50 protein-coding genes (1 of these 50 cut by a window edge) are annotated in these 57,364 nt (G+C 67.7%); 31 read left to right on the top strand and 19 right to left on the bottom strand.

The features are described 5' to 3' along the window. On the top strand, nt 1-933 hold the 3' portion of the coding sequence (locus tag C882_RS15795) for a cbb3-type cytochrome c oxidase subunit I (RefSeq protein ID WP_009541650.1). The gene continues 501 nt to the left of window position 1, outside the view; the window shows 933 of its 1,434 coding nt (coding positions 502-1,434); the start codon falls outside the window, past its left edge; its stop codon occupies nt 931-933. Continuing rightward, a complete protein-coding gene (cyoE, locus tag C882_RS15790; protein WP_268870318.1) occupies nt 873-1,889 on the top strand; it encodes a heme o synthase in 1,017 nt (338 codons plus the stop codon). Before C882_RS15795 ends, cyoE begins: the two co-directional genes overlap by 61 nt. A 45-nt stretch (nt 1,890-1,934) precedes the next feature. Here the strand turns inward: cyoE and C882_RS15785 are convergent, their stop codons facing one another. The 7 genes from C882_RS15785 to C882_RS15755 form a co-directional block, all read right to left on the bottom strand. Further along, complete coding sequence (locus C882_RS15785; protein WP_152415362.1) at nt 1,935-2,612, bottom strand: histidine kinase dimerization/phosphoacceptor domain -containing protein; 678 nt, start codon at nt 2,610-2,612, stop codon at nt 1,935-1,937. 38 nt (nt 2,613-2,650) lie between these two features. Beyond that, on the bottom strand, nt 2,651-5,560 hold the full coding sequence (gene treY / locus C882_RS15780) for a malto-oligosyltrehalose synthase (protein WP_009541647.1): 2,910 nt from the start codon (nt 5,558-5,560) through the stop codon (nt 2,651-2,653). Further along, a complete protein-coding gene (gene treZ / locus C882_RS15775; protein ID WP_009541646.1) occupies nt 5,557-7,389 on the bottom strand; it encodes a malto-oligosyltrehalose trehalohydrolase in 1,833 nt (610 codons plus the stop codon). The genes treY and treZ overlap by 4 nt, the downstream gene beginning before the upstream one ends. 67 nt (nt 7,390-7,456) lie before the next feature. After that, nucleotides 7,457-9,697, bottom strand: coding sequence for a 1,4-alpha-glucan branching protein GlgB (gene glgB, locus C882_RS15770; RefSeq protein WP_201448380.1), 2,241 nt, complete (start codon nt 9,695-9,697; stop codon nt 7,457-7,459). Nucleotides 9,698-9,705: 8 nt separating this feature from the next. Then, complete coding sequence (gene treS / locus C882_RS15765) at nt 9,706-12,999, bottom strand: maltose alpha-D-glucosyltransferase (RefSeq protein ID WP_009541643.1); 3,294 nt, start codon at nt 12,997-12,999, stop codon at nt 9,706-9,708. A gap of 98 nt (nt 13,000-13,097) precedes the next feature. Next, nucleotides 13,098-15,146: an alpha-1,4-glucan--maltose-1-phosphate maltosyltransferase gene (locus C882_RS15760; protein WP_009541642.1), complete on the bottom strand. Its 2,049-nt coding sequence runs from the start codon at nt 15,144-15,146 to the stop codon at nt 13,098-13,100. 52 nt (nt 15,147-15,198) lie between these two features. Then, on the bottom strand, nt 15,199-16,530 hold the full coding sequence (locus C882_RS15755) for an alpha-amylase family glycosyl hydrolase (RefSeq protein WP_009541641.1): 1,332 nt from the start codon (nt 16,528-16,530) through the stop codon (nt 15,199-15,201). Between the two features lie 315 nt (nt 16,531-16,845). Between C882_RS15755 and C882_RS15750 the strand changes: the two genes are divergently transcribed. From C882_RS15750 to C882_RS15720, 7 genes are all read left to right on the top strand, one after another. Beyond that, complete coding sequence (locus C882_RS15750) at nt 16,846-17,535, top strand: hypothetical protein (RefSeq protein WP_009541639.1); 690 nt, start codon at nt 16,846-16,848, stop codon at nt 17,533-17,535. A 51-nt stretch (nt 17,536-17,586) separates the two neighbouring features. Further along, nucleotides 17,587-17,787: a PLD nuclease N-terminal domain-containing protein gene (locus C882_RS15745; protein ID WP_009541638.1), complete on the top strand. Its 201-nt coding sequence runs from the start codon at nt 17,587-17,589 to the stop codon at nt 17,785-17,787. Continuing rightward, nucleotides 17,784-18,344 (top strand): TspO/MBR family protein, encoded by a 561-nt coding sequence (locus C882_RS15740; RefSeq protein ID WP_009541637.1) that lies wholly within the window; start codon nt 17,784-17,786, stop codon nt 18,342-18,344. The genes C882_RS15745 and C882_RS15740 overlap by 4 nt, the downstream gene beginning before the upstream one ends. A 98-nt stretch (nt 18,345-18,442) precedes the next feature. After that, nucleotides 18,443-19,618, top strand: coding sequence for an AI-2E family transporter (locus tag C882_RS15735; RefSeq protein WP_009541636.1), 1,176 nt, complete (start codon nt 18,443-18,445; stop codon nt 19,616-19,618). 121 nt (nt 19,619-19,739) lie between these two features. Next, nucleotides 19,740-20,018: a hypothetical protein gene (locus C882_RS15730; RefSeq protein WP_009541635.1), complete on the top strand. Its 279-nt coding sequence runs from the start codon at nt 19,740-19,742 to the stop codon at nt 20,016-20,018. Between the two features lie 61 nt (nt 20,019-20,079). Further along, nucleotides 20,080-20,649: a phage holin family protein gene (locus C882_RS25080; RefSeq protein ID WP_009541634.1), complete on the top strand. Its 570-nt coding sequence runs from the start codon at nt 20,080-20,082 to the stop codon at nt 20,647-20,649. Nucleotides 20,650-20,880: 231 nt separating this feature from the next. Beyond that, nucleotides 20,881-21,237 (top strand): hypothetical protein, encoded by a 357-nt coding sequence (locus C882_RS15720; protein WP_009541633.1) that lies wholly within the window; start codon nt 20,881-20,883, stop codon nt 21,235-21,237. Between the two features lie 12 nt (nt 21,238-21,249). Here the strand turns inward: C882_RS15720 and C882_RS15715 are convergent, their stop codons facing one another. Beyond that, nucleotides 21,250-22,614: an FAD-dependent oxidoreductase gene (locus tag C882_RS15715; RefSeq protein ID WP_009541632.1), complete on the bottom strand. Its 1,365-nt coding sequence runs from the start codon at nt 22,612-22,614 to the stop codon at nt 21,250-21,252. A gap of 242 nt (nt 22,615-22,856) precedes the next feature. Between C882_RS15715 and C882_RS15710 the strand changes: the two genes are divergently transcribed. The 3 genes from C882_RS15710 to C882_RS15700 are packed head-to-tail and all read left to right on the top strand — an operon-like array spanning nt 22,857 to nt 24,490. Next, on the top strand, nt 22,857-23,066 hold the full coding sequence (locus tag C882_RS15710) for a hypothetical protein (protein WP_009541631.1): 210 nt from the start codon (nt 22,857-22,859) through the stop codon (nt 23,064-23,066). Between the two features lie 46 nt (nt 23,067-23,112). After that, nucleotides 23,113-23,700 (top strand): phenylacetic acid degradation protein PaaY, encoded by a 588-nt coding sequence (gene paaY / locus C882_RS15705; protein WP_009541630.1) that lies wholly within the window; start codon nt 23,113-23,115, stop codon nt 23,698-23,700. 31 nt (nt 23,701-23,731) lie between these two features. After that, the gene (locus tag C882_RS15700; protein ID WP_009541629.1) at nt 23,732-24,490 is read left to right on the top strand and encodes a class I SAM-dependent methyltransferase; all 759 of its coding nucleotides are present in this window, start codon (nt 23,732-23,734) and stop codon (nt 24,488-24,490) included. A 418-nt stretch (nt 24,491-24,908) separates the two neighbouring features. On the opposite strand, the gene C882_RS15695 is transcribed toward C882_RS15700, so the two are convergent. The 3 genes from C882_RS15695 to C882_RS15685 all read right to left on the bottom strand — a co-directional run bounded on the left by C882_RS15695 (nt 24,909) and on the right by C882_RS15685 (nt 29,724). Further along, entirely contained in the window at nt 24,909-26,741 is a 1,833-nt protein-coding gene (locus C882_RS15695; RefSeq protein WP_009541627.1) for an ABC-F family ATP-binding cassette domain-containing protein, read from the bottom strand. A gap of 64 nt (nt 26,742-26,805) precedes the next feature. After that, nucleotides 26,806-29,307, bottom strand: coding sequence for a glycogen/starch/alpha-glucan phosphorylase (locus C882_RS15690; RefSeq protein ID WP_009541626.1), 2,502 nt, complete (start codon nt 29,305-29,307; stop codon nt 26,806-26,808). A 141-nt stretch (nt 29,308-29,448) separates the two neighbouring features. Next, nucleotides 29,449-29,724 (bottom strand): hypothetical protein, encoded by a 276-nt coding sequence (locus C882_RS15685; protein ID WP_009541625.1) that lies wholly within the window; start codon nt 29,722-29,724, stop codon nt 29,449-29,451. A gap of 352 nt (nt 29,725-30,076) precedes the next feature. On the opposite strand from C882_RS15685, the gene C882_RS15680 reads away from it, so the two are divergent. The 4 genes from C882_RS15680 (at nt 30,077) to C882_RS15665 (ending at nt 33,155) form a co-directional block, all read left to right on the top strand. Further along, nucleotides 30,077-30,868, top strand: coding sequence for an Hpt domain-containing protein (locus C882_RS15680; RefSeq protein WP_009541624.1), 792 nt, complete (start codon nt 30,077-30,079; stop codon nt 30,866-30,868). Nucleotides 30,869-31,053: 185 nt separating this feature from the next. Further along, complete coding sequence (locus C882_RS15675) at nt 31,054-32,097, top strand: NADP(H)-dependent aldo-keto reductase (RefSeq protein ID WP_009541623.1); 1,044 nt, start codon at nt 31,054-31,056, stop codon at nt 32,095-32,097. 111 nt (nt 32,098-32,208) lie between these two features. Continuing rightward, a complete protein-coding gene (locus C882_RS15670; RefSeq protein WP_043645972.1) occupies nt 32,209-32,499 on the top strand; it encodes a hypothetical protein in 291 nt (96 codons plus the stop codon). Further along, nucleotides 32,496-33,155 carry a hypothetical protein gene (locus C882_RS15665; RefSeq protein WP_009541621.1) on the top strand — a complete coding sequence of 220 codons (660 nt, stop codon included), beginning with the start codon at nt 32,496-32,498 and terminating at the stop codon, nt 33,153-33,155. Before C882_RS15670 ends, C882_RS15665 begins: the two co-directional genes overlap by 4 nt. A gap of 50 nt (nt 33,156-33,205) precedes the next feature. Here the strand turns inward: C882_RS15665 and trpE are convergent, their stop codons facing one another. Together trpE and C882_RS15655 are read right to left on the bottom strand one after the other, a co-directional pair. Further along, nucleotides 33,206-34,705, bottom strand: coding sequence for an anthranilate synthase component I (gene trpE, locus C882_RS15660; protein ID WP_009541620.1), 1,500 nt, complete (start codon nt 34,703-34,705; stop codon nt 33,206-33,208). Between the two features lie 84 nt (nt 34,706-34,789). Next, nucleotides 34,790-36,676: a SurA N-terminal domain-containing protein gene (locus tag C882_RS15655; RefSeq protein WP_009541619.1), complete on the bottom strand. Its 1,887-nt coding sequence runs from the start codon at nt 36,674-36,676 to the stop codon at nt 34,790-34,792. A gap of 176 nt (nt 36,677-36,852) precedes the next feature. On the opposite strand from C882_RS15655, the gene tpiA reads away from it, so the two are divergent. From tpiA to kdsA, 4 genes are all read left to right on the top strand, one after another. Beyond that, nucleotides 36,853-37,608 (top strand): triose-phosphate isomerase, encoded by a 756-nt coding sequence (tpiA, locus tag C882_RS15650; protein ID WP_009541617.1) that lies wholly within the window; start codon nt 36,853-36,855, stop codon nt 37,606-37,608. 174 nt (nt 37,609-37,782) lie between these two features. Then, a complete protein-coding gene (secG, locus tag C882_RS15645; RefSeq protein ID WP_009541616.1) occupies nt 37,783-38,151 on the top strand; it encodes a preprotein translocase subunit SecG in 369 nt (122 codons plus the stop codon). Nucleotides 38,152-38,295: 144 nt separating this feature from the next. Beyond that, nucleotides 38,296-39,924, top strand: a complete 1,629-nt coding sequence (locus tag C882_RS15640) for a CTP synthase (protein ID WP_009541615.1) — start codon at nt 38,296-38,298, stop codon at nt 39,922-39,924. Between the two features lie 161 nt (nt 39,925-40,085). After that, nucleotides 40,086-40,937: a 3-deoxy-8-phosphooctulonate synthase gene (gene kdsA / locus C882_RS15635; RefSeq protein WP_009541614.1), complete on the top strand. Its 852-nt coding sequence runs from the start codon at nt 40,086-40,088 to the stop codon at nt 40,935-40,937. Between the two features lies 1 nt (nt 40,938). Here the strand turns inward: kdsA and C882_RS15630 are convergent, their stop codons facing one another. Then, nucleotides 40,939-41,331, bottom strand: coding sequence for a type II toxin-antitoxin system HicB family antitoxin (locus C882_RS15630; protein WP_009541613.1), 393 nt, complete (start codon nt 41,329-41,331; stop codon nt 40,939-40,941). 30 nt (nt 41,332-41,361) lie between these two features. Further along, the gene (locus tag C882_RS15625; RefSeq protein WP_043645969.1) at nt 41,362-41,550 is read right to left on the bottom strand and encodes a type II toxin-antitoxin system HicA family toxin; all 189 of its coding nucleotides are present in this window, start codon (nt 41,548-41,550) and stop codon (nt 41,362-41,364) included. A gap of 209 nt (nt 41,551-41,759) precedes the next feature. Between C882_RS15625 and eno the strand changes: the two genes are divergently transcribed. Then, nucleotides 41,760-43,037, top strand: coding sequence for a phosphopyruvate hydratase (gene eno, locus C882_RS15620; protein ID WP_009541611.1), 1,278 nt, complete (start codon nt 41,760-41,762; stop codon nt 43,035-43,037). Nucleotides 43,038-43,109: 72 nt separating this feature from the next. On the opposite strand, the gene C882_RS15615 is transcribed toward eno, so the two are convergent. Then, on the bottom strand, nt 43,110-43,961 hold the full coding sequence (locus C882_RS15615) for an NAD(P)H-binding protein (protein WP_009541610.1): 852 nt from the start codon (nt 43,959-43,961) through the stop codon (nt 43,110-43,112). Nucleotides 43,962-44,130: 169 nt separating this feature from the next. On the opposite strand from C882_RS15615, the gene C882_RS15610 reads away from it, so the two are divergent. Then, complete coding sequence (locus C882_RS15610; RefSeq protein ID WP_009541609.1) at nt 44,131-44,703, top strand: TetR/AcrR family transcriptional regulator; 573 nt, start codon at nt 44,131-44,133, stop codon at nt 44,701-44,703. A gap of 28 nt (nt 44,704-44,731) precedes the next feature. Here the strand turns inward: C882_RS15610 and C882_RS15605 are convergent, their stop codons facing one another. Beyond that, nucleotides 44,732-45,382 carry a CatB-related O-acetyltransferase gene (locus tag C882_RS15605; RefSeq protein ID WP_009541608.1) on the bottom strand — a complete coding sequence of 217 codons (651 nt, stop codon included), beginning with the start codon at nt 45,380-45,382 and terminating at the stop codon, nt 44,732-44,734. A gap of 155 nt (nt 45,383-45,537) precedes the next feature. Here C882_RS15605 and C882_RS15600 point away from each other — a divergent pair, with 155 nt between their 5' ends. From C882_RS15600 to C882_RS15570, 7 genes are all read left to right on the top strand, one after another. Continuing rightward, entirely contained in the window at nt 45,538-45,846 is a 309-nt protein-coding gene (locus C882_RS15600; RefSeq protein WP_009541607.1) for an FtsB family cell division protein, read from the top strand. A gap of 374 nt (nt 45,847-46,220) precedes the next feature. Beyond that, complete coding sequence (gene pdhA / locus C882_RS15595) at nt 46,221-47,237, top strand: pyruvate dehydrogenase (acetyl-transferring) E1 component subunit alpha (protein WP_009541606.1); 1,017 nt, start codon at nt 46,221-46,223, stop codon at nt 47,235-47,237. Nucleotides 47,238-47,261: 24 nt separating this feature from the next. Further along, complete coding sequence (locus C882_RS15590) at nt 47,262-48,728, top strand: pyruvate dehydrogenase complex E1 component subunit beta (RefSeq protein ID WP_009541605.1); 1,467 nt, start codon at nt 47,262-47,264, stop codon at nt 48,726-48,728. Nucleotides 48,729-48,752: 24 nt separating this feature from the next. Beyond that, on the top strand, nt 48,753-50,111 hold the full coding sequence (locus C882_RS15585; protein ID WP_009541604.1) for a pyruvate dehydrogenase complex dihydrolipoamide acetyltransferase: 1,359 nt from the start codon (nt 48,753-48,755) through the stop codon (nt 50,109-50,111). Nucleotides 50,112-50,142: 31 nt separating this feature from the next. After that, nucleotides 50,143-51,546 (top strand): dihydrolipoyl dehydrogenase, encoded by a 1,404-nt coding sequence (gene lpdA, locus C882_RS15580; RefSeq protein WP_009541603.1) that lies wholly within the window; start codon nt 50,143-50,145, stop codon nt 51,544-51,546. A gap of 7 nt (nt 51,547-51,553) precedes the next feature. Beyond that, nucleotides 51,554-52,549, top strand: coding sequence for a lipoyl synthase (gene lipA, locus C882_RS15575; RefSeq protein ID WP_009541602.1), 996 nt, complete (start codon nt 51,554-51,556; stop codon nt 52,547-52,549). Nucleotides 52,550-52,558: 9 nt separating this feature from the next. Beyond that, on the top strand, nt 52,559-53,038 hold the full coding sequence (locus tag C882_RS15570) for a type II toxin-antitoxin system RatA family toxin (RefSeq protein ID WP_009541601.1): 480 nt from the start codon (nt 52,559-52,561) through the stop codon (nt 53,036-53,038). Between the two features lie 576 nt (nt 53,039-53,614). Here C882_RS15570 and C882_RS15565 read toward each other — a convergent pair. Together C882_RS15565 and C882_RS15560 are read right to left on the bottom strand one after the other, a co-directional pair. Then, nucleotides 53,615-54,145, bottom strand: coding sequence for a CinA family protein (locus C882_RS15565; RefSeq protein ID WP_009541600.1), 531 nt, complete (start codon nt 54,143-54,145; stop codon nt 53,615-53,617). Nucleotides 54,146-54,172: 27 nt separating this feature from the next. Beyond that, on the bottom strand, nt 54,173-54,943 hold the full coding sequence (locus tag C882_RS15560) for a phosphatidylglycerophosphatase A family protein (protein ID WP_236262702.1): 771 nt from the start codon (nt 54,941-54,943) through the stop codon (nt 54,173-54,175). Between the two features lie 67 nt (nt 54,944-55,010). Between C882_RS15560 and C882_RS15555 the strand changes: the two genes are divergently transcribed. After that, nucleotides 55,011-56,504: a M23 family metallopeptidase gene (locus tag C882_RS15555; RefSeq protein ID WP_009541598.1), complete on the top strand. Its 1,494-nt coding sequence runs from the start codon at nt 55,011-55,013 to the stop codon at nt 56,502-56,504. Further along, complete coding sequence (locus tag C882_RS15550) at nt 56,488-56,946, top strand: bactofilin family protein (protein ID WP_009541597.1); 459 nt, start codon at nt 56,488-56,490, stop codon at nt 56,944-56,946. Before C882_RS15555 ends, C882_RS15550 begins: the two co-directional genes overlap by 17 nt. Nucleotides 56,947-57,364 lie beyond the last annotated feature (418 nt).

Below are 57,364 nucleotides of genomic sequence, written 5' to 3'. Positions count from 1 at the left end.
GTGCGCCTGCTGGTGAACCTGGGCGCGCGCCTCAAGTCAGAACCCGACCGCCTGCCCTGGGCGGTGGCGGCGGTGGGGGCGACGTACCTGATGGCGCCGGTGTGCTTCCTGCTGGCGTGGGAGGACCTGCCGCCGGGCCTGTCGCCGGAGGTCTTCAACGAGCAGCTTTTCTGGGGCGGGGGCCATGTACTGCAGGTGGTCAACACGGGCGTGCTGATGGCGGCGTGGCATGTCGTGATGCGCCAGACCCTGGACGCGCCGCTGCTGCCGCGGCCGCTGTTCCTGCCGGTGTTCCTGGCGCTGCCGGCCGTCGGCCTTGCCGGCGTGGTGACGCTGGCCGCCACCGACGCCATGAGCGGCATCTACTACCGCGCCTTCACCGACCTTTACCTCTATGCCCTGGTCGCGCCGGCGGCGCTGGGCTCGCTGGCGGTGGCGAACGCGCTGTGGCGCCGGCGGGGCGGCATCGACTGGAAGGCGCCGGGCGTTCTCGGGTTGCTGCTGTCGCTGATCCTGTTCGCAGTCGGCGGTCTTCTGGGCTACGGCCTGGGCGAGGGCGACACGCGCACGCCGGCGCACTATCACGCCGTCATCGGCGGGGTGAACCTGTCGCTGATGGCTCTGTTCGCCGTGTGCGTTCTGCCGGCGCTGGGGCGCGGATTCGCCAGAGCCCGACCGGTGCGCTGGTTCCTCGGCCTGTATTTCACCGGCCAGCTCGTCCATTCGCTGGGGCTGTATGCCGCCGGCACAATGGGTGTGGCGCGCAAGGCCGCCGGTGCCGAGCAGGGCCTTGATTCGGCGCTCAAAATCGCGTCCATGGGGATCATGGGCGCGGGCGGTCTGGTCGCGGTGATCGGCGGCGTGATGTTCGTGTGGATGGCCGGCCGGCGGCTCTGGCCGGCGGGGCGCATGCGCCGCCTTGCCAATACCTGAGCGGCTGTGTCAGGCTAATTCCCAACGATACAAAGGGGCGGACGCATACAAAAAGCCCCGGTGGGAGGCCGCGAATGACCTGGAGAAGCTACCTGGAGCTGTGCAAGCTCCGCATTGGTTTCATGATCGCCGTGACCGCCATGGTCGGCTATGCCGCCGTGGCCGACGACCTGAACGTCGTCCACCTGCTGACCCTGGCGCTGGCGATGCTGCTGGGCTCGGCGTCCAGCTCCGTCTTCAATCATTTCTACGACCGCGACCTGGACGGCCTGATGCAGCGCACGGCAAAGCGTCCGCTTGTCGCGGGCTCGGCCTCGGGCGGCGGGATCGATCCGCGCCGCGTGCTGTGGTTCGCCGCCGCCCTGCTGGTGGCCGGCTGCGGCCTGGCGCTGGCGACCTTCAACTGGGCGGTGGCGCTGCACTTGTTCCTGGGGGCCTTCGTCTACGGCATCGTTTATACGGTGTGGCTGAAGCGGCGCACCTGGCTGAACATCGTCATCGGCGGGGCGGCGGGCAGCTTCGCCATCATGGCGGGCGCTGCGGCGGTGGACCCCGGACAGTGGTTGCTGCCGACCATTATGGCGGTCTTCCTGTTCCTGTGGACCCCGAGCCACTTCTGGGCGCTGGCGATCATGCTGCGCGACGACTATGCCAAGGCCGGCGTGCCCATGCTGCCGGTGCTGGTGGGTGATGCGCGCACCGCCAAGGCGATCTTCATCAACACGGTGCTCCTGGTGGCCTCCAGCCTGCTGCCCTGGACGATGGGGTACCTGGGCAACGTCTACGGCGTCATTGCGACGGCCTTCGGCATCCACTTCCTCTACAAGAACTGGAAGCTGGTGCGCGCGCCCGGCAAGCCCATGGCCAAGAAGGTCTTCTTCGGCTCCATGAGCTATCTGGCCGGTGTGTTCCTGGCCGTGGTTCTGGACAAGCACCTGCCGCCGCTGCCGTTCTGAGGACGGCGGCCCGGGCGGCTGCTCCCGCCGCCCGGCTTCGCTCTCTCAGCGCCGATGTCGCGGGACGGTGATCTCGACGGCGTCGGAGCGGCCTTCGGGCCGCAGCAGGCTGCCGCCAGCCTGACGAACCAGCAGGCGGATCAGGTCCCATCCCAGGCTTCCGCCGGACGCCGCGGACACTTCCTTGGGCAGGTGAAATCCAAGGTCGACGATGGTCAGCCGCGCCACGTCGTCCCTCGTGTCGGCGGTCAGGCAGATCTTCGGTGCCCCGTGGCACTTGAAGGAATGGGCGGACAGTTCGTGAAGGATCAGGACAAGGGGAAGGCCCTGGTCGGGGTCCATGTCGAAGGGGGCGACATCAAGATCGACGCTTTCGCCTGCGATCTCGTGCTGCACACGAAGGCCGTTGACGAGGGACTCGATCGCCTCCTTCATCAGCATGACGGGTCGGCCGTCCTGAAAGCGCAGGTTGGCATGGGCGGCGGCGAAGGCCTCGACCCGCGCCGCCAGTTCGTTCAGTTCCGCTTTCGTCGGCGCATCGGCAACCGCCCTGGCCCTGGCTTTCGTCAGGGCCGACACGGCCTGGAAGCTGTTGCCGATGCGGTGCCGCGCCTCTTGTTCAAGCTCCTGGCACAGGTCCTCGAGCGAACGGTGCGGCGGAGGGTCTGCCATGAGGGGGCGACCTTTCCTGGCCATTGATGTGGTGGAGGCGTCGACCTGCACAATACGGCTTTGCCCGAGGTGGCGTTGCCGGCGGCGGTCTATTCGCCCAGCAGCACCGCCACCGGAAAGTCCTTCAGCACCGCGTCCACGTCCAGGCTCTCGGTCCCCTCCGCCGTCTCTCCAGTGAGTGCGTCGCGGAATCGGCCGGAGACGGGCAGGGTGGTCGCCGCCCATTCCTCGGCCAGCGGCCAGCCGTCCTCGCCGTGCATGAGCGGGTTCACCAGGCGCGGCACCACGACCACCATGCGGGCATCCCCGTGTCGGCGCTCGAAGGCCAGCAGGTGCTCGGCGCGGCGGCCGGCGGGTTCGATGGCAGTGTAGTCGGCGTTGGCGAAGAAGTCCGGCATGCGGCGGCGAAGCTGCAACAGACGCCAGGTCAGCAGCAGCTTCACGCGACTGTCCTGCCAGGTGTCCAGCAGCCCGCGCGCGACGGGGCCGAAGGGGCCGGGGGCGTCCAGGCTGCTCTTCACGTCGCCCAGCAGGGCCGCGCGGGCGTCGAAGTCGACGGGGCGACGGTTGTCGGGGTCGACAAGGCTGAACTCCCACAACTCGCACCCCTGGTAGGTATCGGGCACGCCGGGGCAGGTGAGCTTGAGTGCGGCCTGGCTCAAGCCGTTCACCACGCCGATGCGGGCGACGCGGGCGTGGAAGGCCTGGAAGTCGGCCAGGAAGGGGTTGCGGCGGCGGCCGTCCAGGATGTGGCGCATCCAGCGCAGCACGGCGTCTTCATAGGGGCCGTTCTGGCGCGTCCAGGCGCTGCGCACCTTGGCCTCCCGGAGCGCCTTGAGCATGTAGCCCTCCAGCCGCTCGCGCAGGTCGTCCAGTTCCTTCGCCTCGGCCGAACCCTCCGCCACGCCGTCCTCGGGAACGACGAGGCCCGGCGTCCAGACGCCCACCAGCACCTGATAGAACAGGTACTCGTCGTTGGGCGCGGGCGCCATCTCGCGGTCGATCTCCGACTTGCGGCGGCGGTTGAGCTGTTCCCAGCGGCGCACGCGCTTGGTCCAGGCCTCCGACAGTTCCGACAGGGCGTTGATGCGCGCGCGCACGTCCTCGCCGCGCTTGGTGTCGTGGGTGGCCGACGACAGCATGGTGTGCGGCCAGGTCCTCGCGCGCTCGGCCATGCGGTGGTGGAAGCTGCCCGGCGTGACGCCGAACACGTCGGGATGCCCGCCCACCTCGTTCAACGAGACAAGGCGGTTGAAGCGGTAGAAGGCCGTATCCTCCAGCCCCTTCGCCATGACCGGGCTGGTCACCTGCTGGGCCTTGCGGGCGAGGCGCAGGACTTCGGTGCGCGGGAACGGGTCGCCCTTGCGCCGGCCGGAATCGGTGGTGAGGATCGACCACAGGAAATCGAAGATGCTCTCGTCGGGGAACATGGGGTTCTTGCGGGCCTGCGCGATGGCCCATTCGATGTCGCGCAAGTCGTGCTGCGCCGGGCGGCGGCGGTCAATGTAGGTGCGGTAGACGGGGAAGCAGGCGATCACCTCCTCCAGCGCCGAGCGCAGGTCGCGGGGGGTGTAGTCGCGCGTCCGCCAGTCCCGCTCCGACAGGCGCGACAGGCCGTTGACCAGCACCTGAAGCTCCGACGCCAGTTCCTGGCGCATGACCTGGTGCTTGGAGGTCTGGACGATGTCCTCGAAGTCGGTGCTTTCGCCGGTGAAGCGGGCGTAGGTGCGGGTCATGCGGTCTTCCGCCCCGCCGTCGACGAACAGCCCGCCGATCTCGTTCAGGGCCTCGTATCCCGTGGTGCCGGAACAGCGCCACTCGGTGCGCAGGTTCTCGTGATGGCCGAGGATCTTCTCCACCAGAACATAGGTGTCCTGGTCCAGCCCCGTTGCCGCCCGCGCCTTTTCCTGCAGGCGTTCCAGGTATCCCTTGGGGTCGAACAGGCCGTCGATGTGGTCGATGCGGATGCCGTCGATGCGCCCCTGCCCCAGAAGCTGAAGGATCAGCCGGTGGGAGGCATCGAACACCGCCGGCACCTCCACCCGCAGGCCGGCCAGGTCGTTGATCTGGAAAAAGCGGCGGTAGTTGATTTCATCGGACGCCGTGCGCCAATACGCGAGGCGATAGTGCTGCGCCTCCAGCAGGCGGTGCAGCGGCAGGAAGCTCGGCGGGTCGCCGGGCGTGCCTTGGAAGGCTGTCAGCGCCTCGGAAATGGCGTCGGCAAGCGGCGGCTGTTCGGCCAGCAGCGCGGCGAACTGTTCCTTCAGCCGCTCCGCCTTCTGGCGCCGCTGACCGCGCGCCCGGCCGGAGCGCACGGCCCGGCGCACCTCGCGGAAGCCGGAGACGATCTCGTCCATGGCGGCAAGGGCGTCCTCGGGCAGTCCGGCCTTGCGCAGCGCCGGCATGACCACGGTGAAGATGCCGCCGTAGCGGTAGGGCGTGATGGGGAAGCGGTGCTCCCAATACCAGACGGAGAAATTGCCCTGGGCGGCGTCCAGTTTCAGGACAAGGTGGCCGTCCTCCAGCACCCGGCCGTAGTGGTCGCCGAGGAACGGCAGCAGCACCTTGCCGCGCAGCTCCGGCTTGGCGGGATGGAAGTCGATGTCGAAGAACTCGGCGTAGGGGCTGCCCTCGCCGTATTCCAGCACGTCCAGCCACCACGGATTGTCCGCCTGCGCCACGCCCATGTGGTTTGAGACGAAATCGGCGATCATGCCCATGCCGTGCTGTTTCAGGCCATCGGACAGGGCGTCGAAGTCCTCTTCGGTGCCGATCTCGGGGTTGAGCGCGCCGTGGTCGACGATGTCATAGCCGTGCGTGGAGCCTTCGCGCGCCTTCAGGAAGGGCGAGGCATAGACATGCGTCACCCCCAGGTCCGCCAGGTAGGGCACCAGCGCGAGGGCATCGCGGAAGGTGAACTGGCTGTGGAACTGGAACCGGTATGTGGACGCGGGGATGACGGCGGGGGCGGTGTCGAGCGCGGGAGCCTTTCGGGTCATAGAGCACTCTCGATGGCCCAGACGACGGTCCAGGGATTGATGCCCCCGACGGGCGCCTCGGCAGTGTTGACGGTCCAGATGTTGCGCCCGTGGGGCAGCATGACGTTGGAAACCTCCTGGTCCGACAGGTTGCAGACCAGAGACAGCCGCGTGCCGTCATCCAGGGGCCAGCGCGCGGCGATGACGCCGTCGGTGCCCATCTCGGCGCGCGCCCGGCCGCCCTGGATGCGCGACAGGCGGGGAATGATCTCGTGCTTGCGGACGCTGAGCAGCGCCTTGGTGAAGGCCAGCCTGTCGGCGTGGGCGGGATCGTCCAGTTCCGCCCAGTTCAGGCGCGAGGCCTCCATGGTCGCGGGGTCCATGGGGTCGGGAATCTTCTCGCGCGCGGCGGGATCGCGGAACTCGGGGAAGCTCTCGAACTCGGCGCGGCGGCCGTTGCGCACGGCGTCGTGCAGGTCCTCGCCGAAGTCGCAGAAGAACAGGAAGGGTGTCTTCGACCCCCATTCCTCGCCCTGGAACAGCATGGGGATGGCGGGCATCAGAAGGACGATGCTTTCGGCCGCCTGCACCGCCTCGGGCTTGGCGAGCATGTCGATGCGCTCCCCCATCGCCCGGTTGCCCACCTGATCGTGGTTCTGCAGGAAGTTGACGAAGCTGGTCGGGGGCAGGTGGGCGGACCGCTCGCCGCGGGCCTTGCCGCCGCGGTGCTCGCTGGGTTCGCCCTGATAGGCGAAGCCCTCGGCCAGGATGCGCGTCAGGTAGCCCGCCGGATCGGCGGCGTAGTCGCCGTAGTAGCCGCCGCTCTCGCCGGTCAGCAGGCAGTGCAGGGCGTGGTGGCTGTCGTCGTTCCACTGGGCGATGTAGTGGATGGGCAGGCGGTCCAGCCGCTCCAGCCGGTTGGCGGCGTTGTCGTCGTTTTCCAGCACCAGGTGGATGCGCCGCATGTCGTGGCCCTCGCGCGAGTGCACGGCTTCGGCGATGCGGGCCAGGATGTCCAGGTCGCGCGTGTCGGTGATGGCGTGGACGGCATCCAGCCGCAGCCCGTCGAGGTGGAATTCCTCCACCCAGTACAGCGCATTGTGGATGAAGAAGTCGCTCACCCACTTGGCGTGCGGCCCGTCGAAGGCGATGGCCGCGCCCCACGGGGTGTGGCGGCTATGGTCGAAGAACTGGTCCTTGGCGTAGGCGTGGATGTAGTTCCCTTCCGGTCCGAAGTGGTTGTAGACCACATCCAGGAACACCATCAGCCCGCGCGCGTGGCAGGCGTCCACCAGGGCCTTCAGGTCGTCGGGCCGGCCATAGGAGTCATCCGGCGCGAACAGCCCGACGCCGTCGTAACCCCAGTCGCGTTCGCCGGGGAAGGCGTTGACGGGCATCAGCTCCACGGCCGTGATCCCCAGGTCCACCAGGTAGTCCAGGCGGTCGATGGCGGCGCGGAAGGTGCCTTCGGGGGTGAAGGTGCCGATGTGCAGTTCGTACAGCACGACCTCTTCCCAGGGGCGGCCCTCCCAGTCCTTGTCGGTCCAGGGGAAGCCCATGGGGTCGATGACCTCCGACGGGCCGTGAACGCCCTCCGGCTGGAAACGGCTGACGGGGTCGGGGACCTTCAGCCCGTCGGGCAGCTTCCAGCGGTAGCGGGTGCCCTGCACGACGCCGTCCTCGACTGCCTCGAACCAGCCGTCGTGGCTGTCGTGCAGGTGAACCTCGCGCTCGGGGCCGGGCCCTTCGATGCACAGTGTGACCGCGTCCACGCCCGGCGCCCACAGGCGGAAGCGGCAGCCGTCGGGGGTCAGTTCGGCGCCGAAGGGCATGGGGTGGTGGTCACGCATGGATGCTCGTCTCCTTCGTCCTTGATGTCGGATCCGGCGGCCGCGCGCGGCGGCCGCCGTCATTGCCCTAGGAACGCTCAGGGGTCAGGAAGAGTGTCCCGAGCGGCGGCAGGGTGAGGTTGAGCGAATAGGGCCGGCCGTGGTGCTCCACCGCCTCGGCCTCCAGGCCCTCGCCGTTGCCGCAGTCGCTGCCGCCGTAGATGGCGGCGTCCGTGTTGATGCGCTGGCGCCAGAAGCCGCCGCAGGGCACGCCGATGCGGTAGCCCTCGTGCGGCAGCGGCGTCAGGTTGGAGACGACCAGCACCCAGCCCGGATCGTCCACCTCGTCCTCCGGCCCCGTCTTGCGCAGGAAGCTGAAGATGGAGTTGTCGACGTCCGACGCATCCACCCACTCGAACCCCTGCCATTCGAAGTCGCGGTGGTGCAGGGCGGGGAGGGCCTTCAGCGTGTGGTTGAGGTCGCGCACCAGCCGCTGCAGGCCGGCGTGCTTGTTGCCCTCCTCGATCAGGTGCCAGTCCAGGCCCTTGTCGTGGTTCCACTCCGCCCACTGGCCGAACTCGCCGCCCATGAACAGCAGTTTCTTGCCGGGGTGTCCGTACATGAAGCCGTAGTAGGCGCGCAGGTTGGCGAACTTCTGCCACTCGTCGCCGGTCATCTTGCCGATCATGGAGCCCTTGCCGTGCACGACCTCGTCGTGGGACAGCGGCAGCACGAAGTTCTCGTTGAAGGCGTACAGCAGGCCGAAGGTCAGCTGGTTGTGGTGATAGCGGCGGTGGATGGGGTCCTTGTTGAAGTACTGCAGCGTGTCGTGCATCCACCCCATGTTCCACTTGTAACCGAAGCCGAGCCCGCCCAGGTACACCGGCCGGCTGACCATGGGCCAGGCGGTCGACTCCTCGGCCAGCGTGACGGCGCCGCGGCCCTCGGCGTAGATCAGCTCGTTCATGCGGCGCAGGAAGGCGATCGCGTCCAGGTTCTCGTTGCCGCCGTACTGGTTGGGGATCCACTGCCCTTCCTCGCGCGAGTAGTCGAGGTAGAGCATGGAGGCGACCGCATCGACGCGCAGCCCGTCGATGTGGAAGTACTCGATCCAGAACATGGCGTTGGCCAGCAGGAAGTTCTGCACCTCGCGCCGACCGTAGTTGTAGATCAGCGTGTTCCAGTCCATGTGCATGCCCTGACGCGGGTCGGCATGCTCATAGAGGTGGGTGCCGTCGAAGAAGCCCAGGCCGTGAGCGTCCGTCGGGAAGTGGCCGGGCACCCAGTCGATGATGACGCCGATGCCCTCGCGGTGGCAGACGTCCACGAAATAGGCGAAGTCGCGCGGATTGCCGAAGCGGCTGGTGGGCGCGAAGAGACCGATGGGCTGGTAGCCCCACGAGCCGTCGAAGGGGAACTCGTGGACCGGCAGCACCTCGATGTGCGTGTAGCCCATGTCCTTGACGTAGGGCACCAGCGTGTCGGCCAACTCGCGATAGCTGTAGTAGCGGTTGCCGTCCTCGTGCCGCTTCCACGAGCCCAGGTGGACCTCGTAGATGGTCATGGGCTCGTGAAGGGTCTCATGGTCCTTGAGCTTGCGCTCGCGCTCGGCGATCCAGTCATGGTCCGTCCACTCCAACTGCGGCGTGCCGTGGACGATGGAGGACGTAGCCGGCGGATGCTCGCAGTAGAAGGCGTAAGGGTCGAGCTTGAGCGGCAGCAGGTGGCCGTGCGCGCCCAGGATCTCGAACTTGTACAGTTCGCCCACCGTCATGCCGGGCATGAAGATTTCCCACGTGCCGCACTCCTGGCGCAGGCGCATGGGATTGACGCGGCCGTCCCAGTTGTTGAAGGGGCCGACCAGCGACACCCGCTTGGCGTTGGGGGCCCAGACGGCGAAGGACACGCCCTTCACGCCGTCCATCTCGATGGGGTGGGCGCCCAGACGTTCGAAGGCGCGCAGGTGGTTGCCCTCGGCCAGCAGGTGGACGTCCAGTTCGCCAAGAACATAGCCGAAGCTGTAGACGTCGTGGAACTCCACCGGCGCGCCGTCATGCGGCGTGGCGCGCAGGCGATAGCGGAAGCGGTCCGTCCGGGCGCCGCAGACGCCGGCGTAGAAGCCGGCGTCGTGGACCTGTTCCAGCGGCGTCACCTCGGTCCCGTCGGTGGCGTCGATCACCGTGACTTCCTTGGCCCACGGCAGGAAGGCGCGCACCTCGACGGGCTTGCCGCCGCCCCCATGCATGCCGAGAACGGCGAAGGGGTCACCGTGGTCGCCGCGCACGATGGAGTCGATGGCGGGGCGCTCGACGGTCAAAGTCCTGGTCATGGTGTTCCTCATTCCTCCGGGGTCTCCGGGACGATCAGGCGCAGCACGCCCTGCAGCGGGATGCCGAGCCAGTCGGGCCGGTTGGCCACCTCGTAAGCGATTTCGTAAAGGGCCTTTTCAAGGGTGAACGCTTCGAGCAGCACGGTGGCCGTTTCGCCGTCGCCGGGCCAGACCGCGCAGCCCTCGATGGTTTCGCGGTAGCCGCCCATGAAGGCCGCGACGGTGGAGCGTTCCCAATCGGCCGCGTATTCGGTCAGGCGCTCGAAGGCCTGCGGGTTGTATTCCGCCTGCTTGAACAGGGCGGCCCAGGCGGCGTAGTTGAACGACCGGAGCATGCCGGCCACGTCCTTGAGCGCCGAGTTCTTGGACCGGCGTTCCTCCAGCTTGCGGGCCGGTTCGCCCTCGAAGTCCAGGAACACCCAGTCGTTGTGCGCCATGAGCACCTGGCCCAGGTGGAAGTCGCCGTGGAAGCGGGTCTTCACCAGGCTGTCGGCACCCTCCGCCGCCAGCTTGCGCAGGCGTTCGATGCGGCCCTCGATCTGCCACCAGCTGTCGAACAGGGCGTCGCACAGCGCCTGTTCCTCGTCGGGCAGGTCGGGATGGGCGCGTTCGAGCATGGTGCGCGCCTGCTTGGCCTGTTTCTGCAGGCCCTCCGCCCAGGCTTCGAAGTCGGCCTCGGTGGCCGGCTCGGGCTGGAAGGCGGGCAGGCCGCTGTCCAGGGCGAAGGCCTTGTGCATCTCGGCGACGCGGTTACCCAGAAGCGTCATGAGCGCCAGGAAGTATTCGTGGTGCCCGGTGTCCTCGTCGGCGGCTTCCGGCGAGGCCAGCAGGGCCTCTTCCATGACGCGGTCAAGGTAGTCCTGGGTATAGCTCCAGCCGTCGCCCTGGTTGCGGATGAAGCCCTGCAGCACGGCCAGCGCCGTCTCGCGGCCGCCGCTGTCCTTCATCACCACGCTGCCGTAGAGCGGCGGAATGTGCTCGAAGTGCGCGACGTCGGTCAGGTAGGCGCCCACCTCGATCTCGGGGTGGATGCCCTGTTCCAGCCGGCGCAGCACCTTCATCACCATGGCGTCACCGACCATGACCGATGTATTGGACTGCTCGCGGGCCAGGCGCTTGACCTCGTCGGCGCGGTTGAGCGTGATTTCCTTGCCCGTCTCGGTGGGCCGGAAGCTCACCGAGCCGCCGACGCCCGTCTCGATGTCGCGGCCTTCCAGCATGGCCTCGACCATGGCGTGGGTGAAGGCCGGGTCGGCGGTGGCGTCGTGCAGGGCGCCCACCTGCGGTCCCCGCCGCACCTTGGCGATGGTGAAGGGCGCGAGGCGCTGGAACGGATCGTCGTTCCGCGTTTCCCACGCGATGGACAGCGGCAGGAAGTAGTCGTTGGGTTTCCCCGTCTGCGTGTTGATGGTGTAGACGGGCAGCAGGAACTCCGTGTTCTCGTGCTTGAGGATCGCGTGGTCCGATCCCGTGGCTTCTGTGATGGCGTCGTCCTTGGCGGCGAACCAGCGCTGGTTGGGCAGGAAACCCTTCAGGATCTGGCTTTCCACCATCTCCTTGTTGCGCTCGGCCACCACGCCCTCGATGCCGTTGGTCAGCACCAGCGTCATGAATTCCGGCATGGACTGGACCCACTCCACGTGCCAGCCCGGCGCCTCGGTCTCGTCGGCCAGCAGGAACCAGTAGAAGCCGTAGGCGGGCAGGGTGAGCAGGTAGGGCATCTCGCCGACCGGCGGGAAGGCAGAGCGGCCCATCAGTTCCACCGGGACGCGGCCCTCGTATTCATGCAGGTCCAATTCCACCGCCTGCGGCGCGCGGCTCATGTTGGCGACGCAGAGGATGCTTTCGCCCTCGTGCTCGCGTAGGTAGGCCAGAACCTTGCGGTTCCCGGGATAGAGGAACTTCAGCTCGCCGCGCCCGAAGCTCTTGTGCATCTTGCGCACGTTGATGAGGCGGCGCATCCAGTTGAGCAGGCTCGACGGGCTGCGGGCCTGCGCCTCCACGTTGACGGACGTATAGCCGTACACCGGGTCCATGACGCAGGGCAGGTACAGCTTCGCCGGGTCGCACTTGGAGAACCCGGCGTTGCGGTCGGGGCTCCACTGCATGGGCGTGCGTACGGCGTCGCGGTCGCCCAGGTAGATGTTGTCGCCCATGCCCAGTTCGTCGCCGTAATAGACGATGGGCGTGCCCGGCATGGACATGAGCAGGCTGTTCAGCACCTCGATCTTGCGGCGGTCGTTGTCCACCAGCGGGGCCAGGCGGCGGCGGATGCCCAAGTTGATGCGGGCGCGCGGGTCCATGGCATAGAAGTTCCACAGATAGTCGCGCTCGCGGTCGGTGACCATTTCCAGCGTCAGTTCATCGTGGTTGCGCAGGAAGATAGCCCACTGCGACGTATCGGGAATGTCGGGCGTCTGGCGCATGATGTCGGTGATCGGCAGGCGGTCCTCCTGCGCCAGCGCCATGTACATGCGCGGCATCAGGGGGAAGTGGAAGGCCATGTTGCACTCGTCGCCCTCGCCCTCACCGAAGTAGGGCAGCACGTCTTCCGGCCACTGGTTGGCCTCGCCCAGGAACATGCGCCCGGGGAAGTTCTCGTCGACCCAGGCGCGCAGGCGCTTGATGACCTCGTGGGTCTCGGGAAGGTTCTCGTTGTTGGTGCCGTCGCGCTCGATCAGGTAGGGGATGGCGTCCAGGCGCATCCCGTCGACGCCGGCGTCGAACCAGAACTTCATCACCTTGGTGACTTCGTCGAACACCGCCGGGTTGTCCCAGTTCAGGTCCGGCTGGTGGCTGAAGAAGCGGTGCCAGTAGTACTGGCCGGCCACCGGGTCCCATGTCCAGTTGGACGGTTCGGTGTCGAGGAAGATGATGCGCGTGCCCTGGTACTTCTGGTCGGTGTCGGACCAGACGTAGAAGTTCCGCCACTTCGAGCCCTTCTTGGCCCGGCGCGACTTCTGGAACCACGGATGCTGGTCGGAGGTGTGGTTGATGACCAGCTCGGTGATGACCTTGAGGTCGCGCTTGTGGGCCTCCTTCACGAAGTTGCGGAAGTCCCGCATGGTGCCGTAGCGCGGGTTCACCGCCTTGTAGTCGGCGATGTCGTAGCCATCATCGCGCAAGGGGCTGGGATAGAAGGGCAGAATCCACACGGCGGTCACGCCCAGGTCCACCATGTAATCCAGTTTTTGGGTCAAACCCTTGAAGTCCCCGATGCCGTCGTCGGTGGCGTCGTGGAAGGCCTTCACGTGGGCCTGATAGATGATGGCGTCCTTGTACCAGAGCGGATCGTCGGTCATGGGTGTCCCCGGTCTCGTTCTGAAAATCGGCTGTCGTCAAAAGGGCGGGGCGGCGCGAACGGTCGGTGCCGCCGCTCCCGCGCAGTCGTCAATGCACGTCAGTAGCTCGGGTTGTAGTAATCGACCTGCTTCCACCGCGTGATGCGGAAGATCATGGCGGGATTGTCCTGCGGGTCGAGCGTCACCTCGTGGTCTGCCCCGTGCCACAGGCGTCGGGTGCCGGAGAACAACTCCTCCACCGCGAAGGCGTCCTCGGGGCCGATGCCCAGTTCCTCCAGCGGGAAGGACAGGATGGAGGAATGCGGCTCGAACGGGTCCAGGTTCACCGCGACGAAGATCATGTTGCTGTCGTCGAAGGTGCGCTTGCCGTAGAAAATGACGTTCTGGTCGCTGGATCCGTGAAAGCGCAGGTTTTCCAACTCGTGCAGGGCCGGGTTCTCGGCGCGGATCTCGTTCAGTTCGGTGACGTAGTCCTTGATGTTGCCCGGCGCGTCCCAGTCGCGGACCTTGTACTGATACTTCTCCGAGTCCAGGAACTCCTCCTTGCCCGGCACCGGCGTGTTCTCGATCAACTCGTAGCCGTTGTACATGCCGTAGACGCTCGACGTCGTGGCCGCCAGCACGAGGCGGATCATGTGCGCCGGACGCCCGCCGCGCTGCAGGAATTCCGGCAGGATGTCGGGCGTGGTGGGGAAGAAGTTCGGCCGCAGGTATTCCTTGCCCGGCCCCTGCGTCAGCTCCGTCAGGTACATCTCAAGCTCGTGACGGAAGTTGCGCCAGGTGAAGTACGTGTAGGATTGCGAAAAGCCCACCTTCGCCAGCATGTGCAGCATCGTCGGGCGCGTGAACGCCTCCGACAGGAAGATGACCTCGGGGTGCTTGTCCTTGACCTGGCGGATCACCCATTCCCAGAAGGGCACCGGCTTGGTGTGCGGGTTGTCAACGCGGAAGATCGTGACGCCGCAGTCGACCCAGTGTTCGAAGACGGTCCGCAACTCCTCCCACAGCTCCATCTGGTGGCCGCCGTAGAAGTTGACGTTGACGATGTCCTGGTACTTCTTTGGCGGGTTCTCGGCATAGCGGATGGTCCCGTCGGGGCGGAACTCGAACCAGTCGGGGTGTTCCTTGATCCAGGGATGGTCCGGCGCGCACTGCACGGCGATGTCCATGGCCACTTCCATGCCCAGCTTCTTCGCCTCTGCGACGAAGCGGCGGAAGTCTTCCTCCGTGCCCAGTTCGGGGTGTACGGCCTTGTGCCCGCCCTCGTCCGAGCCGATGGCATAGGGGCTGCCGGGCTCTCCGGGTTCGGCGGTGACCGAGTTGTTCTTGCCCTTGCGGTTGACCTTGCCGATGGGGTGGATGGGCAGCAGGTAGACCACGTCGAAGCCCATCTCCCGGATCTCCGGCAGGCGCTTGATGCAGTCGTCGAAGGTGGCGGACTTGTTGGGGTCGGTGCCCTGGCTGCGCGGGGCCATCTCGTACCAGGCGGCGTAGCGGGCGCGCACCGGGTCGACCATCACCTCAAGCTCGCGGTCATAGGCGATGGCGCGGGAGCGGTCGGGCCAACGGTTCATCAGGTCGTGCGCCTGGGCGGATCGCATGACCTCCGCCTTGCCGATGGTGTCGGGCGCGGCCTCCATGCGCTCGATCAGCATGCGGAAGCCGTCGTCGTCGACCGTGCCGGCGGCGCGGGCCTTGGCCTCGTCGATCAGCTTGCGGCCCTCTATCACCTCCAGGTTCACGTCCTGGCCGGCCTCGATCTTCTTGCCGATGTCGTGTTCCCAGGTGGCCCAGGGATCGTCCCAGGCCTCGATGGTGTAGACGTAGCGCGTGTTCTCGGGCAGCACGATGGAGGCCCGCCAGGCGTCCAGGCCCGGATTGACCAGCTCCATCGGCAACTCGGTCCACTGGTCGGCGGCGTCGGTGTAGCGCTTGACCTTCAGGACGGCGGCAATCTTGGCGTGGCCGTCCTTGAAGATTTCGGCGTCCACGGTCAGGGCGTCGCCGACCTCGCGCTTCACGGCATAGCGGCCGCCGTCGACTTCCGGCCGGACGTTCTGGATGACGATGGAACGGCTGCGAACGGCGCCGGCAAGCTTTTCCGGCGTGGCGATGCGATGATGCTCTCCGGTCTCGGCGTGGGCCATTCCAGGCTCCCTTGGCTGTGGTTGTCTTGGGCCGAACGGTGGCGATGCTGTCTCAGTCGGTGGGGCCGTCGCCGGTGAAGACGCGGATCTCGCCGGCCTTGGCGGTCAGGCCGTCCTCGCCGGTGCCGGGGCCGCAGCGGCCGCCGGGCGTGACCTCGTGTCCGCGCATGGCGATGCGGGCCAGCGGGTCGGACCCGTCGCCGGCCATCTGCCAGCTTCCCTTGGGCTCGGGGTTGACCACCGCGAGGCTCCAGTCGCTGCCCTCCGCATCCTTGCGCAGAAGGCCGGTGACGCCGGTGGGCGACCACACCTGGTACTGCGGTCCTTCGCGGTTCAGCGTCGGCACCAGGGCGCGCATCTGGTTGGTCCGCCAGATGAAGTCCGAGATGTCGAACTGCGGGTCTTCCCAGTGCTCGGGACGGGTTTCCACCACGTGCAGCGGGCTCTTGAAGCCGTACTCGAACCCCATGGGCATCATCACGCCCGTGGAGAAGGTGGCCGTGAACAGGTAGAGCGCCTTGTACTGCTGCTCCACCGCCTTGGCCGAGGTGACCCCGCGATCGGCCAGCTCCTGGCGGAAGCGGGGGGTGTCGTGGCTTTCGGGGAAGGCGACAGAGGGCGCTATGCCGCGGAAGCGGTTGTACTGGTCCAGCAGCCAGGGGCTCTTGAAGTCCCACCACTTGGCGCTGTTGAACAGGAAGTCGAAGCGGGCGGGGCGCAGGGCCTCCACCTCGTCCTCGCGGCAACCCAGCGTTTCGGCGAAGAACAGGACGTCGGGGTTGATGGCGTGGGCGGCGTGGTTGACCCCAAGCCAGATGTCGGCCGGCACCTTGTAGGCGGCGTCGCACCGGAAGCCGCGCACGCCAAGCTTGACGTAGTGCTTCACCACGTCCTGGAAGTACCGCACGAAACCATCCAGTTCCGGCCGCGGTGTGAAGTCGATCTCCGCCAGGTCGCCCCACACCGTGACGTTCTCGGCGTTGGCGGGGTCGATGGCGTAGGGGCTTTGCAGTTCGCCCTTTTCATCGCGGGCGTAGAATTCCGGGTGCTGGTGCGTCAGCTCCGCGTCCTTGGAGGTGTGGTTGAGCACCAGGTCCATCATCACCGACAGGCCGTACTTCGCTGCCGAATCGATGAAGTTCTTCAACAGGACGTCGTCGGCCTCGTACGCATTTCCGCGCAGCATGGGGTTCAGGCGGTAGTAGTCCTTCACCGCATACAGCGACCCAGAGAACCCGGGGAAGTGGAACGGGTTCACGTAAATCCAGTTGAAGCCCATCTGGGCGATGCGGGGCAGGTGGCGCTGCCAGTCATGGATGGGGCCGGCCAGCAGCGGAAACAGATTGTAGATGCGGGGGCCGCGCGGCCCGACGGCGGACGTCATGAAATACCTCCGGAACGGGAAAAAGCAGGGCCAACCACAATCTCCATGATAGGGCCGGCGGGCGTCCGGGTCACGGGGGCGACTGTGAAATCTTCAAACAAATCGTATCAACGGCCGACCAGCGGCGGCGCCCGACCCGGCCGCCGGCCTTCATGCCGCTGCCTCGTCGAAACGCGGTTGCGGCGTAACCGGTTGCGCCGGACGGCCGCGCCACCGGCCTGAAGCGGCCCATCGTTTGGGTCGCGAAGGGATGTTGCGCGGGGATACGAAAATGCGTAGCATCAATTGCGAGGGGACAGGGAGACGCGCAACGCCATGACGCCGCCGTGGGCCATGCAATCGTTCATGCAATCGTTATCGTCGTCGCGTGCGACGTCGCAACCGCCGGTGCCGGTGCCGGCGCGGTGGGAGCAGGCCCTGCGCGGGCGGCCGGGTGTGACCGTCCTGCGGGATGCCGCGGTCGATGCGCCGTGGGGACCGGAATGTCTTCCGGCCGTGATCCTGCACCGGCGCGGGGCGGTGGTGCTGGAGCCGCGGGCGCCGCATGACATCGCCTGCATGTCGTCGGGTGGAAGCGGCGCCGCCAGTCCATGCCGCGCGGTGCTGGACGCGCGGCGCCGGGCCGACCTGCTGCAGCGCCATATCGTCGGACGCGCCCGCAGGCTGTTCCCGCGCCGCCTGTTCCCCAGGCGCTTCGCCGCCGCCCTGGATTTCTCCGCCGTGGTGCTGGTGGAGGCCCCTCCGAACGCTTCCGCCTCGGCCGCGGCCACCGGACGAACGGGGCGCGAGCGGATCTGTTCGGCCATCGTCTGGTCGGTCGAGACGCTGGTGGCGCATCTCGACGAACACGCGCACCCGCCGTCGAGGCGGGCGCTTCCGGTGCTGTCGACCGCAGAGGCGGCGCTGCTGGCGGCGGAGCTTGCCGTTCCGCTGTCGCCGCCCTCGGCGGAGGCAACCACGGCTCGCCACTTCGCGTTGCGCTTCCCGACGGGTCATCCCACCTAACGGGTGGGACGGCGCCCTGTCGTCCAGATGCCACCGCGACGGAGCCACTGCATGGAAATCGTTGAAATCGGCGGAATTTTCGGCCTTCTGCTGTTGATCGCCGATGTCTGGGCCATCGTCAACGTCTTCGGATCGGACCGGGGCACCGGCGCCAAGGTGCTGTGGATCCTGGCGATCCTCATCTTCCCGTTGCTGGGTTTCCTGGTCTGGCTGATCTTCGGACCGCGTAGCGCCAAGAGCGTCCGGTCGTGACGTCCGACGCCGGCCGACCGGGCGAAAGCCGTCAGCGCGCCGCCCACCGCGGGCGGGCGGCGCTGGTGGGACTCGCCGCCTTTCTGGGCGCGGTCTTCATCGCCATGCTGATCGCCGGGCTGGCGACGCGCGTCGGCGTGACCGGCTGGTACGCCGAGGCCTCGAAGCCCTTCTGGACGCCGCCCGACTGGGTGTTCACGCCCGTCTGGACCATCCTCTACACGCTGATGGCGGTCGCCGCCTGGCTGGTCTGGCGGCGCAGTGGCTGGCATGGAGCGCGTCTTGCGCTGACGCTGTTCTTCGTGCAGCTGGGGCTGAACGTCTTGTGGCCCATCCTGTTCTTCAGCTTCAAGCTGACCGGGTGGGCGTCGCTGGAAATCCTGCTGCTGGTGCTGGCGATCCTGGCGACGGCCTGGCGTTTCGACCGCCATTCCCGTATCGCCGCCGCGCTGCTGCTGCCCTATGCGGTGTGGACGGGCTATGCCGCCTCCATCAGCATTGCCGTCTGGCTGATGATGCCCGGCGCCGAGGCCGCCGGCGGCGCACCTCCCGCCTGATCCCCCTTCCGATCACGCCTGATCCGATCGGTGCCGCCGCCCGTTGATGCGGTGTCACCCGCCGCGCCGCCGGCGCTCCGCCCCCATCGGAGGAACCCGTGTCCACGCCCAGCCGCCAGCGCGCCGCCGAGGAGTCCGAAGGCGCATCGCCGTACAGCGCGGATGAAGCGCCGGCCAATCCGGCCGTCAGCGCGGCCGCTGAACAGATCAACGAAGACGCCAGCCCGGCGGCCAAGCATCGTCGCCGATTGCGCCTGGTCATTGCTCCTACCGTTCTGGCGCTGCTGGTGGTCGTGGTGTGGTTGCTGGGGACGACGCTGCTGCCGTTCATCGTCGCCGGCCTGCTGGCGGTGCTGCTAAGCCCCGTCGTGGAGCGCATGACCCGCTGGAAGCTGATGCCGCGCGCGGTTGCGGCCGTCCTGGTGACGGCAGGCGTGGTGCTGCTGATCGCCGGCATCATGGCCGCCATCACCCCCATGCTGGTGCGCGAGGTGACCAACCTGACGCAGCAACTGCCCGACATCCTGTCGCAGGTCTACTGGTGGGTCCGGCTGCGGGTGGGTGACACGGTCGACCTGCCGACTCAGGAGGACTTGCGCCAACGCGTCGCCGACATGGTGATGCCCGTCGGCACCTACATCGACAGCGCCCTGTCGTACGGCCTCAGTCTGTTTTCGACGCTGCTGCTGGTGTTCATCACGCCGTTCCTGACGGCCTACCTCCTGGCCGACTGGCCGCGCGTTCTGCGGCGGTCGGACTCGCTTCTGCCGCGCCGGTCGGCACCCACAATCCGCAGCATGATGAACGACATGCGCGTGCAGTTAGGCGCCTACATTCGCGGGCAGTTGCTGATCGTGCTGTGGCAGGGCGTGCTGCACGCCGCCGGCCTCATGCTGATCGGCCTGAACTTCGGGCTGATTATCGGCATCCTGACGGGGCTCGGGGCGCTGGTGCCGGTGATCGGCAACCTGACGATGTTTTCCATCGCCCTGATCGTCGCCGTCATCCAGTTCGAGACCATCGGCCCCGTGCTGGGCGTGATCGGCATCTATGCGCTGTCGCAGCTTCTAGAGACCACCGTCCTGACGCCCTGGCTGGTGGGGGAGCGCGTGCGCCTGCACCCCGTGTGGGTGATCTTCGCCCTCCTGATCGGCGGCAGCCTGTTCGGCCTTGTCGGCGCGCTGCTCGCGATGCCTGTGGCGGCGGTGCTGCGCGTTCTGTTCGGCTACACCGCCGAGCGCTACCGCAGCAGCAAGCTGTACGAGGAACTCTAGGCAAGTCCGGTGCGGCCGTAATTTCGGCAGCATCCGCAACGGGGCCGCCGGGCGCGGCGTTCTCCCGCAAGGACGCCCACAGACACACGAATTCAACTCTAAGCCGGATGGAGACGCACGAATGGCTGACCGCACGGACATCGACCGCCTGCGCAACCAGGTCGACATGCTGCGTGAGCAACTCGCCGATCTGACCGACGAGGCCGGTCACGAGGCCGAGCGCTACCGCGCCCGCGCCATGCGCCGGATGCGCGGCATGTACGGCCAGGCTCGCCACTATGCCACCGACGCCGGGGACCAGATGGGCCGCCAGGTCGGCCGGCATCCCATCACCAGCCTGCTGGTGGCCTTCGCCGTCGGCATCGCCCTCGGCAAGCTGCTGGACCTGGACCGCTCGTGAGCCGGACGGCTTTGACGGCACACTGTTCAGGCTCTAGCGAGGGGAAAAGAGGGGACACCGCATGATCGCCCGCCTCATGGCCGTCCTGGCCTTGAAGGAACGCGCAAAGGTCGCCATGGAAAACGCCGCGGAGGCAGCCGTCGCCGTGGCGATCCGCATCGCCATCAAGCTGGTGGCGGCCATTTTCCTGCTGATCGGTTTCATCTACGCCACCCTGGCGCTGTACCTGTACCTGGTGACCGTGATGGAGCCCTGGCAGGCCATGGGCATCGTCGCCGGCGGCATCCTGGTGATCGGCGTGGTCATCTTCCTGCTCGGATCGGGCGGCGCCAAGGGCGAGACGGCCGGCGAGGCGGCTCCGCGAGAGCCGCGCGGCGGTCGCCCCGCCGCTCCGCCACCGCGCACCCGGCGCCCGCCGGGCGAGCCACTCGAGGCCGATCCCATGGCCGCCATGGCCGCCCGCGGTGGCGAGGTGGGTGTCGCGTTGCATGAACGCCTGCGCCGCAATCCCGAACTGGCCGCCGCCGCGGCCCTGGGGGCGGGCCTGCTCATCGGCCGCAGCCCCGGAGCGCGCAAGGCTCTGCTGGCCCTGGTCAGCGCCGCGCTGGGAGCCAAGGCGGGCAACGACTGATCCGCGCCGGCGGCATCCAGTATCCGCCGCGCGCTGCAAGGGCCGCTCCGCTGAAAGGCGGTGGCGGCCCTTTCCTCGTTCGGTTTAGGCCGCACGCACCCTCCCGCCACGGCCAACAGTTTCTTTACCATCGTGTGACACTCTTGTTGCAGGTGCATCGGCGGACGTCCCGCGGGACTCACCGGGACGGATACGGCGGTGCCACACCCTACGGACAGGGAGGGCAAGGCCATGTCCGCGAGTGTCACCCTCATCTCCGCCATCATCGTCGCCTGCGGCGGCGGCGCCTGTGCCTACACCATGGCCGACGGCTTCGAAAGCGTGGAGCAATGCCGCCGCGTCGCGCCCATGATCGCCGGCATGTCCCGCGCCAACAGCCCGGTCCTGTCGGGCGCGCTGACCGCCGGCGCGGGGAACCGGCAACTCTACTTCGAATGCGTGGCGCACGGTCCGGCTCCCGCCGACACCGCCGCCGAGGGGTCGGGATCGGCCGCGGCGCCGACGGAGCCGTCGCGCGAGGTGGTCTTCCGCTTTTCGACGTCGGAACGGCTGACGGACCAGCTTGCGGGCCCGGCCTGGGAGGATTGAGGCCGTCAGGCTTCAGTCGGTCACCTTCACGCCCACCGCTTCCAGGTGCCGCCGGTTTTCCTCCAGCAGTGCCAGCATGTCGCTGACGTGAATGAACTTTTCCCGCGGTGCGCCGTCATGAGCGCGGGCGCGCTCGGCGGCATCGATGCGGCACCAGTCGTCATAGCAGACGTGGCGGTAGCCGCGCGCGGACAGGATTTTTTCGAGCCCGGCGCCGCCGCTACCGTGGGTGGTTTTGCCTGACAGGTGCTCCAGGGCGTGGCCGGCGGCCTCGCGGGCGCTCGCCCGGTTGGCGGTGATGACGCCGCGCGGCCCGTGGCGCGCCCAGCCCACCACGTAAAGCCCCGGCTCCACCACGCCGTCGGTGTTGGCGATGACGCCGCGGCGTTCGTCCAGCGGTACGCCGGGGAAGGGCACCGCCTTGTAGCCGATGCAGGTGACCACCGTGCCCACCTTCAGCGACTCGGTGACGCCCGTCGACAGCACCTGGCCTTTGACCAGCTTGGTGTGCTCCACCAGCAGGCCGGCGACGTTGCCCTGGCCGTTCCCCAGGATCGCCCTCGGCGCGCGGTGGAACAGCATGTGGACCCGCACCGGCACGTCCCGGCGGGCGCGCTGGGCGAAGCCGTGCAGGATCTCCAGGTTGCGCTTGGCGACGCGGGCGGCGCGGGGCTCCATGTCTTCCGGCGGATGCTCGGGCAGCAGGTGGGGCTCGACGATGGGGTCGGCCTGCGCCAACTCGCCCATCTCGCGCAGTTCGGCGGCGGTGAAGGCCGCCTGCGCGGGGCCGCGCCGGCCGAGCACGTAGATGTCGGTGACGGGGTGGCGCTCGATCACGCTGGCCGCCGGTCGGGCGAGGTCGGTATCGTGCGCCTCTTCCGGCGTCAGCGCCAGGATGCGCGCCACGTCCAGCGCCACGTTGCCGTTGCCGATGACGGCCACGCCCGGCCCCGGAATGCGGGGCGCGAGGTCGGCGAAATCGGGATGGCCGTTGTACCAGCCGACGAAGGCCGCCGAGCCGTAGACGCCCGCCAGATCCTCGCCCTTCACGCCCAGCTTGCGGTCGCCGGCGGCGCCGACGGCGATGACCACCACGTCGTAGAGCCGGCGCAACTCGCTGATGTCGATATCGTGGCCGACGGAAACATTGCCGAGGAACCGCACGCCCCCCTTGCTGAACAGGGGCTCGAACTGGCGGATGACCTGCTTGGTCTTCTGGTGGTCGGGCGCCACGCCCCCGCGCACGAGGCCATAGGGGGTGGGCAGCCGGTCCAGCACGTCCACCGCCACTTCCGGCGCCAGACGCTTGATCTCCTCGGCGCAATACAGGCCCGCGGGGCCGCTTCCGATGATGCAGACGCTTCCGGTGACGCTCATGCCTCGCCGTCTCCCTCCGCGTGGCTCAAGGACTGGGACGTCGAGTGTAGCGGATAATCCAGGTCCGTGGCGATGCATGAGGCGGCGGTGCGTCTTTCAGGGGCGTCATTCAAACGTCATGCAGAGGGACTGGACAACGGGACCTGATCGTATAACCTTAATGGGCGAGTGGGATAAGGCGCGTGGCCGTGGGGACGGGGACGCGCCGAATATGGCCTGGGGAGGCCGGGGGACACCACACCATGAGCCAACGCGAGTTGGAGCGTTTCGCGCGCGACATGCATACCGAAGACCACGTCTACCGTGCGGCCCTTCTGGCCGGTCTGCGCTGCCGCACCATGCCCGAGTTGGAGGCGTTCCTTCTCGGCCTGGGCTACGACGTCCGCGCCGCTGACCTGCGGACGGCCGGCGCCCTTGCACCCGTGCTTGAGGGGGGCGGCGCGGCCCAGTAATCTCCCAGGTCCAAGAATCCATGAACCGGACCAGGGAGATCGTCCTTTGCCCTTCTACGCCATCGACGGGCTGCGCCCCGTGGTGCATCCCAGCGCTTACGTCCACCCCACCGCCGTGCTGATCGGCGACGTCATCGTCGGCCCCAACTGCTATATCGCGCCCGGTGCGTCCCTGCGCGGTGATTTCGGCCGGCTGGTGCTGGAGGAAGGTTCCAACCTCCAGGACAACTGCACCATGCACGGCTTCCCCGGCACCGACACGGTGATCGAGGTCGACGGTCACATTGGCCACGGCGCGGTGCTGCACGGCTGCCGCGTCGGCCGCAATGCCCTGGTGGGCATGAACTGCGTGGTCATGGACGGCGCGGTGGTTGGGGAGTCGGCGATCATCGCCGCCTGTGCGTTCGTGAAGGCAGGGCAGGAGATTCCGGCCCGCACGCTTGCGGCCGGCATTCCCGCGAAGGTCCTGCGCGACCTGTCGGAGGAGGAGATCGCCTGGAAGCAGGCCGGCACGCGGGACTACCAGAACCTGGCCCTGCGCTCGGCCCGCAGCATGGTGGAGGTCCGCCCGCTGACCGAGATGGAGGAGGGGCGCCCCCGCTACGAGGGCGGCGAGGCCAAACCGAAGAACTAGGCAGGGGCGCGTGCCCCGGGAGGCGACGGCAATGGCAATCACCGACGGCGGCGACGACCCGTTCTTCCTGATCCACAGCGACCTGCCGCGCGAAGGGCCGGGCACCGACGACACCACCCGCCAGGCCATCGAGCGCCTGCCGCCCTTGCCCGAGCAGGCGGCGGTGCTCGACCTTGGGTGCGGGCCGGGACGGCACACCATCATCCTGGCGAAGATCCTGCGCCGCCCGGTGACGGGCATCGACCTCCACCGCCCGTACCTGGAGCGCATGATGGCCGAAGCCGCCCGCCAGGGCGTCGGCGATCTGGTGCGGGCGCGGCAGGAAGACATGATGCGCCTGTCCGATCCGGCCGAGAGCATCGACCTCATCTGGTCGGAAGGCGCGGCCTACAGTTCCGGCGTCGGTGAGGCGCTGACGGAATGGCGCCGGGTGCTCAAGCCCGCCGGCCTGTGCGTGTTTTCGGAGCTGACGTGGCTCACCGACGACCCGCCCGAGGAGCCCCGCGACTTCTGGGCCGACAACTATCCCGCCATGACCGGCATCGACGGCAATCGCCGCTTCGCCGAGAACGCGGGATACCATGTGTTCGACCACTGGGTAATGCCGCCGGCGGCGTGGTGGCCGGACTACTACACCCCCCTGCGCCGGCGCTGCGACGAACTGGCGCCCATCGCCGAGCACGACTCCGCCCTGGCCGGGGTGCTTGCCGGCGAGCGGCGCGAAATCGACGTTTTCGCCCGCTCCAACGGCAGTTATTCGTACGTTTTTTATTACTTGAGAAAACGTTGATATGAAACGCGGTTTCGTGCTGGCGCCGGTTTACCGCCGTGTCATTGCGCGGGCGCCGCTTGACGAGGGGCGGTGCGGGACCGAATTCTAGACCCGTGGCGCAGTGCCACAGCCGCCGGTTTCGCTGTATCGAACAGGCCTGACCGGCGGGCAACGTCAGTTGGGGCCCCGGATCTTGGGGGTCCGGCAAGGGAGACGACGACATGAAGCTTCGCCTCACCAAGCTCACCGCCGCCGCCTTCGCGCTCGCCGTCGGCATCGCCACCTTCGTGGCGACCAACCCGGCGGTCGCCTGCGACAAGTACGTGGGCGTGTGACGTCGGCGACGACGGCGCGCCGTTGAAGGAAGCCCCGGCGGCCGGCTCGGCCGCCGGGGTTTTCCGTTGTCCGTCGGAGGGGACGTCCTGGAAGAGAGACGTCAGCCGCCTTCCATTTCCTCGCGCAGCATTTCAAGTTCCAGCCAGCGTTCCTCGGACTGGGCCAGTTCGGTCTTCACCGCGTCCAGCTTGTCGGCCGTCTTCTGGAAGCGCTCCGGGTCCTTGGCGTAAAGGTTGCCGTCAGTCAGGGTCTTTTCCAGAAGCTCCGCCTCCGCCGTCAGGTCCTCGATACGCCTGGGCAGAAGCTCAAGGTCGCGTTGTTGCTTGTAGCTGAGCTTGGCGGTGCGCGGTTTGGGCTTTTCCTTCGGCGCGGCCGCCTTTTCGGCCTTTTCCGTTTTGGCCTTGGCGTGGGTGGCGTTGCTGACGGCGACGCCCTCGCCGCGCTGGGCCACCATGTCCGAGTAGCCGCCGGCATATTCCGTCGCCGTGCCGTCGCCCGGCATGAAGATCGACGCCGTCACCACGCGGTCGAGGAAGTCGCGGTCGTGGCTGACGATCAGCAAGGTGCCTTCGTATTCCGAGAGAAGCTCCTGGAGCAGGTCGAGGGTGTCCATGTCCAGGTCGTTGGTGGGCTCGTCCAGCACCAGGAAGTTGCTGGGCTTGGCGAGCGTCCTGGCCAGCAGCAGCCGGTTGCGCTCGCCGCCCGACAGGCTGCCGACGGGACTGCGGGCCTGGGTCGCGTCGAACAGGAAGTCCTTCATATAGCCGACCACGTGGCGCGGCGTGCCGCGCACGTTGACATGGTCGCCGCCGGTGTCGGCCAGGGTGTCCCACACCGTCTTGCTGTCGTCCAGGCCGCCCCGGCGCTGGTCCAGGTAGGTCATGGTCAGGTTGGTGCCCAGCCGCACGCGGCCCTCGTCGGGCTGCATCTGGCCGGTAAGGATCTTCAGGAGTGTCGACTTGCCGGCGCCATTGGGGCCGATGAAGCCCACCTTGTCACCGCGCAGGATGCGGGTGGAGAAATCGTCCAGGATCACCCGGTCGTCAAAGCGCTTGGAGACATGCTCGGCCTCGATCACCAGCTTGCCGGACGCCTGGCCCACGTCCGCCTCCATGGACACCGAGCCCGCCTTGGCGATGGTCAGCGACCGCGTCTTCCGCATCTCCTGCAGCTTGTTGAGGCGGCCCATGTTGCGCCGGCGGCGGGCGGGCAGGGTACGGCTGGCCCAGACGGCTTCCTCGGCGATCTGCTTATCCAGCTTGTGAATCTCGGCGGCCTCACGCGCCATGACCTCTTCCGACCAGCGGTCGAAGTCCTGGAAGCCCGCGTCGTTGCGCCGCACCACGCCGCGGTCCAGCCAGAAGGTCGTGTTGGTCAGGCGGTTGAGGAAGGCGCGGTCGTGGCTGATGAGCACCAGCCCGCCCCGGAAGCGCAGCAGTTCCTCTTCCAGCCATTGGATGGTCGGCAGGTCCAGGTGGTTGGTCGGCTCGTCCAGCAGCAGAATGTCGGCGCCCGAGACGAACAGCCGCGCCAGCGCCGCCCGGCGCGCCTCGCCGCCCGAGAGCGTCGTGGGGTCCAGCGACGGGTCCAGCGCCACGGCGTCCAGCAGGATGTCGACGTGGTGCAATTCGTCCGCCTGCGCCGCCGAGAGGCCCTGCGCCACGAAGTCGTGCACGGTGGCGAAGCCGGACAGGTCGGGCTCTTGCGGCAGATAGGCGACCTTCACGCCCGGCTGTGTCCAGATTTCCCCGCCGTCGGGCTGCACCACGCCTGCGGCGATCTTCAGCAGCGTCGACTTGCCGGACCCGTTGCGGCCCACCAGCGAGACGCGGTCGCCGCGTCCCACGGCGACCTCCACACCGGTGAACAGGGCCTTGTCGCCCAGCGAGAGGCGGATGTCTTTCAGCGTCAGAAGCGGGGGCGCCGGCGGCACGGGTGCGATGTCCTCTAAAGGCCAGGAAACAGGCGGGAAAGAGGCCGCGTTTGTACCACCCTCCCTACGCCACGTGCAACGCGCCCGCCGGGTGGGTCGGCTGCACGCCCCAGATCTCGCGGGCGTAGTCCATCACCACACCGTCGGCGCTGAACTTGCCCATGCGCGCAATCGTCAGGATGGACCGGCGCGTCCAGTCGTCGGGATCATCCACGAACAGCCGCTCCGCCTTGTCCTGGGCCTCCAGATAGGCGGCGAAATCGGCGCACAGCATGTAGCGGTCACCGCCGGAGGTCAGGCTTTCGATGATCGGCCGGTGTCGGCCGGGATCGGAAGGCGAGAAGTAGCCGTCGGAGATCATGTCGAGCACGCGGGCGAGCGCCGGGTTGGAAGCGACGAAGACCTTGGGATCGTAGCCCTCGCGCGTCATGCGTTCCACGTCGCCGGCGGACAGGCCGAAGAAGAACAGGTTTTCCTCGCCGACCTCCTCCGCGATCTCGATGTTGGCGCCGTCGCGGGTGCCGATGGTGAGCGCGCCATTGAGCGCCAGCTTCATGTTGCCGGTGCCGGACGCCTCTGTGCCGGCGGTGGAAATCTGCTGCGACAGGTCGGCGGCGGGCATGATGCGCTCCGCCACGCTGACATTGTAGTCGGGGACGAAGACCAGCTTGAGGGCGTCGCGCGTCGCCGGGTCGCGGTTGATGACGTCGGCCACGTCGTTGATGAGCCGGATGATGGCCTTCGCCATGGCGTATCCTGGTGCGGCCTTGCCGGCGATCAGCACCGTGCGCGGCGCGACGTCGTCGCCCGCCCACAGGCGGTTGTAGCGGTGGATGACGTGCAGCACGTTCAGAAGCTGGCGCTTGTATTCGTGGATGCGCTTGACCTGAACGTCGAACAGGCTGGACGGGTCCAGCGGCCCGGAGATGCGATGGGCCAGCCAGCGGCTCAGACGCTCCTTCGCTTCGCGCTTTTCCGCCATGACGGCGGCGCGGAAGCCCTCTTCCTCGGCCAGCGGCATCAATTCGCGCAGGCGCTCCAGGTCGGTCTTCCAGGCTTCCCCGATGCGGGCGGTGATGAGGCCCGACAGGCCGGGGTTCGCCTGGTTGAGCCAACGGCGCGGGGTAATGCCGTTGGTGCGGTTGACGATGCGGTCGGGGAACAGGCGGTGCAGGTCGGAGAAGATGCCCGCCCGCATCAGGTCGGTGTGCAGGCGCGCCACCCCGTTGACCTTGTGGCTGCCGACGAAGGCCAGGTGCGCCATGCGCACGCGCTTCTCCGGTTCCTCGGCGATCAGCGAGACGCGGCGCGCCAGGTCGTGCTCGCCGGGGAAGCGGTGGCGCACGTCGTCCAGGAACCGGGCGTTGATCTCGTAGATGATTTCCAGGTGGCGCGGCAGCAGGCGCTCGAACAGGGCGACCGGCCACGTCTCCAGCGCCTCGGGCAGAAGGGTGTGGTTGGTGTAGGCAAACGTGCCGACGCAAATCTCCCACGCCTCGCCCCAGGGCAGGCGATGCTCGTCCATCAGCAGGCGCATCAGTTCCGGAACGGCGACGCTGGGATGCGTGTCGTTGAGCTGCACCGCCACCTTCTCCGGCAGGCGGGCGAGATCACCGTGACGCTTCAGGAAGCGGCGCAGGATGTCGCGCAGGCTCGCGGCGGCGAAGAAGTACTCCTGCTTGAAGCGCAGTTCCTTGCCCTGGCTGGTGCTGTCGTCCGGGTAGAGCACCTGGGCGATGGTCTCGGACGCGGAGGCCTCGCGCACGGCTTCGATGTAGTCGCCCCGGTTGAAGCGGGCCAGGTCGAATCCCTTGCTGGCCTTGGCGTCCCACAAGCGAATGTTGTTGACCGTCCAGGCGCCGAAGCCGGGGATGGGCAGGTCGTAGGCGGTGGCGATCACCTCCTCGCCGCCTTCCCAGTGGCGGCGCGGGCGTCCGTCCTGGTCGCGGTACTCCACGGTGTGGCCGCCGAAGCGGATCGGGTAGGCGACTTCCGGCCGCGCAAATTCCCACGGGTTGCCGCGCGCCAGCCAGTTCTCCGGCATCTCGCGCTGTTCGCCGTTCTCGATGACCTGGCCGAACATGCCGTGGTGATAGTGGATGCCGTACCCCATGCCCGGGATGCCGACGGTCGCCATGCTGTCGATGAAGCAGGCCGCCAGCCGCCCCAGACCGCCGTTGCCCAGGGCGGCCTCGGGCTCCTGCTCGGCGATGGCATCCAGGTCCTGCCCCAGAACGGCCAGCGCGGCGCAGGTGACGTCGAGCACGCCGGTGGACAGCACATTGGCCTTCAGCGACCGCCCGATGAGGAATTCCAGCGACAGGTAGTAGATGCGCTTGGCGTCGGAATGGTCGGCCTGGCGCAGGCTGTCGATCCAGGTCTCCACCAGCAGGTCGCGCACAGTGCGCGCGGTAACCATGTACCAGTCGTGCGGCGTGGCGTCGCCGGCGTCCTTGCCGATGCCGTGCTTGAGGTGGTCGAGCAGCCGGCGCTGCACGTCGCGAACCTCGCGGTCCGGCAGGGCGGCGGCGGACGGCGTATCGGAGCGGCGGCGGCGGTCGGTCACGGCGGCGGTCCCTGTGCGATGCGCGGAAGGCGGCGGGCGGACGTGCGACGGGGCGGCCGCTGCGACCGCCCCGGGGCGACTCCTTGCGAGTCTAACCTTCCTTGCCGAACGGGGAAACCGGTGACCTTCCGGCGCCCTCCTTCAACCGCCGGTACGCGGTTCGGCATCCCTGCGCCGCCGCGTGCGAGCCGCGTCGCCCGGCGGCGGCCCAGTAAGGTCGTCGTCGGTTTCGCCCAGCGGCTCGATCCAGAACCGGCAGGAGGCGGTGCCGATCGCTTCGTCGTGGGCCAGGAATTCCGCCTGATCGCGCGACATCGGTGCGCTGCGGCCATGAATCTGCGTGACGGAGCTTTTCCAGCACACGCGATAAAGCCCGCCGCGCGACACGGCCCGATGCCCCGATTCGGTGCTCAACATCCGTTACCTCCATTTGCGCGTATTATTCTTACTTCCGGATTGCCCGTCTACCGAAAGCCGATAAGCCGGCTTGTCCTTTGGGGTAACAGTTCGAGGGGCGATTCGATCCGTGCCGGCCAGGATTTTTCCGCTTGCCACCGGCGGTTTTTCCTTGGGCATGTCTTGCAACGTCTTTGTCCGCGCAAGGGGGCGGTGCCGGTTTGTCGCGCCGGTTTCCCGGCGCCGGCTTGGCGAAACCGGGCGTTCCCATTCCGCGAAATGCTGGCGGCCATGCAGCGCCTTCCGCTTCCGCATTCCACCTTCGGCGCGCTATGCTCGCCGAAAGAACGAGCCGAGGGTTGGAGGGAAACCCATGACGGAGAAGCTCACGCGCGATGCTGGCGGCGCCGTCGACGACATCATCGCCGAGATGCGCCGCACTTTCCTGGACGAGGCGGCGGACACGCTGCGCGCCCTGGAGCTGGTGGTGGAGGATGCCCGCCACGATCGGCTGCCCCAGGCCGACATGGTCCACCGGGTGCGCACCGACGCGGTATCCCTGCGCGGCCAGGCGGCCAACCTTGGTCTGGCGCTGATCGCCACCGTCGCGGCGCGGCTGGAGGATTACCCGGTGGGCACGCGACAGCTGCCGCCGCGCGGTTTCGACGACATGGAAGTGTTCATAGAGACGCTTCTCGACATCGTGGAAGGCCGCATCTCCATGGACACCGAGGCGGCGGCCCTGGTCCGCAGGCTGCCGCCCAAGGCCGGTTTCCGCGTGGGCGACATCGAGGTGCGCGACGTGGAGGTGCTGCTGGTCATGCCCTACGGGGCGGCGGCGCACTTCGTGGAGCGCGAGTTGCAGCAGTGCGGCTATCGCACCCACACCATCGGCAACACCTTCGACGCGCTGTCGGTGATCGTGCGCACCAAGCCCGACCTTGTGATCGTCGGTGCCGTGATGCCCGACCTGTCAGGCATCGACCTGGTGATGGGCCTGCACGCCATGCCGCAGACCCGCAACATCCCGACGGCCCTGATCACCAGCCTGCCGCCCGAGGACGACTATCTGAAGCTGCTGCCGCCCGACGTCCCGGTGATCCACAAGGGCGCGCAGTTCGGCGACGACCTGGCCGACGCGCTGGACCGGCTGTTCCTGATCTGAGGTGTCCAGCATCGGGCCACCCGGGTTGACCAAGGAAGCGAGGGAGCGCGAGGGCGCAAGGGGCTCCCTCGCATTCACTTCCGGCGCAGCCGCAAAGCGTGCCGGGCTGGCGCCGCTCGTTCACCGCCCCCATTCTACTGGTCCCGCCCGATTGTCTCACCAAGCCATTTCACGAGGACCACCGCATGGAAACGCGCCCGCTTGGACGCACCGGCCTGAACGTCTCGGCCATCTGCCTCGGCACCATGACGTTCGGAGAGCAGAACACGGAAGCCGAGGGTCACGTCCAGCTTGATTACGCGCTGGATCACGGCGTCAACTTCCTGGATACCGCCGAGCTGTACCCCGTCACGCCCCGGCGCGAGACGCAGGGCCGGACGGAGGAGATCATCGGCAGTTGGATGAAGGCGCGCGGCACGCGGGACAAGGTGATCGTGGCGTCGAAGGTCGTCGGCCCGTCGCCGGCCATGGACTGGTTCCGCGGCCCCGGTCATCGCCTGGACCGGGCGAACATCACGGCCGCCCTGGACGCCAGCCTCGCGCGGCTGCAGACGGACGTGATCGACCTCTACTACCTGCACTGGCCGGACCGGAAGACCAACTTCTTCGGCCAACTCGGCTATACCCACGATCCCGATGACGACGCTGTGGCGCTGGAGGAAAGCCTGTCGGTGCTGGCCGATGCGCAAGAGGCCGGCAAGATCCGCCACATCGGCCTTTCCAATGAAACGCCATGGGGCCTCATGCACGCGCTGCATCTGGCGGAGACCAGGGGGCTGCCGCGCGTCGCCTGCGTGCAGAACCCCTACAACCTGCTCAACCGGTCCTACGAAGTGGGGATGGCCGAGTGCTCCATCCGCGAAGAGGCAGGCTTGTGCGCCTACAGCCCGCTCGGCTTCGGGACGCTGTCGGGCAAGTACCTGGGCGGGGCCATGCCGCCGGGGGCCCGCATCACGCTGTTTCCCGACCGCTACACCCGCTACACCAGGCCCCGCGCGGTGGGGGCGACGGAGGCCTATGTGGCCCTGGCGCGGGACCACGGGCTGGACCCCGCGCAGATGGCGCTGGCCTACGTGACGTCGCGGCCGTTCGTGACCTCCAACATCATCGGTGCGACCACCATGGCACAGCTTGAGAGCAACATCGCCTCCGCGGGGCTGGACCTGCCCGAAGCGGTGCTGGAGGGCATCGAGGCCATCCACGCCGGGAACCCCAACCCGGCGCCCTGAGTGCCCGCCCAAGGGCGTAGTCCGGGCGAGGAAAGGGAAGACGGAAGCGGCCGTCGCGGCTAGACTGCGGCGGCCGTTCTCCGTTCACGCCCAGACTTAAGGTCCCTCGCCATGTACCTGGATTTCAAGCATTCCCTTTTTGGCGCTATTCCCTTCGGGAACGATTTCACCCATTTGGTGTTTGGACTCGTGGTGCTGTTGGTGACCGCCATCGTGTTCCGCCAGCACGTGGGGAAATGGTCAACATTGCTGCCAGTCGTGCTGATCTCCCTTGCGATGGAGCTGACGGACGTGTTGGTATATGGGCATGACGCGGGTGCCGCCGCGCGCGACTTCGTGACGTTCTGCCTGGTGCCGGCGATCCTGGTGCTGGTATTCCGACAAGGATGGGCCAAGGCGTGACACATTCCCACGACGAAACCGCTTCGGGCGTCATCAATCTGGATGTCGGGGCCAATCTGGCGACGGCTCTGAAGGCCATCATGGCCGCCGTGCGCGGGCACCTGCCGCCGCCGCTGGCGGAGCAGTTCGCGCTGGACGTCACTCCGCCCGAGTTTCCCGAAGTGCCGGCGTCCAACGATTTCCTCGAGGCGCTGCTGCCGCATCTGGTGCCGGCCGTGCGCTTCCTGCGCGATGCCGGCGTACCCGAGGAGCATATCCGCGTCGTCGTCATGGAGGCACTGGAACCCTACCTCGCGCACGACGGCGACCTGCGCGCCGTGCATGGCGAGGTCGCTCCGGCCAGCCGCTCCGACGCCGCCGACGATGATGCCGACGGCATCGACGGGCCGCGCCCGCCGGCCGCCGGGGATGAGGCGGTGCAGGTGGAGGCCGCCGAGGCTTCCGACGACACGCTGGTCGTCCGCGGCTGCGGCTATCTGCGCATGATGCGGGAGATGGGCGCCTCCGACCTGGGCGCCTGGATGACCTGCGGGCTGGAGGAGCGCATCTGCGCCCACCAGGGCCTGCGTCTCCTGAGCAATGCCCAGTATCGCGGCGGCAAGACCTGCCGCTTCCAGGACGTCAGCAAGGCCGCCGAAACCAGCGAGTCCGGCTGACCGACTGCGTCAGCCTCCCATCTGCGCGCTTCGCCGCGCCGCCCGAGCCCTCAGCGCGACGAGAACGTCAGCGCTTCTTCCGCCGCACGGATCAGTGCGCGGGCCTTGTTGGCGCACTCCTGGTATTCGCTCTCGGGATCGCTGTCGGCCACGATGCCTGCGCCGGCCTGGATGTGCATGACTCCGTCCTTGACCAGCGCGGTGCGCAGCGCGATGGCCGTATCCATGCCGCCGTTGGCCGCGATGTAGCCGATGGCGCCGGCGTAGAAGCTGCGGCGCAACCCTTCCAGCTCGTCGATGATCTCCATGGCACGGACCTTGGGCGCGCCCGAGACGGTGCCGGCGGGGAAGCCGGCCATCAGCGCGTCCATGGCGTCCAGTTCGGGGCGGATGGTGCCCTCGACGTTGGAGACGATGTGCATGACGTGGCTGTAGTTCTCGATGACCATCTTCTCGGTCACCTTGATGGTGCCCACCTTGGTCACCCGGCCGACGTCGTTGCGGCCCAGGTCCAGCAGCATCAGGTGCTCGGACAGTTCCTTGGGGTCGGCCAGCAGGTCGGCGGCCAGTTCCTTGTCCTCTGCCGGGGTGGCGCCGCGCTTGCGGGTGCCGGCGATGGGGCGGATGGTCACTGTGTCGTCACGCAGCCGCACCAGGATCTCGGGGCTGGAGCCGACGATGGTGAAGCCGCCCATGTCCAGGTGGAACAGGAACGGTGACGGGTTCGTCCGCCGCAGCGCCCGGTAGAGCTGAAACGGCGGCAGCTTGAAGTCCAGGCCGTAGCGCTGCGACAGCACCACCTGGAAGATGTCGCCGTCGACGATGTAGTCCTTGGCCTTGGCGACCATGTCGTGGAACTGCTCGCGCGTGACGCTGGAGGTCGGCTCCGGCCGCTCCGTCCCCGGGTGCAGGGGCTCGCGCCGATAGGGCAGGGAGCGTTCGAAGTCCGCCACCGCGTCGGCCAGGCGTTCCTGTGCCTGCTCCCAGGCCGCCGCCGCGTCCACGCCCTGGCGCGGGCGGACGGGGGTGACCAGGGTCACCGAATCCTTGATGGTGTCGAAGATCGCCATCAGCGTCGGCCGGATGAAGACGCCGTCGGGGATGCCCAGCGGGTCGGGGTTGCTGTCCGGCAGGGTCTCGACCAGACGCACCATGTCATAGCCCATGTAACCCACCAGGCCCGCGGCCATGGGCGGCAGGGCTTCGGGCAGGTCGATGCGGCTTTCCGCGATCAGGCGCCGCAGGCTGTCGAAGGCGGTGCCGTCGGGCTGGAAGACGTCGGGGTCGGTGCGGGCCGAGCGGTTGATCTCGGCGGCGTCGCCTCGGCAGCGCCAGATCAGGTCCGGCTTCAGCCCGATGATGGAATAGCGCCCGCGCACGGCGCCGCCCTCCACGCTTTCCAGCAGGAAGCTCATGGCCTGTCCGTCGGCGAGCTTGAGGTAGGCCGAAACGGGCGTCTCCAGGTCCGCCACCAGGGTGCGCCAGACCACCTGCGCCGCGCCCTGCTCGTAGAGGCGGGAGAAGGTGGCGAAGTCGGGATGCGCGGTCATGGAGCGGTCCTGCGGTGGGATGACGGAGCGGTGCGGCAAAGAAGGAGCGGGGCCACCCTCAGGGGCGGCCCCGCGGGTCGGGGATTACAGGGTGCGGTCAATCAGCGCCCGGTCGACCTTCACGCCATAGCGGTCGGCGAAGGCCTCCAGGAACTGGGTCGACAGGTCGTCGGCCAGGCCGCGGCGGATTTCCGTCCGCACCTGCTCGAAGCCCTGGGCCTGGGTCGGCTGCTCGACGGGCAGGATGTCCGTCAGCTTGGCGACGATCCAGCCGTCCCGGCCGCGCGCGACCGCCACGGCCCCCGGCGCATCGGCCTGGAACAGCTCCGCCACGGCGGCGGCGGGCAGCGGGCCCGCGGGCGTCTGCAGGCCCTGGGCATCGCGGCGGAAGGGCTGGGTCGTGCCGTGCGGCAGGCCCGCTTCCTCGGCCAGCGCCGGCAGGCGGGCGCCCTCGCGGATACGGTCGGCGAGGCCGCGCGCGGTCTCCTCCGACAGGGTCTGGCGGGTTTCGGCCTGCCACAGGGCGATCACGTCCTCGCGCACGTCCTCGAACGGGCGGGGCTGCGGCGGCGTGATCTCGTCAACCCGCACGATGAAGAAGCCCCGGCCGATCTCTTCCAGCAGCGATTCGCGACCGGCCTCCAGCGAGAAGGCGGTGTTCAGGAAGATCTCTTCCTCGGGCAGGGCGGCGACCGGCGCACCCTCGGGGCCGAGGCCCTGCGGATCGACGGCGGGGATGGTCAGAAGCTCCAGGTTGGACTGCCGTGCCGCTTCCTCCAGCGTCGCGCCACCGCCGAGGGCGTCCTCGACATCGGCGGTCAGGTCGTAGAGCACGTCGATGGCCTTGTCGGCGGCGACCCGTTCACGCACCTGGTCGCGCACGTCCTCCAGCGACGGAGTCTCGCCGCCGAGGATTTCCGCGACGTGGAAGACGTGCCAGCCGATGGGCGTCTGCACGGCATCGCTGACGGCGCCTTCCTCCATGGCGAAGACCACGTCGGCGGCGCTGGGGGGCAGGGTGTCGGCGGTCATCGCGCCCAGGTCCAGCGGCGCCGGAGCGCCGGCCTGCTCGGCGGCGTCCGCCAGCGTCGCGCCGCCCCGGGCGGCTTCAGCCACGGCGCGGGCGGTCTGTTCGTCGCCCACCAGCACCTGCGAGATCACGCGCTGCTCGGCCTGTTCAAGCTGAGGCAGCATGGCCTCGTATTCGGCGCGCAGTTCCTCGTCGGTGACGTTGACCTCGTCGGTCAGGTCGGAAGGGCGCATGACCAGCGCCGTCAGGGTGCGGTATTCCGGGGCGGTGAAGGCATCGATGTTCTCGTCGTAGACGGTGCGCAGTTCCGGGTCGGCGGGGACCGGCGGCAGCTCCTGCGCCGCATCCGGCACGCGCAGCACGGCGGCCTGGCGCTCCTCGGCCACACGCTCGAACAGCGGCACCACCAGGGGCTGGGGCGCCACCGCGCCGGCCGCGGCCGTGCTCAGGAGCGCCTCGCGCGTCAGGTCCTGGCTCAGGCCGCGCAGGAACTGCTCTTCCGTCAGGTTGTTCTGCGCCAGGACGCGGCGGAACAGGTCGCGGTCGAACTGGCCCTGCTGGTTCTGGAAGGCTGGAATCTCGGTGATGCGCTGGCGCAGGTCCTGGGGCGCGGGCTGCACGCCCAGGTCGGCGGCGGCGGCGTCGACCACGGCCTGCCGCGCCAGTTGGGCGATCACCTGGTCCACCACGCCGAGGTCGCGGGCGCGTTCGGCGGTGATCTCGGGGCCGAGGACGCCGCGCAGGCGCTCCACCTCGCGCTGGAAGGCGGCCTGGACGGTCTGCGGCGACACCTCCACATCGCCCACTTCAATGGCCGGCGCGTCGCCGCCGACACCGCGCACCACGTCGCCGATGCCCCAGATGCCGAAGCTGAAGATCAGGAGAATGAAGAGAACCTTGGCGGGGCCTTTGCTGGCACCCCTGCGAAGCGCGTCGAGCATGGTGCGGGGGAGTATCCGTACTTGTGGAAAATCAGGTTTGGCGGGCATCTTAAGGGCCGCGTCCGGCCCCGGCAACCGGAGAAAATGGCGGGCCCTGCGCCTCCGCGCCCTGTGGTCAAGCGTTGCGGCCTGTGGTAGAGCAAACCCCACCCGTATCTAGGAGGGATCGACCTGACATGACCGCGCGCCGTCCCCTGATTGCCGGCAACTGGAAGATGAACGGCCTTCGCGCCGACGGGCTCAAGCTGGTGGAGGGGCTGATCGCCCACCTCCGCGAGGGCGATCAGCCCTTCGACATGCTGGTGTGCCCGCCGATGACGCTGGTGGCCGACGTCGCCGCCGCGTCCACAGCCTCAACCCTTCTTGTGGGCGGCCAGGACTGCCACCAGAACGAGAAGGGCGCCCACACCGGCGATACCTCGGCCTGGATGCTGAAGGACGTCGGCGCGACCCACGTCATCGTCGGCCACTCCGAGCGCCGCGCCGATCACGCCGAGTCGTCCGAAGTGGTCAAGGCCAAGGCCGGGGCTGCCCATGCAGCCGGCCTGACCGCCATCATCTGCATCGGCGAGACCGAGGACGAGCGCGACCGCGGCGAGGCGCTGGCCGTCGTTTCCGGGCAGCTTCTGGACAGCCTGCCGGACGGTGCGACGCCCGACAACACGGTCATCGCCTATGAGCCCGTCTGGGCCATCGGCACCGGCAAGACCGCCACGCCCGACGACGTGGCCGAAATGCACGGCGAGATCCGCAAGAAGGCCCACGAGAAGCTGGGCAGCGAGGCCAACCGCCTGCGCATCCTCTACGGCGGCTCGGTCAAGCCGGCCAATGCCGAGGAACTGCTGGCCCTGACCGACGTGGACGGCGCCCTTGTCGGCGGTGCCAGCCTCAAGGTCGAAGACTTCTGGGCCATCGCCAAGGCGGCGGGCTGAACCGGCTGAAAGGGTGTGCCGGGCCGCTTGAATGGCCTTTCGATGACATTTCATCTGGCCTTGAGCGGCGCGGCGCACTAAAACAGCGTCCAACGCACCAACAGACACCGCGGACGGGGCCGTCCTCCCTTTTCTGGCACGGCCCGCGTCCGCATTTGGGTTTAGAAGAGACCGATGATCACAGTAGTCCTCGTCATCCACCTGCTGATCTGCATCGCGCTGGTCGGGCTGATCCTCCTGCAGCGGTCCGAAGGCGGCGGGCTCGGCATGGGCGGCGGCGGTGGTGGCGGCGGCGCCGGTGGCGCCGGCCTGATGAGCGGCCGTGCCGCCGGCAACGCGCTGACCCGCACCACCGGCATCCTGGCCGCTGCCTTCTTCGCCACCAGCATGACGCTGGCGCTGCTCGCCAATGAGGGCGGCTCGCGCGCCGACGCCATTCTGGAAGACGCGCCCATCGACCCGACGCCGGTTCCGGCCGTTCCGGGCGAGGGTGAGGCTCCGGCGGTACCGGCCGAGCCGCAGGCGCCCATCGCCGGCGACTGATCATCCGCTGACGGAGGCGGCCCCGGGGCCGCCTCCCGCCGTTTCAAGCCGCCGGTTGTCTTGGCGGCCCGTCAAGAAGAACCACGCCCGCCGGCGGACATGCGCGCGGCGGCGCGTTCCGATTCGAGGTTAGGGTACGCTCCCATGACGCGCTTCATCTTCATCACCGGTGGTGTGGTCTCCTCGCTGGGCAAGGGCCTGGCCTCGGCGGCGCTGGGCGCCGTTCTGCAGGCGCGCGGGTACAAGGTGCGCCTGCGCAAGCTGGACCCGTACCTGAACGTCGACCCGGGCACCATGAGCCCGACCCAGCACGGCGAGGTCTACGTCACCGACGACGGGGCCGAGACTGACCTGGACCTGGGGCACTACGAGCGGTTCACGGGTGTGCCGTCGCGCCGGTCCGACAACGTGACCACGGGCAAAATCTACTCCAACGTGCTCGCCAAGGAGCGCCGGGGCGACTACCTGGGCGGCACCGTGCAGGTCATTCCCCACGTCACCGACGCCATCAAGACCTTCGTCCTTTCCGACGTGGAGGACGAGGACTTCATGCTGATCGAGATCGGCGGCACGGTGGGCGACATCGAGGGCCTGCCGTTCCTGGAGGCCATCCGCCAGCTGGGCAACGAGCTGGGGCCGCAGCGCACGCTGTTCGTGCACCTGACCCTGCTGCCCTACATCCCGACCGCCGGCGAACTGAAGACCAAGCCGACCCAGCACTCGGTCAAGGAACTCTTGAGCGTCGGCATCCAGCCCGACATCCTGATGTGCCGGGCCGACCGGCCGATCCCCGACGGCGAGCGCCGCAAGATCGCGCTGTTCTGCAACGTGCCGTACGAGAACGTCATCCCGGCGCTGGATGTGGGCTCCATCTACGAGGTGCCGATTTCCTACCACCAGGAAAAGCTCGACATCCAGGTGCTCAAGCACTTCGGCATCGAGGCCGCACCCGTGGTGGACCTGTCGCGGTGGGAGCGGGTGACCGAGCGCGTCGCCAAGCCCGAGGGCGAGGTGACCATCGCCGTCGTCGGCAAATACACCTCGCTGCTCGACAGCTACAAGTCCCTGGCCGAGGCCATGACCCACGGCGGCATCGCCAACAACGTCAAAGTCAGGCTGGAGTGGATGGACGCGACCATCTTCGAGAAGGAAGACGCGGCCTATCATCTGGAAAACGTGTCCGGCATTCTCATTCCCGGCGGGTTCGGCGAACGCGGGGCCGAGGGCAAGATCAAGGCGGCCCAGTTCGCGCGCGAGCGCAAGGTGCCGTTCCTGGGCATCTGCTTCGGCATGCAGATGGCGGTCATCGAGGCCGCGCGGAACATGGCGGGCCTGGAGAACGCCAGCTCCAGCGAGTTCGGCCCGACCGACGAGCCGCTGGTGGGCATCATGACCGAGTGGCTGCAGGGCAATACGCTGGTGCGCCGCAACGCCAACGACGACCTGGGCGGCACCATGCGCCTGGGCGCCTACGAGTGCCACCTGAAGGAAGGCTCTCTGGTGCGCGAGGTCTACGGCAAGGAGCGCATCTTCGAGCGCCACCGCCACCGCTACGAGGTCAACATCAATTATCGCGAGAAGCTGGAAGAGGCGGGGCTGATGTTCTCGGGCATGTCGCCGGACGGCGTGCTGCCGGAAATCGTCGAGAACCCGGACCACCCGTGGTTCATCGGCGTGCAGTTCCACCCGGAACTGAAGTCCAAGCCCTTCGACCCGCACCCGCTGTTCACCGCCTTCGTAAAGGCGGCGGTGGATCGGTCGCGGCTGGTTTAAATAAGCGCTTCGCGCGCGGGGCCAGCCCCGCACCCCGCCGGAGGCGGAAGCCTCCGGACCTCCACTTCTTTTGAAAGAAACTGGAGGGTTTGGGAGGCTGTGCCTCCCAAACGGGGGATCGGGGGCGGAAGCCCCCGTATCTGTCTCAGAGGATGCACGACATGACCGCTGCCCCCATTCGTCATGTTTCCGCCGGGTCGGTGACCTTCGGCAACGACCTGCCGCTGGCGTTGATCGCCGGCCCCTGCCAGATGGAAAGCCGCGACCACGCGCTGGAGACGGCATCGGCGCTGAAGGAAATCGCGGCGCGGGTGGGCATGCCGCTGGTCTACAAGTCCAGCTTCGACAAGGCCAACCGCACCAGCCTGGGCGGCCGTCGCGGCCTGGGGCTGGAGAAGGCGCTGCCGGTCTTCGCCGAAATCCGCGAGAGCCTGAGCCTGCCGGTGCTCACCGACATTCACGAGCGCGAGCAGTGCCTGCCGGTGGCCGAGGTGGTGGATATTCTGCAGATCCCGGCCTTCCTGTGCCGCCAGACCGACCTTCTGGTCGCCGCCGCCGAGACGGGCGCGGTGGTCAACGTCAAGAAGGGCCAGTTCCTGGCGCCGTGGGACATGAAGAACGTCGTCGCCAAGCTGGACGGCAGTGGCAATGAGAAGGTGATCGTGACCGAGCGCGGTGCGTCGTTCGGCTACAACACGCTGGTCACCGACATGCGCGGCCTGCCGCAGATGGCGCACGACACGGGCGCGCCGGTGGTCTTCGACGCCACCCACAGCGTGCAGCAGCCGGGCGGGCAGGGCGGCAGCTCTGGCGGCGACCGCCGGTTCGCTCCGGTGCTTGCCCGCGCGGCCGTGGCGGTGGGCATCGCGGGCGTGTTCATGGAGACGCACCCGGACCCGGACAACGCGCCGTCGGACGGCCCCAACATGATCCCGCTGTCGGGCCTGGAGCCCATCCTGGCGCTGCTGAAGGAGATCGACGGCATCGCCAAGCGGCATCCGGTGGTTCTCTGACCTAGGCGGACGACCGCCGCTTCAATGCCTCCATCGCCGCGTCGGCGAGGAAGGCGCTTCGGTTGGTGGTGACGGCGTCGATGGCGGCAAGCACCGCCGAGTCCATGGTCACATTGATGCGCGTGCGCTTGCCGGAGACGTCCGCCGAGACCAGCAGGACGGCGGCCACGCGCACGTCTGGGTCGGGCGTCACGGCATGCAGCGTCGTCGCCGGCGGGAGGGGCTCGCCGTCGGCGATCATGCCGCGCAGGTGCAGTGCAAGTGCGGGGCCGGCGTCTGCATAGCACGCCTCGACCGTCTCGCCCGCCGCCGCGCAGCCGGGCAGGTCGGGAAAGTAGGCGCTGAAGCCGCCCTCGTCGTCGGTTTCGATCACGGCGGGATAGGTGCAGTGCATGGACCTTGCTCCTAAAGCCGGTGCGGCGCCTTAGCGCAGCCGCACACCGCTTTGTTTTTCAATACTTTTCAGCGTTCCGATCTTGAGGTCGCGCTTGGGGTGAGGCACGGTCACGCGGCCCGGCTTGGTCGGGTGCTTGAGCTGGACGTGGCTGCCCACCTGGTCGACCACCACCCATCCATCCGCCTTCAAGGCACGCATCACCTCGCGGCTGGTCATCACGCGGCGCGTCCCATCTCGCGCGGTTTCGACCTCTGTCCGTACTATACACACTTTTGTGTATCGCAGGCCAGAGGCGGCGTGCTGCCACGGAAGTGGCCCTTTCCGCGTTTTGTCGCGGGACGTTGCCTTGCCAAGCGCCCTTCGTGGGGCTATGACGGACACGGTTTCAAGACCCACCCAATTCTATTTCAGGGGCTGGACTCACCATGACTGCCATTATCGACATCCACGGCCGCGAAATTCTCGACAGCCGCGGCAATCCCACCGTCGAGGTCGACGTGATCCTGGAAAGCGGCGCCTTCGGGCGTGCCGCGGTTCCGTCGGGCGCCTCCACCGGCGTGCACGAGGCCGTGGAGCTGCGCGACAAGGACCAGGGCCGCTACCTGGGCAAGGGCGTGCTGCAGGCCGTGGACAGCGTCAACGGCGAAATCTTCCAGGCGCTGTCGGGCATGGAAGCCGAAGAGCAGCTGGTGATCGACCAGACCATGATCGACCTGGACGGCACCCCCAACAAGGCCCGCCTGGGCGCCAATGCCATCCTGGGCACGTCGCTGGCCGTCGCCAAGGCGGCGGCGGAGGAGGCCGGCCTGCCGCTCTACCGCTACATCGGCGGCGCGTTCGCGCACACCCTGCCGGTGCCGATGATGAACATCGTCAATGGCGGCGAGCACGCCGACAACCCCATCGACATCCAGGAATTCATGATCATGCCCGTGTCGGCCGGCAGCATCGCCGAGGCCGTGCGCATGGGCGCCGAGATCTTCCATAACCTGAAGAAGAAGCTGTCGGCCGCCGGCCTGAACACCAACGTCGGCGACGAGGGCGGCTTCGCCCCCAACCTGAAGTCCTCGGAAGAGGCGCTGACCTTCATCATGCAGGCCATCGAGGCCGCCGGCTACAAGCCGGGCGACGACATCATGCTGGCGCTGGACGCCGCGTCGTCCGAGTTCTTCAAGGACGGCAAGTACGAGATGAAGGGCGAGGGCAAGAGCCTCGACCGCGAGGGCATGGTCAAGTACCTGGAAGACCTGTGCAACCGCTTCCCCATCCTGTCCATCGAGGACGGCATGTCCGAGGACGACTGGGAAGGCTGGAAGATGCTGACCGACACGATCGGCAACCGCGTGCAGCTGGTGGGCGACGACCTGTTCGTCACCAACCCCGAGCGTCTCGCCGACGGCATCGCCAGGGGCGTGGGCAACTCCATCCTGGTGAAGGTCAACCAGATCGGCACCCTCTCGGAGACGCTGGAAGCCGTCGAGATGGCGCACAAGGCCAACTACACGGCCGTCCTGTCGCACCGCTCGGGCGAGACCGAGGACGCGACCATCGCCGACATCGCGGTCGCCACCAACTGCGGCCAGATCAAGACCGGCTCGCTGTCGCGCACCGACCGCATGGCCAAGTACAACCAGCTCATCCGCATCGAGGAAGAACTGGACACCGCCGCCGTGTTCATGGGCCGCGGCGTCCTGCGCACCTGAGGCGCGGTGACACGCCGAAGCAGAGGGAAGGGCGGCGCCTGCGGGTGCCGCCCTTTCTCTTTGCGGGTGCCGTCAGGCGGCGGCGCTCCAGGCACCCGTGGCCGCGGCCCGGCGCGCAAAGGTGCTGAAGTCGGTGGGCGGACGGCCGAGGGCGCGTTCCACACCGTCACAGACCTGGGCGTTCCGGCCGTCCAGCACGGTGGAGAACAGGTAGTCCAGCAGCCACGCCACATCCGCCGGCGCGCCCGAGGCGGCGACGGCCTGGGCGAAGGCGTCCTTGGGGATGCGGGTGAAGCGCACCTCGCGGCCCGATGCCGCCGCGAGTTCGCGCGCCACGTCGTCGAAGGTCAGCAGGCGCGGGCCGGTCACCTCGTAGACCTCGCCGGCGTGGCCGTCTTCCGTCAGGGCGGCGGCGGCGACATCGGCGATATCGTCGGCATCCACGAAGGGTTCGCCGATGTCGCCGGCGGGAAGGGTGATCTCGCCACCCTGGACCATGCCCCGGAATTCCCCTTCCGAGAAGTTCTGGTTGAACCAGCTTGCCCGCACCACGGTCCAGGCGAGCCCTGAATCCTGCACGATGGCCTCACACGCTTGGGCCTCCGCCTCTCCGCGACCGGACAGCAGGACGAGGCGCTGGACGCCGGCCGCCCGCGCCCTCTCCACCAGCGTCCGCACGGCCTCGGTCGCGCCCGGCACGGCCAAATCCGGGGCGTAGCTGACGTAGACGGCGCCGACGCCCTCCAGCACCGCATCCCAGCCCGAAGGCTCCTGCCAGTCGAAGGCCGGGGCGGCACTGCGGGAGCCGATGCGCACGGGCCAGCCGCGCGCGGTCAGCCGCTCGGCGACGCGGCGGCCGGTCTTGCCCGTGCCGCCGAGAATGAGGGTGAGGGGCTTGCGGCCCGGAACGGGGGTGTTCGGCATGAGGTCCTCCTGATCCTGGTTCGCTTGACACGATGTCAACTTGACGCCGTGTCAAGCTGCGCCTCTCTTGACACTGTGTCAAGTGTATCGGAAGGATGGGGCGGCTTCGGCAATCGGTCGGGAGAGAACGGTGGGTTCAAGGGACGGTACGGGCAGAGAAGGTCAGACGGTGGAGCGGGTTCTGGCCGCCTGCTGGCGCCTGCTGGAGCGCGGGCCGGGCATGCAGGTGCGGATGAGCGACATCGCGAGGGAAGCCGGCATCAGCCGTCAGGCGCTGTATCTGCACTTTCCCAACCGGGCGGAACTGCTGATCGCCACGACACGCTTCATCGACGCGCGTTCGGGCGTCGCCGCCCGGCTGGCGGCCAGTCGGGCGGCGACGGGCGGGATCGAGCGCCTGGAGGCCTACATTGAGGCGTGGGGCGGCTATATCCCAACGATTTACGGCGTCGGCCGCGCGCTCATGGCCATGGCCGACACGGACGAGGCCGCGCGCGCCGCCTGGGCGGACCGGATGGCAGCCATGCGGGAAGGCTGCGCGGCGGCGGTCGCGGCGCTGGCGTGGGACGGGGTGCTCGACCCGTCGCTGGACGAGGTTCGCGCGACGGATGTGCTCTGGACCCTGCTGTCGGTGCGGACGTGGGAGCACCTGGTGCGGGACTGCGGCTGGTCGCAGGACGCCTACGTGGCGGACATGAAGCGCTTGGGCCGGCGGGCGCTGGTGACGGGGGAGGGTGGTTGAGACCCCTCCGGGGTTCGCCGCCCTCCCTTCAACCCACCGCCGCCAGCGCCGCCACGTCTCCGCCAGAGATCAGCGTCAGGTGTTTGGTGATCGTCTCAACCGGCCAGTCCCACCAGGCCACCCGCAGCAGCGTATCCACGTCGGCATCGGAGAAGCGGCGGCGGAGGATGCGGGCGGGGTTGCCGGCGACCACGGCATAGGGCGGTACGTCCTCCGTCACCACCGCGCGGGCGGCGACGATGGCACCGTGGCCGATGGTGACGCCGGGCATCACAAGGCAGTCATGGCCGAGCCAGACGTCGTGGCCGATGACGGTGTCGCCCTTGTGCGGGAAGTCCATTTCGCCGTCGTGCCGATCGCTCCAGCCGCCGCCGAAGATGGGGAAGGGGAAGGTGCTGATGCCGCCAGTGCGATGGTTGCCGCCGTTCATGACGAAGGTCGCCTTCCACGCGATGGCGCAGAACCGGCCGATCACCAGCCGGTCGCCGATGAAGTCGAAGTGGTAGAGAACGTTCTTCTCGAACGTCTCCGGCCCGTCGGGATCGTCGTAGTAGGTGTACTCGCCCACATCGATCAGCGGGTTGTCCAGAAGCGGTTTGAGAAAGCCCACGCGCCGGATGCCCGGCAGCGGGTAGGGCGTCATGGGGTCGGGCGGGATGAGTGCTGGGTCGGCGGGCATGAGCGCCTCCTGGCGCGGGGTTGCGATCTTCGACGGATGGTATATCACCCCTTCGGGTGAGTCCCCTCGGCAACACCTTCCGACTCGTTGATATTGCTGGCGTTACGGGAGTTGACGCCCGAGTCGCGGCGTGATTCTCTATGACGATGGTCCTGATGAACGAAATACGCCGCCGCCTGCGCTATGCCGTCGCTCCCCTGGTGGGGATGGGCGCGGTGGTCTATTTCAGCTACCACATCGTGCAGGGCGACCGTGGGCTCATTGCCTGGGTGCACCTGAAGAACGAGATCGTCAAGGCCGAGGACACGCTGTCCGAAATCCGCGCCCGCAAGGAGCGCCTGGAAAGCCGGGTCAGCCTTCTGCGGCCCGACAGCATGGACCCGGACATGCTCGAGGAACGCGCGCGCATCATGCTCAACATGGGCCGCCCGGACGAGCGCATCATTCCCCTCGATCGTTTCTGATTCGCGCACCATTTCGGCCGCAAGGCGCCGCGCCGTGCACGCACAAAGCCCCTGTACCTGTCCCAACCTACCCGTGCGGGTGGATCGGCCGCCGCAACGGACGGTCATAAGTGTGCGTTGAATTACACGTTTCGTGAAGTTTTCAGCATGTCCGGCCGCTCTTTCGCGACCGCGAATGTCCCGCCTCGCCATGCGGAGTGACTCATTCCCGTTCTTGAACAGTGGCTTAACTGAAAATCAGTTAAGCAGTCTTTGTGCGTTGCAAAACAAGGGCTTACACACACCGCGCCCTTGAAAAACGCGCCGTGATGCGTAGTTTCAGAGGGACCAACCGGCCGCACCACGCGGACCGACCGTCATTTCGGGGAGGAACCATGGCCACCCAACGCCGCAAGCCCAAGTCCTCTGCCCGCCAGGGCGACGTTTCCATCACCCCCGACGATCTCAAGGCCTACTACCGCGACATGCTTCTGATCCGCCGCTTCGAGGAGAAGGCGGGTCAGCTGTACGGCATGGGCCTGATCGGCGGGTTCTGTCACCTCTACATCGGGCAGGAGGCCGTCGTCGTCGGCGTGCAGGCCTGCGCCAATCCGGGTGACACCATCATCACCAGCTACCGCGACCACGGCCACATGCTGGCGACCCAGATGGACCCCAAGGGCGTGATGGCCGAGCTGACGGGCCGGCGCGGGGGCTATTCCAAGGGCAAGGGCGGCTCCATGCACATGTTCAGCCGCGAGAAGGGCTTCTTCGGCGGCCATGGCATCGTCGGCGCCCAGGTGCCGCTGGGCACGGGGCTGGCGTTCTCCCACAAGTACAACGAGGACAACGGCGTCACCTACTGCTACCTGGGTGACGGCGCGGTGAACCAGGGCCAGGTCTACGAAAGCTTCAACATGGCCGCCCTGTGGAAGCTGCCGGTGATCTACGTCATCGAGAACAACAAGTACGGCATGGGGACCTCGGTCGCCCGCCACTCCGCCAATCCCGACCTGCACGAGCGCGGCCACGCCTACGGCATTCCCGGCAAGGCGGTGGACGGCATGGACGTCGTCAACGTCCGCAAGGAGACGCAGGGCGTGGTCGACTGGGTGCGCGAGGGCAACGGCCCTTACATCCTGGAGATGGAAACCTACCGCTACCGCGGCCACTCCATGTCCGACCCGGCCAAGTACCGCACCAAGGAAGAGGTGTCGAAGATGCGGTCGGAACGCGACCCCATCGACAACCTCCGCAAGCGCCTCATGGAAGAGGCCGGCATGAGCGAGGACGACCTCAAGCAGATCGACAAGGAGATCAAGGGCATCGTCGCCGAGGCCGCCGAGTTCGCGCAGAACAGCCCGGAACCCGACCCGGCCGAGCTGTACACCGAAGTGCTGGTAGACCTCTGAGGCGATAGGAGCGAGCGAAGACCAATGGCTACTGAAATCCTGATGCCCGCCCTCTCGCCGACCATGACGGAGGGCAAGCTGGCCAAGTGGCTCAAGAAGGAGGGCGACGAGATCGCCGCCGGCGACATCATCGCCGAGATCGAGACCGACAAGGCCACCATGGAGTTCGAGGCGGTCGACGAGGGCACCATGGGCAAGATCCTGGTCGACGAGGGCACGGAAGGTGTCCAGGTCAACCAGCCCATCGCCATTCTGCTGGAGGAGGGCGACGACGCCTCCGCCGTCGAGGACCTGGCCGCCAAGGCCGCCGAGGCGCCCGCGGAAAAGCACGAGCCGCAGGCCGAGGCCGGCGCCACCACGCCGCAGCCGGCCGACGACAGGCAGCAGTACCCCTCGGGCCGCAACGAACCGCCGGCCGCGCAGCCGGAAACGGGCGACCTGATGGAGCCGGTGATCGACACCACCACGGCCTACGCCCCCTACATGGAGGCCGAGCCCACCTACGATACGTTCAAGCGCCAGACCGTGCGCGAGGCCCTGCGCGATGCCATGGCCGAGGAGATGCGCAAGGACGAGAAGGTCTTCCTCATGGGCGAGGAAGTGGCCGAGTACCAGGGCGCCTACAAGGTGACCCAGGGGCTGCTGGACGAGTTCGGCTCCAAGCGCGTCATCGACACGCCGATCACCGAGCAGGGCTTCGCCGGCCTGGGCGTGGGTGCCGCGTTCGGCGGCCTGCGGCCCATCGTCGAGTTCATGACCTTCAACTTCGCCATGCAGGCGATCGACCAGATCATCAACTCGGCGGCCAAGACCCTCTACATGGCCGGCGGCCAGATGGGCTGCCCCATGGTCTTCCGTGGCCCCAACGGCGCGGCGAGCCGCGTGGCCGCCCAGCACAGCCAGGATTACGCCTCGTGGTACGCCCACTGCCCCGGCCTGAAGGTGCTGGCGCCGTGGTCGGCGGCGGATGCCAAGGGCCTGCTCAAGGCCGCCATCCGCGACCCCAACCCGGTGGTGTTCCTGGAACACGAAATGATGTACGGCCAAAGCTTCGACGTGCCCGACGTCGAGGACTTCGTGCTGCCCATCGGCAAGGCCAAGATCGAGCGCGAGGGCAAGGACGTCACCATCGTCTCCTACTCGCGCATGGTCGGTGTCTCGCTGGACGCCGCGGCGCTGCTGGCCGACGAAGGCATCGAGGCGGAGGTCATCAACCTGCGCACCATCCGCCCCATGGACATCAACACCATCATCGCCAGCGTGCGGAAGACCAACCGCATCGTGACGGTGGAGGAAGGCTGGCCGGTCGCCGGCATCGGGTCGGAGATCAGTGCGGTCATGATGGAGCAGTGCTTCGACTGGCTGGACGCGCCGGTCAAGCGCGTCACCGGCGCCGACGTGCCCATGCCCTACGCCGCGAACCTGGAAAAGCTGGCCCTGCCGCAGCCCGAAACCATCCGGGACGGCGCCAAGGCCGTGCTCTACAAGTAATTCCGGCGGAAGGAGACAAGGCACATGGCGACCCAGATCCTGATGCCGGCGCTGTCGCCCACCATGACGGAGGGCAAGCTGGCGAAATGGTTGAAGAAGGAAGGTGACACGGTCGAGAGCGGCGACATCATCGCCGAGATCGAGACCGACAAGGCCACCATGGAGTTCGAGGCGGTCGACGAGGGCACCATCGGCAAGATCCTCGTGGACGAAGGCACCGAGGGCGTGGCCGTGAACCAGCCCATCGCCATCCTGCTGGAGGAAGGCGAGGACGAAAGCGCGATCGACAAGGCCGAGGCCCCGGCCGGCGCTGGTGGTGGCGAGGCGAAGCTTGAGGCGCCGCAGCCCGAAAGCCCGCCCAAGCCCGCCATGGAGGGTGCTGCGGCCACACCGGCCCCCGCCGAATCGGCCGCGCCCTCCAAGCCGTCCGGCGGCAAGGGCGGCGGCCGCATCTTCGCGAGCCCGCTCGCCAGGCGCATGGCCAAGGACGCCGGCCTGGACCTGGGCCAGATCAAGGGCACAGGCCCCAAGGGCCGCATCGTGAAGGCTGACATCGAGAAGGCCAAGGCCGAGGGCGTGGGCAAGGCCGCTCCCGCCGCCGCGCCGGCCAAGGGCGAGCCCGTCGCGGCCGCTCCGCAGGCGCCGGGCGCCGCCAAGGCCGCCGCGTCGGCGACGCCTGAACAGGTCGCCATGGGTCGCCCGTATCGCCTGGAGCCCAACTCCGGCATGCGCAAGACCATCGCCAAGCGCCTGAGCGAATCCAAGCAGACCGTCCCCCACTTCTACCTGACGGTGGACCTGGAGATCGACGAACTGCTGGACCTGCGCAAGCGCCTGAATGCCAAGGCGGACGGCGATTACAAGCTGTCGGTGAACGACCTCATCATCAAGGCCGTGGCCGCCGCGCTGAAGAAGGTCCCGGCCGCCAACGCCACCTGGACCGACGAGGGCATCCTCTACTGGGAGGACATCGACGTCTCGGTGGCGGTCGCGACCGAGGGCGGGCTGATCACGCCCATCATCAAGAAGGCCGACCAGAAGGGCCTGGCGACCATCTCCAACGACATGAAGGACCTCGCCAAGCGCGCCCGCGACGGCAAGCTCAAGCCCGAGGAATACCAGGGCGGCGGGTTCTCCATCTCGAACCTGGGGATGTACGGCATCCGCGAGTTCTCGGCCATCATCAACCCGCCGCAGGGCTGCATCCTGGCCGTCGGGTCCGGCGAGCAGCGCCCCATCGTCAAGGACGGCGCACTGACCATCGCCACCATGATGACCTGCACGCTTTCGGTCGACCATCGCGTGGTCGACGGCGCGGTGGGCGCGGAATTCCTGGCCGCCTTCAAGGCGATCGTCCAGGACCCGCTGTCCATCATGCTGTAAGCGCGGCCACGCGACGAAGGAGACCATCGACATGGCTGAGAACACGTTCGATCTCGTGGTCGTCGGGGCGGGCCCCGGCGGCTACGTCGCCGCCATCCGCGCCGCCCAGCTGGGCATGAAGACCGCCATCGTGGAACGCGAGCACCTGGGCGGCATCTGCCTCAACTGGGGCTGCATCCCGACCAAGGCGCTGCTGCGCACCGCCGACATCTACCGCACCTTCAAGCACGCCAAGGACTTCGGCCTGAAAGCGGGCGACATCGGGTTCGACCTGGAAGCGGTGGTGAAGCGCTCGCGCGGGGTGGCCAACCAGCTGTCCAGCGGCGTGAAGCACCTGCTGAAGAAGAACAAGGTGCAGGTCTTCGACGGCCACGGCCAGTTGGCCGGCGAGGGCAAGGTGAAGGTGGAGAAGGACGGCAAGGCTGTCGCCGATATTTCCGCCAAGCACATCATCCTGGCGACCGGCGCGCGGGCCAAGACCTTCCCCGGACTGGAAGCCGACGGTGATCTGGTCTGGACCTACAAGCACGCGCTGGTGCCCAACACCATGCCGAAAAAGCTGCTGGTCGTCGGCTCGGGCGCCATCGGCATCGAGTTCGCCAGCTTCTTCTCCACCATGGGCGCCGAGGTGACCGTGGTGGAACTGCTGGACCGCATCACGCCCGCCGAAGACCCGGAAATCTCGGCGTTCCTGGAAAAGGCGCTGAAGAAGGACGGGCTCAAGATCAAGACCAAGACCAAGGTCGCCGAGCTGAAGAAGGGCAAGGGCGAGGTCACCGCCGTCCTCGACGAGAACGGCAAGACATCCGAGATCACCGTCGACCGCGTCATCATGGCCGTCGGCATCCAGCCCAACATCGAGAACATCGGCCTGGACAAGGTGAAGGTGGAGCAGGACAAGGCCGGCTTCCTTCAGGTCGACGGCTACTGCCGCACCGGCACGCCCGGCGTCTACGCCATCGGCGACCTGGTGCAGGGGCCGTGGCTCGCGCACAAGGCCAGTCACGAGGCCATCGTCTGCGTGGAGAAGATCGCGGGGATGGAGGGCGTGCACCCCATCAACCGCGAGCACATCCCGGCCTGCACCTACTGCCATCCGCAGGTGGCGTCCGTCGGTCTGACCGAGGCCAAGGCCAAGGAGAAGGGCCACGAGGTGAAAGTCGGCCGCTTCCCCTTCGTCGGCAACGGCAAGGCCATCGCGCTGGGCGAGCCCGACGGCCTGGTGAAGACCGTCTTCGACGCCAAGACCGGCGAACTGCTGGGCGCCCACATGGTCGGGGCCGAGGTGACGGAGCTGATCCAGGGCTACTCCATCGCCAAGACGCTGGAAACGACGGAGGAGGAGCTGATGCACACCATCTTCCCGCATCCGACGTTGTCCGAGATGATGCACGAGTCCGTGCTTGACGCCTATGGCAAGGCGATCCATTTCTAAGGGCATCATGACCGACGAGCCGACCACCACCGCCCCCGCTTCCCCGACGTCGTCCGAAGGCGGCGCCGAAACCACGTCGTCCGCTCCCAATCGGACGTCGGGGTATCAGCGCAAGCCGGACTGGATTCGCGTCAAGGCGCCGACCTCCAAGGAGTATGGCGAGACGCGCCAGCTCATGCGGCGGCTGTCGCTGAACACGGTGTGCGAGGAAGCGGCCTGCCCCAACATCGGCGAGTGCTGGAAGAACCGGCACGCGACGGTGATGATCATGGGCGATACCTGCACGCGGGCCTGCCGGTTCTGCAACATCAAGACCGGCATGCCCAACCGCCTCGACCCCGACGAGCCGCGCAATGTGGCTGAGGCCGTGGGCGAGATGCACCTGCGGCACGTGGTCATCACGTCGGTCGACCGCGACGACCTGGAAGACGGCGGGGCGGCGCATTTCGTGAAGGTGATCGAGGCGGTGCGCGAGCACGCGCCGGGCACCACCATCGAGATCCTCACCCCCGACTTCCGCAACAAGGAAGGGGCCATCAAGCGCGTGGCGGAGGCCCGGCCCGACGTCTTCAACCACAACCTGGAGACGGTGCCGCGCCTCTACCCGTCCATCCGGCCGGGCGCGCGCTACTTCGGCTCGTTGCGGCTGCTGGAAATGGCCAAGGACACCGCGCCCGACATCTTTACCAAGTCGGGCATCATGGTGGGCCTGGGTGAGACGAAGGAAGAGGTCTTCCAGGTGATGGACGACCTGCGGTCGGCCAAGGTGGATTTCATCACCATCGGCCAGTATCTCCAGCCGACGCCCAGGCACGCGCCGGTGGACCGCTTCGTCACGCCGGCGGAGTTCGAGGACTATGCCCGCATGGCGCGCGCCAAGGGCTTCCTGATGGTTTCGGCGACGCCGCTGACCCGGTCCTCCTACCACGCCGACCGCGACTACGAGCAGCTCAAGGCCGCGCGCATGAAGGCGCTGGGCCAGGCCGCCCCGGCGGCGGAGTAGGGCCGGCCCATGCCGACACACGCCGAGAAACGCTTCCTGCCGTACACGCCACAAGAGCTTTACGACCTTGTGGCGGACGTGGAGAAGTACCCGGAGTTTCTGCCGTGGTGCCTGGCGGCGCGCATCAAGCGCCGCGAGGGGCATGTGTTCTGGGCGGACCTCGTCATCGGCTTCAAGATGGTGCGCGAACGCTTCACCAGCCGGGTGGCCCTGTCGCCGGAGACGTGCCGCATCGACGTCACCTATACCGAAGGCCCGTTCAAGTACCTGAACAACCACTGGGTCTTCCTGGAGTCCGACGGCGGCTGCACCATCGACTTCTACGTCGACTTCGAGTTCCGCTCCGCCTTCCTGCAGAAGATCATCGGCGCCCTGTTTTCGGAAGCCGTCGCCCGCATGGTGGCGGCCTTCGAGAAACGCGCCCAGCAGCTCTACGGCCCGCGCGAGGGCAAGAGCAAGGTGCTGGAGAAGGGCGGGACGATTCGGTAGGGCGGCCGGCGTGGATGTGCCGCTGCGTGCCGCTTGGGCCTTGGGCGCCTCAAACCCGCCCGCGAGAACGCCGCACCCTCGCGCTCTCGGTAAGTGGGGGCACGTTGGACGTCTAGATTTCGAGGCTGTCAAGAAATCGCCAGACGCTTTCTTGCGGGGGCTCGGCAGGGTGTCTAGCGCCGCCTGTGGAGTCCCGCTTTCGCGGGAATGACGAATACTTTTCTTCTGTAACAATCACTTAAATAACCGTCGCGCCTGCGGAAGCGCGGGGCCGGGTACGCCATTGGCCGCCCTTGCGACGCCTCTGGGGCACGCGGCCAACTCTTTTTCTGGGCGGCGGACTTGGTAAGTCCTTTTTATATAAAGATAAAATACCCGTCATTCCTGCGAAGGCAGGAATCCACCTATGCTGCTAACCATCCTGCCGCGCTCCCATCGTGGAATGGTTACCGGCGCCGCCCCAACTTCTTTCGCCAAGGCTCAAAAAAGTGGAGGCCCGGAGGCTTCCGCCTCCGGGCGGGGTCGCACCGAAGGCGCGCGACGGGTGATGGCGGCAGCCCGAGGGCCGTCAGGCGCTCAAGCAACTCCCCCCGGCCGATCCCTCCGCAATTCGTCCAACACCATCTGCAACGCCGCCGCGATGCTCTGCTTGCGAACCGCCGAGCGGTCGCCGTCGAAGTTGAACCGGCGCGCATAGGCTTCCTTGCCTTCCCGCGCGAGCCCGATCCAGACGGTGCCGACCGGCTTTTCTTCCGATCCACCGCCCGGCCCGGCGACGCCGGTGACCGATACCGCGATCCCCACCGGCGCCCGCTCCAGCGCGCCGGAGGCCATGGCCTTCGCCACGGGCTCGCTGACGGCGCCGTTGGCCTCGATGATATCGGCCGGCACGCCCAGCATCTGGGTTTTCGCCTCGTTGGAGTAGGTGACGAAGCCCCGGTCCATGACGCTCGACGACCCCGCGATGGCGGTCAGGCACCCGGCGATCAGGCCGCCGGTGCAGCTTTCGGCCGTCGCCAAGTGGGTGCGGGCGGCGACGCAGCTGTCCAGCACGGCCGTCGCCAGGTCCATCAGGCCCTTGTCGAGCACTTCGCCGGGATGGCTCATTCGGGAAATCCTCGTGTGGTCAATGAGTTAAAGAAGAAACGTCAGAACCAGCCACAGCGCTCCCGTGCTATAGGCGCCGGCCAGCAGATCGTCGACCATCACACCGAATCCGCCGCCGACGTGGCGGTCCGCCCAGCTGACCGGCCACGGCTTGGCCATGTCGAAGATGCGGAACAGCACGAAGCCGATCACGTAGGGCCAGAAGGCGACCGGCGTGACCGAAAGAGTCAGCCACTGTGCCGCCACCTCGTCGATGACGATGAGCCCCGGGTCCTTCACGCCGGCGCGCTTGCAGTACACATCCGACGCCCAGACACCGATGGCGAACACCAGCAGCGCGGCGGGCACCAGCATCCAGGGCGCGCCGAACCATGCGATGGCGGCGGCGAAGGGCAGGGCCGCCAGAGAGCCGGCCGTGCCGGGCATCACCGGTGACAGCCCGGCGCCGAACCAGGTGACCACAAGGGTCAGCCCAAGAGGCTGGGGCGGTCGGCGATGCCGGCTGGGGTCCCGCGCGTGCAAGGGATCGAACGTGGTGGACATCGGTTCCTTCGGACTGAACGCGGGGCGGTTTTTCTTGCACCGTTCCTGAAACGACGGATAAAGTACCCGCGCCTTGAGAAAGGCGGCGCTACCATGCCGCATCGCGACGGCCAGGTCGAGGGTTCGGCCGGATGTTTGCGGGAATGCCCGGTGCGCCGCTGAAAGAATGAACAGGGCGAGGGGGTACCGGGGAAGCGTTTCTGTTCGTGACCCGTCGGTGCCGGTGGTGATCACCGTCACGGACAGGCCCGGCACGACGTGGCAACGTCGTGGTGCGGCACACCCCTTCTCAGGCCGGTGAGAGAGTCGCAACAGGAAGCCCATGTCGCAATTCGATCCGCAAGAGCGCAACGTCTCCAAAGCGCGCCTCACGCTGCGTCGCTGGTTCCCGGAACGCCAGATCATCGTTCGCTCAGGCGAACGGGTCCGGTCCCTCAAGCTGTCTTCCGCCAGTCAGGTGGCCGTGTTCGCCGCCGGACTGGCCGTGGGCGGCTGGATGGCGTTCTCATCGGCCATGTTCGTCGGGCACGAGCAGATCATTTCCGCGAAGAACGAGGAAGTGGATCGCGTGCGCTCGGCCTACAAGGGCCTGCTGGCGCAGGTGTCGGTCTACAAGGAGCGAATCGCCGGCATCACCGACAGCCTGGAGCGCAACCACGCGCACATCCTTTCGCTGGTGGACCAGAACCTCACCCTGGACACCCGGCTTGAGAGCATGGAGCGCGAACTGGCCTCCACGGCGCAGGAGCGCGACGCCATCGAGCGCAAGAGCGCCGACCTGGCCGGCCAGATCAAGAAGCTGAAGAGCGAGATCGTCACGGCCGCCTCGGTGGGCGGTGACGGCGAGGTCGCGCCGCCCGTCGCGCTGGCCTCCATGGACGCCTCGGACCTGGTCGAGGAGATGGGCGCGGTCGAGATCCGCCGCGCCCGCGCCTCCCGCGAGCGCGACGCCCTGCGCCAGGAACTGGAACGCCTGGAAAAGGACCTCGGCCAGGCGGAACGCGGCGGCGACATCATCGAAACGGACCTGGACAGCATCGAGGTGGAACTCCGCCGCGTGGTCCTGCAGCGCGACTTGGCGACGGCCCAGCGCGAAGCCATGCGCAAGCGGGTCGACGCGCTGGAGAAAACCATCGCCGGCATGGAGCGCTCGCAGATCGAACTGTTCACGCGCTTCACCGATCTCGCCGGCGACAAGATCGAGGAAGTGGAGACCGCGCTGTCTTCCACCGGCATCGACCTTGACGCGCTTGTCACCAAGACGCAGAAGCGCTTCGGCACCGGCGGCCCCTTCGTGCCCAGCGTTCCCGAGGGCGAAGAGGCCGATCCGCTCAAGCAGAGCATGAACGACGCCCACCTGAAGCTCGACCGCCTGGATGTTCTGCGCCGGTTGACCTCGACCATGCCGCTGGCCGAGCCCATGAAGCCGGGATACCGCATCAGCTCCACCTTCGGGCGGCGCTCGGACCCCATCAACGGACGCGCCGCGGTGCACGAAGGCCTGGACATGGTGAGTCACTACAAGTCTCCCATTGTCGCACCGGGCCCCGGAAAGGTTGTTTACGCCGGCTGGCGCGGTCGTTATGGTCGCCTGGTCGAGATTGACCATGGCAACGGCCTGCGCACCCGCTACGGCCACATGGCCAAGGTGCTGGTCAAAAAGGGCCAGACGGTCGAGACGGGCACGGAAATCGGCCTGCTGGGCAACAGCGGCCGGTCCACCGGCGCCCACCTTCACTACGAGGTGCTCGTCAACGGCGAGCCCCACGATCCCATGTTGTTCATCAAGGCCGGCAGCGATGTTTTCAAAGGCTAAGACCCCGCCCGCCCACAACGGGCGGATCGACACGGCCCCGACGAAGTCGGTGCCCTCCATCATCAGCGCCGACCTGTCGATCACTGGCGACCTTGTCAGCCAGGGCGAGATCCAGGTCGACGGCACCATCGAGGGCGACATCGAATGCCGCTCGCTGGTCATCGGCGTCAACGGCAGCGTGACCGGCGAGGTCACTGCAGACGATGTGCGCATCCATGGGTCCGTTTCGGGTCAGGTCCGCGCCAAGTCGGTCTACCTGGCATCGACGTCGCACATGGTGGGCGACATCATCCACGAGAGCCTCGCCATCGAGCCGGGCGCTTTCATGGAAGGCCACTGCCGCCGCCTCCAGGACGTCAGCACCACCACCGCCAACCTGCGGCTGGCCGATGACGCCAAGGATAAGACGGACGAGGACAAGGAGCCGGCCAAGATCGCTTGATCGGCTGCGGCGGGTTCTGAGGAAACAAGGCGAGGGCGTTGGCCGCTCTCGCCTTTTTTCGTGGCTGACGGGGGTGCGGCGACGCCGCGGTGTGCTGACGGCGGGGCTGCGGCTTAGGCGGCTGGCGGGTGTTTGGGAACCACTAAGACACCAAGGCGCCAGGCAAGCGGTGTAACGAAAATCATCAGCGCCCGCCGTGCAACGGCCGCGTCGCGCTGCACGCGATAGGGTTTTTGCGAGGAGCACGGCTCCTCGCGCTCCCGATTTGTTTGGAGGTGAGGGGCCGGTGGCCGCCTTCGTGCGCCATCCCCACTCGACGCGGGAGCGCGAGGGAGGCCGTGGCTTCCTTGCATCCTTTCCTTTTGTCGGACTGAGATCGTGTCCCAGGAGATGGTGTAGAAGCCGCGGCGTCATCGCG

The sequence above is a fragment of the Caenispirillum salinarum AK4 genome (assembly GCF_000315795.1).
GTDB lineage: Bacteria > Pseudomonadota > Alphaproteobacteria > Rhodospirillales > Rhodospirillaceae > Caenispirillum > Caenispirillum salinarum.
This window is presented reverse-complemented; position numbering and strand designations above follow the sequence as displayed.

Bases quoted from the DNA above. Each gene is read 5' to 3' on its own strand.
- C882_RS15675 (WP_009541623.1), top strand. From the start codon at position 31,054: ATGGAAACGCGCCCGCTTGGACGCACCGGCCTGAACGTCTCGGCCATC.
- C882_RS15745 (WP_009541638.1), top strand. From the start codon at position 17,587: ATGGAAATCGTTGAAATCGGCGGAATTTTCGGCCTTCTGCTGTTGATC.
- C882_RS15570 (WP_009541601.1), top strand. From the start codon at position 52,559: ATGCCGACACACGCCGAGAAACGCTTCCTGCCGTACACGCCACAAGAG.
- C882_RS15710 (WP_009541631.1), top strand. From the start codon at position 22,857: ATGAGCCAACGCGAGTTGGAGCGTTTCGCGCGCGACATGCATACCGAA.
- C882_RS25080 (WP_009541634.1), top strand. From the start codon at position 20,080: ATGATCGCCCGCCTCATGGCCGTCCTGGCCTTGAAGGAACGCGCAAAG.
- C882_RS15590 (WP_009541605.1), top strand. From the start codon at position 47,262: ATGGCTACTGAAATCCTGATGCCCGCCCTCTCGCCGACCATGACGGAG.
- C882_RS15760 (WP_009541642.1), bottom strand. From the start codon at position 15,146: ATGGCCCACGCCGAGACCGGAGAGCATCATCGCATCGCCACGCCGGAA.
- C882_RS15700 (WP_009541629.1), top strand. From the start codon at position 23,732: ATGGCAATCACCGACGGCGGCGACGACCCGTTCTTCCTGATCCACAGC.
- C882_RS15655 (WP_009541619.1), bottom strand. From the start codon at position 36,676: ATGCTCGACGCGCTTCGCAGGGGTGCCAGCAAAGGCCCCGCCAAGGTT.
- C882_RS15640 (WP_009541615.1), top strand. From the start codon at position 38,296: ATGACGCGCTTCATCTTCATCACCGGTGGTGTGGTCTCCTCGCTGGGC.
- C882_RS15565 (WP_009541600.1), bottom strand. From the start codon at position 54,145: ATGAGCCATCCCGGCGAAGTGCTCGACAAGGGCCTGATGGACCTGGCG.
- C882_RS15630 (WP_009541613.1), bottom strand. From the start codon at position 41,331: ATGCACTGCACCTATCCCGCCGTGATCGAAACCGACGACGAGGGCGGC.
- C882_RS15615 (WP_009541610.1), bottom strand. From the start codon at position 43,961: ATGCCGAACACCCCCGTTCCGGGCCGCAAGCCCCTCACCCTCATTCTC.
- kdsA (WP_009541614.1), top strand. From the start codon at position 40,086: ATGACCGCTGCCCCCATTCGTCATGTTTCCGCCGGGTCGGTGACCTTC.
- pdhA (WP_009541606.1), top strand. From the start codon at position 46,221: ATGGCCACCCAACGCCGCAAGCCCAAGTCCTCTGCCCGCCAGGGCGAC.
- secG (WP_009541616.1), top strand. From the start codon at position 37,783: ATGATCACAGTAGTCCTCGTCATCCACCTGCTGATCTGCATCGCGCTG.
- C882_RS15720 (WP_009541633.1), top strand. From the start codon at position 20,881: ATGTCCGCGAGTGTCACCCTCATCTCCGCCATCATCGTCGCCTGCGGC.
- C882_RS15585 (WP_009541604.1), top strand. From the start codon at position 48,753: ATGGCGACCCAGATCCTGATGCCGGCGCTGTCGCCCACCATGACGGAG.
- C882_RS15680 (WP_009541624.1), top strand. From the start codon at position 30,077: ATGACGGAGAAGCTCACGCGCGATGCTGGCGGCGCCGTCGACGACATC.
- C882_RS15555 (WP_009541598.1), top strand. From the start codon at position 55,011: ATGTCGCAATTCGATCCGCAAGAGCGCAACGTCTCCAAAGCGCGCCTC.
- C882_RS15600 (WP_009541607.1), top strand. From the start codon at position 45,538: ATGAACGAAATACGCCGCCGCCTGCGCTATGCCGTCGCTCCCCTGGTG.
- tpiA (WP_009541617.1), top strand. From the start codon at position 36,853: ATGACCGCGCGCCGTCCCCTGATTGCCGGCAACTGGAAGATGAACGGC.
- glgB (WP_201448380.1), bottom strand. From the start codon at position 9,697: ATGACCAGGACTTTGACCGTCGAGCGCCCCGCCATCGACTCCATCGTG.
- C882_RS15550 (WP_009541597.1), top strand. From the start codon at position 56,488: ATGTTTTCAAAGGCTAAGACCCCGCCCGCCCACAACGGGCGGATCGAC.
- C882_RS15755 (WP_009541641.1), bottom strand. From the start codon at position 16,530: ATGACGTCCGCCGTCGGGCCGCGCGGCCCCCGCATCTACAATCTGTTT.
- C882_RS15625 (WP_043645969.1), bottom strand. From the start codon at position 41,550: ATGACCAGCCGCGAGGTGATGCGTGCCTTGAAGGCGGATGGATGGGTG.
- treS (WP_009541643.1), bottom strand. From the start codon at position 12,999: ATGACCGACGATCCGCTCTGGTACAAGGACGCCATCATCTATCAGGCC.
- lpdA (WP_009541603.1), top strand. From the start codon at position 50,143: ATGGCTGAGAACACGTTCGATCTCGTGGTCGTCGGGGCGGGCCCCGGC.
- trpE (WP_009541620.1), bottom strand. From the start codon at position 34,705: ATGACCGCGCATCCCGACTTCGCCACCTTCTCCCGCCTCTACGAGCAG.
- C882_RS15730 (WP_009541635.1), top strand. From the start codon at position 19,740: ATGGCTGACCGCACGGACATCGACCGCCTGCGCAACCAGGTCGACATG.
- C882_RS15715 (WP_009541632.1), bottom strand. From the start codon at position 22,614: ATGAGCGTCACCGGAAGCGTCTGCATCATCGGAAGCGGCCCCGCGGGC.
- treZ (WP_009541646.1), bottom strand. From the start codon at position 7,389: ATGCGTGACCACCACCCCATGCCCTTCGGCGCCGAACTGACCCCCGAC.
- eno (WP_009541611.1), top strand. From the start codon at position 41,760: ATGACTGCCATTATCGACATCCACGGCCGCGAAATTCTCGACAGCCGC.
- C882_RS15605 (WP_009541608.1), bottom strand. From the start codon at position 45,382: ATGCCCGCCGACCCAGCACTCATCCCGCCCGACCCCATGACGCCCTAC.
- C882_RS15750 (WP_009541639.1), top strand. From the start codon at position 16,846: ATGACGCCGCCGTGGGCCATGCAATCGTTCATGCAATCGTTATCGTCG.
- C882_RS15685 (WP_009541625.1), bottom strand. From the start codon at position 29,724: ATGTTGAGCACCGAATCGGGGCATCGGGCCGTGTCGCGCGGCGGGCTT.
- C882_RS15670 (WP_043645972.1), top strand. From the start codon at position 32,209: ATGTACCTGGATTTCAAGCATTCCCTTTTTGGCGCTATTCCCTTCGGG.
- lipA (WP_009541602.1), top strand. From the start codon at position 51,554: ATGACCGACGAGCCGACCACCACCGCCCCCGCTTCCCCGACGTCGTCC.
- treY (WP_009541647.1), bottom strand. From the start codon at position 5,560: ATGACCCGAAAGGCTCCCGCGCTCGACACCGCCCCCGCCGTCATCCCC.